This window comes from Devosia sp. GW821-FHT12F11, from assembly GCF_058806655.1.
Genome location: NZ_JBXAPX010000003.1, coordinates 221719 through 279389, shown reverse-complemented (window position 1 = coordinate 279389; position 57671 = coordinate 221719). Strand labels below are relative to the sequence as shown.

Below are 57671 nucleotides of genomic sequence, written 5' to 3'. Positions count from 1 at the left end.
CGACTTCCACGGCCACGGTGGCTTGGCGTGGGAAACCCTTATGCAGCGAGCCGACGTCGGAGGTGGTGCCGCCGATATCGACGACGATGGCATCCGCAACTCCCGAGAGGAAAGCCGCGCCGCGCATCGAATTGGTCGGGCCCGAGGCGAAGGTCAGCACCGGGAACTTTTCCGCGAACGCCGCATCCATCAGCGTTCCGTCGTTCTGCGTCAGGTAGAAGCGCCCCCTGATGCCGGTCTCGGTGATCGCTTTGCGGAAGGCTTCGATCACGTGCCTGGACAGATCGCGCAGGCAGGCGTTCATGATCGCCGCGTTCTCGCGCTCCAACAGGCCGATCCGGCCGATATCGCTCGAGAGGGTGATGTGGACGCCCGGCAGGGCCTTGGCGAGGATTTCGCCGGCCTGCTTCTCGAACTCGCCGGTTACCGGCGAGAATACCGAGGTGATGGCGATGGTGTTGATGCCCTTGGCCTTGATGTCCTCGGCGATGCCGAGCAGTTCCTTCTCGTCGAGCGGCGAGATCACGCGGCCGTCGAACTCGTTGCCGCCGTGGGCGAGGTAGCCGGTGCCGCCGATCGCCGCCTTCAGGTCCTCGGGCCAGTCGACCATCGGGGGCAGGGAGGCGGTGGCGGGGAGGCCGAGGCGCACTGCGGCAGTCTTCGCCAGATCGCGCCGCTGCACCACCGCGTTGGTGAAGTGGGTGGTGCCGATCATCACCACGTCGATGGCCGAGGCCTCCATCTTCGAGGCCTCAAGCACGGCTTTCAGTGCATTGACCACGCCGGTCATCACGTCGGCGGTGGTGGCGGCCTTGACGCCGGCGATGACGGTCGCGCCGTCCATGACGACGGCGTCCGTGTTGGTGCCGCCCACGTCGATGCCAATTCTGATCATTTTTCTATCCTTTGGGAGACTGCTGCCGCTCCGCCCCGGAGCGCGATAAGTTGTTCTGCCGTCGGGATTTCCCCGTCGATCAGTGGGATTTTTGGCCGCATCGCCTCCTCCTCGGCCGAGATCACCGGCACCGAGGCAAGGAGGAGGCGGGTATAGTCATGCTGCGGCGCCTCGAAGACGGAGGCAGTGGGGCCGGTCTCGACGATCTTGCCGAGATAGAGCACCCCGACCGTGTCGGCGAAGTTCCGCATCAGGCTGAGGTCGTGCGAGATGAAGAGGTAAGTGAGCCCGAGCTGCCGGCCGAGATCGACCAGGAGGTCCATGACACGGGCCTGCACCGAAACGTCCAGCGCCGAGGTCGGCTCGTCGAGGATCAGCAGTTGCGGCGCCACCGCCAGCGCCCGGGCAATGGCAACGCGCTGCTTCTGGCCGCCGGACAGCTCGTGCGGGTAGCGCAGCGCGAAATCCGCCGGCAACTGCACCATCTCGAGCAGCTCGGCGATCCGCCGCTTGTGCTCCCTGGCCGGCGTCGCATGCGCGGCGAGCGGCACGGCGATCGACTGGCCCACGGTGCGGCGCGGGTTGAGCGACGAGCCGGGGTTCTGGAACACCATCTGCACCTTGCGGCCATAGGCGCGGGTGCCGGTCTCGCCGATGATGCTGTGGCCATCGAGCCGGATATCGCCGCTGGTTGGCCTCGCCAGCCCCATGATCAAGCGGGCAATGGTCGACTTGCCCGAGCCGCTCTCGCCGGCAAGGCCGTAGACCTTGCCCCGCTCGATCGAAAACGAAACGTCGTCGACGGCGCGCACATCGCCGCTCTTCCGTCCGAAGCTGTTGCGGACGGGGAAGAGCTTGGTCAGCCCCGAGATTTCCAGCATGCTGCTCATGCGGCCGCTCCCGCCTTGCCGAAGCTGGTGCCGCCGGTGAGGCGAGGCACGGCCGAGATCAGCGCCTTGGTGTAATCGTCCCGCGGCGCTTCGAAGAGCTCCGCGGTCGGCCGGTGCTCGACCACCACCCCTTTGTTCATCACGTAGACGTAGTTCGAGGTTTCGCGCACCACGCCCAGATTGTGGGTGATCATCAGCAAGGCGAGACCACGCTCCTCGACGAGATCCTTCAACAGTTTCAGGATCTGCGCCTGGGTGGTGACGTCGAGCGCCGTGCCAGGCTCGTCGGCGATCAGCAGTCGCGGCTCGCTGAGCAGCGCCATGGCGATGAGCACGCGCTGCCGCATGCCGCCCGACAGCATGATCGGGTAGGAGCGCGCCACCCGTTCAGGGTCACGCATCCGCACTTGGCCAAGCACTTCGTGCACCCGCGCCATTCGCTCCCTGCCGTTGCGACTGCGGCCGAGGCGGCGGTCGGCATATTTGAGGATCGTGCCCATCTGGTCGGCGATGGTGAAGACCGGGTTGAGCGAGCTCATCGGATCCTGGAACACCATCGACATGGCGGTGCCGCGCAGCTTCAGCCGCTCGCGATCCGGCATCGTCAGCAGGTCGCGGCCATCGTAGAAGATCTCGCCACCGGTGACCTTGGCCGGCGGGCTGCGCAGCAGCCCCATGATAGCCCGCATCGTCACGGTCTTGCCCGAACCGCTCTCGCCCACCAGCGCAATCTGCGAGCGGGCCGGCACGTCGAGCGACACCCCTTTCAGCACCGGGTTGGTCTGGCCGTAGGTGGTGAACTGGACGCTGAGGTTGCGGACGGAGAGCAGGGCGTCGGCCATCAGCGCACCTCCTGCACGTCGAACAGGTCGCGCAGGCCATCCCCGAGCAGGTTGAAGCCGAGCGCCACGATGAGGATGGCAAAGCCCGGCAGCACCGATTCCCACCAGTAATCGGGCAGGAATGCCGAACCCGAGGCGACCATGGTGCCGAGGTCGGGAGTAGGGGGCTGGATGCCGAGGCCGAGAAAGCTCAGCGAGGCGCCGACCAGGATGACGAAGCCGGCATCGAGCGAGGTCTTCACCGCCAGCGCCGAAACGCAGTTGGGCAGGATTTCGCGGAACAGGATGTGGAACTTGCTGGCGCCCAGCGTTTCCGCCGCCTCGACGAACTCCTGGGTGCGCAGCTGGCGGGTGATCGAGTAGATCAGCCGCGTATGCCAGGTCCACCACAGCGCGGCGATCGCCAGCATCGAGTTGATCAGGTCGGGCGACAGCACCGCGGCAACCGCCAACGCCATGACCAGCGGCGGGATGGCGAGCGCGATGTCGGTCAGGCGCATGATGACGATCTCGACCCAGCCGCCGAAATAGCCGGCAAGCAAGCCAAGCGTTGTGCCCACCGGGATGGCGATGCCGAGCACCACCAGCGCCAAGAGCAGCGAGATCCTGAGCCCGAAGATGACCCGGGTAAAGATGTCGCGCCCGACATTGTCGGTGCCGAACCAGTACTCCGCCGACGGCGGCAGGTGGCGAGCCCGGAAGTTCACCACCGCGCCGACGTGCTCGGGATGCGGGGTGATCCAGGGCGCCAGGATCGCCGCGAGGATGGCAAGGATCACGATCGCCGCGCCGATCACCGCGGTCGGGTTGCGCGAGAAGCGATACCAGTTCTGGTAGGCGTTGGAGAGCCGGCGGGGTGGGGCGGTGGGAACGGTTTCGCTTGCCATCAGCGGCTCCCACGAATGCGGACGCGGGGGTCGACGAAGCCGACCAGCACGTCGATGACGAGATTGACCAGGACGAAGAACACACCCGAGACCATCACCACGCCCATCACCGCGTTGAGGTCCTTCTGCAGGATCGTGCGGATGCCGTAGGCGGCCATACCGGGCCAGGCAAAGACCAGCTCGACGACGAAGGCGTTGCCGATCAGCGAAGCGAACTCCAGCCCGAGAATGGTCAGCGGCGGCACGAAGCTGGGGCGCAGCATGTACTTGAACACCCGGATCGGCTCCGGCACGCCGAAGGCGCGGCTCGCCTCGATATAGTCCTGGCTCGCGACGTCGATCATCGACGATCGGGTGATGCGGGCGATCTGCCCCATGGTGGCGAGCGCCAGCGCGGTGGCGGGCAGCAGCAGGTGACGCAGCGCCTCACCGAACACGTCGAGGCGGCCGACCAACAGCGAGTCGACGGTCAAGAGGCCGGTGATGCCGGCGACGAACTCCATATTGTGCGGCAACCGCCCGGTGGTCGGCAGGATGTGCAGCACGTAGCCGGCGAGGATCTGCAGCAACAGCGCTGCAAAGAAGCTCGGAGTGACGGCCGAAAAGATCGCCAGCACCCGAACCAGCGTATCGGGCCATTTGTCCTTCCAGCGCGCTGCCGCGACGCCCAGCGGCACGCCCAGCACGAAGGCGATGGTGATCGTCGCCAGCACCAGCTCGAAGGTGGCCGCAAACGTATCGCGGATATCGTCGTTGACCGGGCGCTCGGTCAGCAGCGAGCGGCCGAGGTCACCACGGCTGAGCCCGGCGATGAACATGCCGTATTGCTCGACGATCGGCTTGTTGAGCCCGAGCTTTTCCTGCAGGTCCGCCACCTGCTGCGCCGTGGCGGTTGGGCCGAGCGCCATGCGCGCCGGGTCACCCGGGACCACGCGGGCGATGGCGAAGATGACGATCGACAGGCCCACAAGGACCAGGATCGACCACAAGATGCGCCGAAACAGAAAAAGCAGGAATTCCAAGAGCAGCCCGCCCTGATGAGCCGAGAAGGGGTGGTGCAGGAGTGGCGTCCCCGGCTGGAGCGCTTTCAGGAAAAGTTCTGAGACTCTTCCACCTCGAAAGCGCGCTAGGGCCGGGGACGGCTACGATCAGCAGGTCCAGCTGTAGCGGGTGAAGTCGTAGTCGAACGACATCATCGGAACGGCCTTGAAGCCGGTGAGACACTTGTCCATCGCGTGCTGCACCGTCTGGGTGTTGAGGAACACGTCAGACTGCAGGTCGACCAGCTTGTGCTGCAGGGCCTTGTAGATCTCTGCCTGCTTGGCGGTGTCGCCGGTGCCGCGGGCCTCGTCGATCATGGCGTCGATCTCCGGATCCCCAACCCACTCCATCGAAGCCCAGGTGCCGGCCGCTTCCGAGTGGTACTGCGTGAAGAACATCGAGTCCGGCGACGGATAGGTCGGGCCGAAGAAGATCTGGTTCACGTTCGGCGTGGTCTCGACCTTGCCGGCGATCTCGGTAATGCGGTTCCAGGGGTCGGCCTGCTGTGTCACGACGAACCCGAGCTGCTCGAGGTTCGACTGCATCAGGAGGCTGATCTCTTCCTCGAACTTGGTGCCCGCCACATAGGCGAGGGTGATCGGGATCGGCGCGCCGGCATATTTCGACTGAGCGACCTCCGCCTTGGCCGCCTCGAGATCGTAGACCGGTTCGGGGATATCGTCGGCATGGAAGGCGGCGAAAGCCTTCGGCAGCGGCGTCGACAGTACCCCGCCGGGCGAGATCACGTCGCGGATGGTGGCGTAGTCGGTGGCGAGCGCGATGGCCTTGCGGATATGCACGTCATCGGTCGGCGCGGCCTTGCTGTTGAGCTTGAGGTAGAAGGCCGTCGAGGTCTCCTCCTTGGCGATCACGAAGCGGCCCATGCCCTCGAGGGCAGTGTAAGTGTCGGGCGATTGGAACTGGCTCGACATGGTCAGCTCGCCCGAAGCGGCGAGCGAGCGCACGGTTGCTTCGTCGTTGGTGATGATCCAGCGCACCTCGTCGATCGGACCGGCGCCGAAGCCCTTGTAGTAGTCGGCATTGCGGGTGATCGTCATCTGGCTGCCGCGATCCCAGCTCTTGAGGCTGTAGGCGCCGGCGCCCGCGACATTGGTCGCAAGCCAGGTCTGGCCGTCGTCCGAACCCTCGTTGGCCTTCACCAGCTCCTCGTTGAGGATGAAGATGGCCGGCACGGTGGTCAGGAACGGCGCGAAGGTCTTGGAGAGGGTGAACTTCACGGTCTTGGCGTCGACGGCCGTCACCGAGCCGGGCGTCAACACGCCGGAGAACAGGTTGGCCGGGCCCTGGTTGATGCGCAGCAGGCGCTCGACGGTGTAGACCACGTCGCTGGCTTCGACCGGCGAACCATCGGCGAATTTGGCGTCGTCGCGCAGCTTGTAGGTGACTTCCTTGGCATCGTCCGACACCATCCAGCTCTCGGCCAGCTCGGGAATGATGTTGCCGGCGGAATCGACCGTGACCAGCCCGTCATAGAGATTCACGGCCGCCATGTAGTCGGTGTAGTCCGAGATCTTCGCCGGATCGATGGTCCCGAAGATCTGCACGGTGTTCATCGTCACTGTGACCGCCATGGCGGGCGCTGCGCCCAGCATGAGGGTCGAAAGTGCAGTTGCTGCAAGAAGCCTGTGCTTGGTCATGACTGTGATGTTCCTGTCCCGTTTTTTGTCCGCCCGGCGCTTCAGCCCCAAGCCGGAAGACCGCCCGGCCGCGCCGGCACCCCTCGGGGCTCGCTGTCACCTTGCGGTCGCACGAGCCCGATAGGGGAAGCTTCGCAACATGCGGGTATCAGGCTCAAGGCGCAAAGAAGGCTAGGTTTTCGACTAAAACGTCTAGGTTCTAGCCCACCAGTCCAAGGGCACGCGCCGCGCTTATCGCCTCGCGGCGTCGCTTGCAGCCGAGCTTGCGATAGGCGTTGGACAGGTGGAACTTGACGGTCGCCTCGCTGAGGCCGAGCGCGTTGGCGATGAACTTGTTGGACGATCCTTCGGAGATCATCATCAGCACCTTGGTCTCGCGCCGGCTGAGACCGTTCTGGGCTCCCAGCGCCGAGTTGGGCAGACCGCCATCGCGCAGGCGCCGGAGCACTTGGCGCACCGGCGCGGAAATCTCGAGATACTCGCCGATACGCTGCTGCTCGACCAGTTCGCTGAGGAACACCCGCTCCTCGGCCAACGGGGCAATGGCGCCGAGCCGCGCGGCTTCCTCGAACACCTTCTGCAGCAGTGCGCGGGCTCGCGACAGGTTGCGCTGTCGCTTGTAGACGAAGGCCAGCCAGACTTCGGCGCAGAGCCGCTGGCGTCCGGTGAGGTTCAGGTTCCCGATGATGAAGCCGAGCTGTCGTTCGAGATGCGGCCGCGTCGGCTGCTCGTAGACAATGTGCCTCAGCCAGATCATCGCCTGGACGATCTCGTCGCGGTCCTGCAGGCGTTCGAGTTCCTCGCCGGCGGCGGCAACCCACGCGCGGGTAATGCGGGTGGCGAGTGCCGCTGTTTTCTCGGCCGCCTCCTGCCAGCGGTTGGTGTTTTGCAGGATCGCCGCCTCGCGCAGTTCGATCATCAAGCCGAACTGCCGGTTGGAGACTTGGTAGACGCGCCAGCGATCAAGGAAATTCCGCGCCGCGAGGGTGGAGAAGTGTTCGCTCAGCGCCTGGCTGCCGTAATGCAGGGCGAACTCGATCAGGCTGGGCCAGATCTCGCCGTGGACGAAGTCGTCCAGCTCCGTGCTGAGGAAGCGGGCAAGCGGCTCGGGCTTGCCCCCCTCGTAGTCGATGCAGGCATTGAGGAGCGCCAGCAGGCGGTCGTCGCCGGGACTGTCGAACTCGATGGCATGCAGGTAGCGCGCCGCTTGCTCCGCGTGCCGGCGAGCATTGTTGGCGTCGCCCATCAGCAGCCGCATCAATGCCTGGTGGAGGCTGATATAGAACGCGAGCATGGGCACCTTGGCCTGCTCGTAGTGGTAGAGGGCGCGCTGGGCGACATCCTCGGCAGCCGCGAGGCGGCGGCGGCGGATGTAGAATTCCAGCACTGAGTTGTAGAAGCTGCCGCGCACGATGTGGTCGTCGAGCGGCAGGTCGCCCAAGGTGTCGAACACCTGCTCGAACAACTCGTCGGTCAGCTGGTAGTCCTCGTAGATCAGCATGACGACGCGGAAGGCGAGAAGATCCGTGCTGTACTTTTCGCGGTGCGTGAAGACGCTGTGGAAGTCGTTGACCCCCGAGCCGAACCGATCGGCCAGCAGCCTGCGGGCGCGAGCCACTTCGCCATGCTTGAGCGCCTGCATCGCCAGGCTCATCACCAGCGTGTCGTTGCCAAGCGCGTAGTCGGAGGGGAAGCCCGCAAGCACGCGATCAAAGGCGGCTGCGCCGTGCCGGTAGAGATAGAACCGACCACCGCCGGCAGCGTAGACGGCGGAGGCCTCGTCGAAGCGGCCGATCGCTTGCCAGGTCGTGATGGCATCCGTCATCCAGCCCTGTCCGGCATAGGCCGCTGCGAGTTCGGCTGCCCGTTCGGGATGCTCGCGCCGCGAGGCGATCTCCGCGGCAAGCGCATGTCGCAACGCCGGGCGAACCGGGTCGAGCAGCGCCAGCAACTCCGAGCTCGCCATCGGGGCTGTGCTTCCGTCGAGCCAGGCCGCCAGAGCGGCAAGCTCGACAGCGCGCATCGGCGCCAGCAGTTCACTGGCAAGGAAGCGCGCCAGCTCTTCTTCCCCCGCGCTCGGTCGGCCAAGCAGGATCGGCCACCCGCGCGACTGCTGAAAAGCGCGTTCGGCGAGCCGCGCCGGCATCACCTGCCGCAGCTCGTCTCGGCCGATCAGCAGCTCCGGCACGCCGAGGCGCCGGACATGGCCGTAGACTGCGGCACGATCGAGCGACGGCAGCACCGTCTCCGGCCGCTTGGCGATGATGATCCGGCGGTCGCCGGAGACGAAGACCTCGGGCAGGGGCGCTGGTGTGCTCCCCGGCGGGATGTCCCACAGCGTAATCGGGCTGCCGCTGTCAGGAGGTGCCGACGCCGAGCGATGGATGTCTGTCTCCAGTTCCTCCGCCAGTTGCGCCAGCAGGATGGACTTGCCCATCCCTGCCGGCGCCTCGAACAGCAACACCGTTTCCGGTGCGGCGAGCAGCTCCCGGCGCTTCTGCGCGCGGTCGATGTACGGTCTCGTCAGGGCATCAGGCATGGGTGTTGGGGGTAAAGCACGGTCCTGTTACGGAGAACAAGGCCGGAAAACCAGGGCGGACACAAGCGAGGAGGGCGCTTTGTTCAGAAATGCCGTCGTCATTGCCCCCGTTCAGCTTGCATCAAGAATTGCTCTGCCATATGAACCGCCTCGGTGGGGCCACATGGCGGAGTGGTTACGCAGCGGATTGCAAATCCGTGTATTCCGGTTCGATTCCGGATGTGGCCTCCAACCTCCCCTTTCCAGGATTTCTGAGACCGCGCACTCCGGTGACCGACGAGGGACGCTATGGCGGGCGATCGCTGCTTGGTGCGCCCGATTACTCGGCGAGCCCGCGTTCGTCGCATCCGCCACCGAAGTGGTCTGGGAGTTCGCCGAGCGACGCTGCCTCGCTATCGAGGAGTAGTTCGAACACGCCGGACATTCGGTCGTGACGGTGTTCGTTGACGACTTCGACGAACAGTTGGCGCTGATCGCCTCACGTGGATTGGAGCCGGCAACGCGGCGGCGGTGTCCGCAAGCGCTGTTCCGGGTCCGGATGGCAACGAGACCGGGGTCGGCGGAGCCCCGTTGCGAACTCGTCTCCGGCTGGCTGATGCGGCGCTACCGTCGGCGGCAGGCCGCTGCCCGGCGCTCGTCACGCACGCGGAAAGGGCCTTCGAAGACCGCCTCGAGAGCAAGGGGGCCGCCGCGTCGGCGAAGCTGTCAGTCAAGCATCTGCTTGCCGTTCAACCATGGACCGACTGGCGAGGATGCGGTAGTACTTTGTCTGGGCTCAATAATATGGTCGGGAACATGCGAGCAGCATTGCGGTTCGTCAGAAATTGTGTGCTTCCGGGAGCGGTTTTGCTGGCCGTCGGCGGAGTAGGGAGCGTCGTAGGCCAGGAGGCCGCCGCAGAGCCTGCGACGCCACCACCACCGGCCCCCTGGGGAGCACGTTGCGCCAGCAGCGCCCGCACCACAGCGCCGGACTGCGTGATTGAGCAGCGTGTCGTGCTTTCCAACAATGGCCAGCTCCTCGCCGCCGTCACCATTCGGTTGCCGCCGGACAGCTCGACGCCGGTAATGATGATTCAGACCCCGTTCGGTCTAAACCTCCCCGCGGGCCTGAAACTTGCGATCGATGAGAAGCCGTTCGAAACGCTGCCGCTACAGACCTGCGACGGCGGCGGCTGCTACGCCGGCAATGTCGTGTCGGCTGAACTGCTTGGCGCCCTGAAGCAGGGCACGACCCTGTCGATTACCTTCCAGGACGCGGCTCAGCGCGATATCGCCGTGCCGGTGTCGCTCAACGGCTTCACTGCCGCCTACGAAAAGATCCAGTAGCCCAGACGGGGCGCCGGCAGGTTCGGCGGGCTCCCCGCTATGGGGGGGTAGCCTCTCGCTGCCCGGCACGCGTCGCAATCCAGGGCAAACGCATACGCGGATGAGGGCATGCCCGTCGCCGCGAGCGCCCGGGATCTCCTTTGATCCTCTATTCGCAAGGCGGGGGCCGGTGAGCAGAAGCCCTCACGCCGCAAAGTGCCGAAGGCGGAGGAGGGCTGCAGGAAGCGCCGGCGCGTGAGGCCCCGCCCGTCTTCGGCTCACTGGTCATTGCACGGTCGCCACGCCCGATGCGCCAGGGCGACGGCATCCATCGAGAACCGCAAGGTTAGCCGGCGTGCTGGGGCCGCGCAGCGCTGGCGCGTTGGCAAGTCCGTCGTGGTGGACAGCAAGAGGGGCGCCAGCTATCCGCCTGCACCCCTCCCGCTCTCTCCAGGCTGTTCGGTCAGAACGGCGCGGAAATCTTCATAGCCCCGCCGTAGCTCTTGACCGTCTCGCCAACCTTGGCGTCGCCGGTCAGGCGGAAGGTCGCTCCATTGTTGGCGATGACGTCGAAGCCCAGCGTCACGTCGAACAGCGCTTCGTCGAGATCGCCGGTGATGGTGAACGGATCCACGCCATCCGGAGCGCCGGCGAAGCCGGCAGAGATTTCCGGGGCTGTGCCGAGCACCACGTCCAGGGCGCCGATGCGGACGAAGGAGCGGAGGATCGCGTCCTCGCCAAGGTCCATTTCGCCGCCCAGCTCGATCGACGGCGCCACCGTGACATAGGTCTCGTCATGGCCGTCGATCTCGAGCGCTACCGGCCCGCCTGTCTCGGCGAAATCGGCAATGCTCACCTGCGATACACCGACATCGACCATCGGCCGGACGTACCAGTTGTCCTGCTCGATGCTGTGCGACAGCCGCACATGGGCAGAAGCAAAGCCGATATCCTGTGTGCCTTCGAGCACATAGCTCGGGCCCAGCGGCATGTCGACGAACCGCGAGACGTTCTGTGACGACCAGCCGCCGGTAATCGCACCGGCGAGGACCGTGTTGCCCCAGACGCCCTTGAACACTGCACCTGCCTGGAACCGGTTGCCGGTGCTCGAGACGTTGCCGTTGCTGTCGGTGCCGATGTCCTCCCACGAGCCGCCGATACCGGCGACGAAGTGCTCGTCGATGCGGGCCTGGGCGCCGGCGCTGAGGCCGTAGCTGGTTTGCGCAAAGCCGAGGTTGGTGTCGGTCTCGGAGCGCTCCGTCTTGCGCTGGTTGACCGCGGTCCAGACGCACTGGCCCTCGGCGTCGATGCTCTCCTGCACCTTGCAGCTCATCAGTGAGTTTTCGAACTGTAGGCCGGCCAGCATCGCCAGGGTTTCGTTGATCAGGTACGGCTCGGGGCTAAGCTGATCGAGCGTTTCCTGGTAGGTCTCGAGATCGGGGATCTGGAACAGCGACGCTACCACCGGCTCGAGCGCATCGGACCCGCCGGCCAACTGGAAGGCGTTGATGTACTCACCGATCGCGCTCTGGTTCGGGTTCAGGCCTTCGACGTCGAAGTCGATGCCGTAGCTAAGCAGCAACTCCTTTTCTGTCTGCGACAGCGCGTAGGTAGCGACGACCGAGGCAGGGGCCGTAAGCGTCGGCGTGCCGGTCAGCGCCACCGCCGATTTGGCGATGGTCACCTGGTGATCGCCCGGCAGCGCGTTGCCCATGTTGAGCAGCGTGAGGTCGACTTCGCCCAACATTTCCAGCGTGCCGTCGACATCGATCAGGTCGGCCTCGCCCTCCAGCGCCGGATCCGGCGGCAGATGGCTCTTGGCCAGGTCGACGTCAACCGCGTAGGTGCCCTTGATGTCCTGGACCATGTTGCCGTTGACGGCCGTGGTCATCACCTTGTTCTTACCACCGGCAGCCATTACGCCGAAGTTGGTCAGCACGTTTCCGTCGCCGAACTTGGCGAAGTGGCCGGAATTGAAGGTGCCAAGTTCTTCGTTGACGAAGCTGTTCGTGCCGATACCGAGGTCGACCGAGCCGGTGACGATCCCGGTGTTGGAGATCGCCTCGTTGCCGCCCTTATGCTGCTTGGCCACAGTGGCGTTCGTTGGATCGCTGCCCGTGGCCAGAATTGCCCAGCCGGCGTCGACGCCATCGGCGGTGGTGATGGTGCCGGCGTTGTCGACGGTGTTGGTCTTGCCATCCATGATCCACAGACCGACGCCGACATAGTCCATGGTGCCGACCGAAGCCGTGCGGCCGCCGCGAATGATGGTGCCGGCGCCGTTGATGTCGATGATGACGTTGCCGTTAGAGGCGTTGGTGTCGGCAGCGCTGTGCGCGAGGATGCCGATCGATCCAAGGCCACGGTTGGCGTCGCCGGGAAGCAGATTCTCCGCCGTTAGTACCGAGCCGCTGACAGTAACCGTGACGTCGCCCGAAGTCGCCGCGACGGCATTGTTGGTCAGGTTGGCCAACCCGCCCGCGCTTTGGGCGAAGATGCCCGTGGCGTTGTTGCCGGCGGTCCGGATTGTGCCGGTGAGATCGACACTGACAGCACCGGCATCACCATCGTCACCCTTGCTGCCGATCTTCCAGGACAGGAGGTCGAGGCCGGGCACGTCATTACCCAAACCACCCATGAGCCCGCCACCGCCACCCACGCTTTGGGCGAAGATGCCGGCGGAGCTGTCGCCATGCGTGATGATGTCGCCGTTTGCGGTGACGTCGACCACGCCGCCGTTGCCACCGTCACCGGATGCTCGGCCAAAGGCGAGGCCGATGCCAAGGTTTAGTCCGGGGATGGTCAGGCCAGGTATCGGTGTCTCGATATCGGCGGCCAAGGCACGGTCGACGTTGCCGGCAATGCCGCCGCCGCCACCCACCGATTGGGCGAAGATGCCGTTGGACGCGACGCCGAAGGTCTCGATGTCGCCGGTGGCCCGCTGCGAGACTGTGACGTCACCGCCGTTGCCCGCGCCAGCACCCTCGCCACCGAGGCCGAGCAGACCAGTGGCGCCGATGACGGCCTTACCGCCGACGCCGCCGCCCTTGCCCACACTCTGGGCGAAGATGCCGTTGGAGTTGCCGGCGTGCGTGGTGATGTTGCCGCCGTTGTCGACGACCACTTCACCGCCATCGCCACCGGCGCCCGAATTACCGCCGACCGCCACTGTGGCGTTCTTATAGAAGGACACCGAGCCGAAGGGCACGCCGACCAGCATTTCAACCGGCACCGGTAGGAGTTCGCCGGTACCCAAGATGCCGTTGCCACCGTTGCCGCCGCCGCCACCGATTGACTGTGCGTAGATGCCGTCGGCGGTGTCGCCGAAGGTTTCTATGCGGCCGGTGTTGATGACTTCGACCTTCTCGCCGTGGTTAGCCAATCCGCCGTCGCCGCCGATGGCGAGGTTCATCGCCAGATTGTTCTTGGTGGCATCGGGTGCCGAGCAGACGATAGGCAGGGTGCACTTGTTGGCGATGACCAGCGAGATGGTGTTGGCGCGGCCACCGATGCCGCCGCCACCGCCAACGCTCTGGGAATAAATGCCGTAGCCGCTGACGCCGCGGGTGACGATGCCGCCGGTGTTCTCGACCTTCACCTCGCCACCGGTGCTGCCGTCACCGGCGTCGCCGCCGACCGAGACGTTGGCGGTGAGGGTGCGGTTCTTGTCGTTGGTGCTGTTGGAGAGCAGGCCGACGGCTGTGATGGCGCCGCCGCCGTCGCCACCGCCACCACCGACCGCCTGGGCAAAGATGCCGACCGCGGCTGCGCCCTGGACATCGATCGAGCCGTGATTGGTGACGTCGACCTGGCCGCCGATGCCGCCGGCGCCGCCGGCGCCGCCCACCGAGACAGTGGCATTGACCGAGGTGGCTGCCTCATCCGCGCTGCCGCCCGATTTGCCGAGTTGGGCAACCAGCGCCATGCCGCCATTGCCACCGCCGCCGCCGATCGACTGAGCCTTGATGCCGTGTGCCTCGAGACCCTCGGTTTCGATCGATCCTGCCGCCTGGTTGGTGACCTTGACTGTACCGCCGTAATTGCCCGTGCCGCCCTCGCCGCCCACCGACACGCCGATGGCCATCGAATCCTTCTGGGCGAAGGTCATCTGGGCGGTGATCGCCAGCCCGCCATTGCCGCCGCCGCCGCCCTGCGAGTGACCGAGGATGCCGATGGCGCCGCTGCCGTAAGTGTGAATCGCACCCGAGTTCGACACCGTCACGGCGCCGGCATAGCTGCCGGCAGCGCCCTTGCCGCCAACGGATACGCCGACCGCGCCGGGTGTCTCGGAGAAGTTGAACGTGCCCGACACCGCCAGGCCGCCGTTACCTCCACCACCACCCAGCGACTGCGCCATGATGCCGTAGCTGTTATCGCCGTAGGTGGTGATGGCGCTCGAATTGATAACGTCGGAAGCGCCGCCGTGGCCGCCGCCGGCGCCGGTGCCGCCAAGCGCCACCGCGATGGTGACCGACGTTTCACCGCCAAAACCGAAGGCGCCAGCAAAGCCGAAGCCACCATCGCCGCCGCCGCCGCCAACCGACTGCGCGTAGATGCCGTGCGAGCCGTTGGAATGGGTCAGTAGCGCGCCGACGCTGCTGTTGACGTCGACATCGCCGCCATTACCGCCGCCATTGCCGCTTCCGCCCACCGCGATGCCAAAGGCGGCGCCGCCGCCGATGGTCACGGCGACGCTGCCGGCGAAGCCGCCGTTGCCGCCACCGCCGCCGATCGACTGGGCGTAGATGGCATGCGAGGCCAGCCCGAAGGTTTCGACGCGGCCGGTGTTGTTGACCGTCACCTGCTGGGCGTGGCTGGCGCCACCGCCCTTGCCGCCGACCGAAATTGCCGCAGCGCCGGCGGGGAGGTCTTCGACCGAGACTCCCAGGGCGCCAGACAACGCGAAGCCGCCGTCGCCGCCACCGCCGCCGATCGACTGCGCAAAAATGCCGTGCGACTTGTCGCCGAAATTGGTGGTGATGCTGCCTACGGTCGTCGAATAGCCGGTGGTGATCGCCCCCGAGTTTGTCACCGTGACGACGCCGCCGTTGCTGCCGGCGCCGCCGGAGCCGCCAACAGCGACCGCAGCACCAACCACGCCGCCGGCGCCGCTGAGCGCGGCACCGCCGCGGCCACCGCCGCCACCGATTGATTGCGCGACGATCGCCGAAGCCTCGCTGCCACGCGTGGTAACGATGTTGTCGTTGTCGACGAGGACGGTGCCGGCTGTGGCGCCACCTCCGCCTCCGCCCCCCAGGCTCACGGCGAGGCCGAAGGCACCGGCGCCGAGCGCGCCGGCAACACCGCCATTGCCGCCGCCGCCGCCGATCGATTGGGCAAGGATGCCGACCGCGCCCTGGCCCTGCGTGCTGATGGTGGCGCCAGTGAAGCCCGCGCCAGTGGTGTTGACGGTGACGCCGCCCGCCAGGTTGCCGGCTCCACCGTCGCCGCCCAGGCCGATCGCGCCGGCCATGCCGCCCAATGATCCGGCAACGCTGAAGCCGCCATTGCCGCCGCCGCCGCCGATCGACTGGGCGACGATGCCGTGCGACTGATTGCCCAGGGTCGCGACGTTGCCAACGGCATTGACGGTGACGTTCTTGCTGACGCCGCCGGCCCCGCCGCTGCCTCCCAGGGCTACCGATAGCGTGTATCCGCCGCCGCCAGTGAGCGCGACAGTGCCGCCGCCGTTGCCACCACCGCCGCCGATCGACTGGGCAATGATACCGCTCGCCTCTTTGCCGTCGGTGTAGATGGAGCCCTTCTGGTTCACCAGGACATCGTCGCCATCGCCGCCATCACCACCCCTGCCGCCCAGAGAAACTGAAACGTCGACCGGGGAGCCGAGACCGACCGTACCGGAATAGGCGTAGCCGCCGTTACCGCCACCGCCGCCGATCGACTGGACGACCAGGCCGTGGGCACGATCCTGCGTGGTATCGATGACCGTGGCAGTCAGGGTATTGACGTCCGCCACGTCGTTGTAGATGGCCCGTTTGCCGTCGCCGCCTGGCCCGGCGCCACCACCGATGGCGATCGACGCACCGGTGCCCACGGCAACCGCACCGCCACCATTGCCGCCACCGCCGCCGATCGACTGTACCATGACGGCGATCGAACCCGCGCCGGTGGTGCTGACGTTTGCGGAGTTGTTGATCGTCGCGACTTTGGAACCGCCACCCGAGCCCCCGCTGCCGCCCACGGAAAACAGACCGCCGGCGCCGCCGCCATCGCCGCCGCCGCCGCCGATCGATTGCGCGAAGAGGCCGAACGAGTCGGCGCCACCGGTGACGATCACGCCGCGGTTGGTGATCGTAACAATGTTGCCGCTCGATTCACCGCCGCCGGCGCCGCCGACAGCGCCGATGCCCCCAGCATCGCCACCGGAGCCGGCGCCAGCGCCGACGCTCTGGGCGAAAATGCCATGCGAATTGTTGCCGTAGGTGGTGACGGTGCCGTCGTTGGTCACCGTGACGACCCCGGCATCACCACCATTGCCACCGCCGCGACCGAGCGCATACCCGGCCTCGGCGTCACCACCTCGGCCGCCGTTGCCGCCGGTGCTGCGCGCATAGACGCCATGGCCTCCTGCGCCATAGGTCACGATGGTCGAGTTCGCCCCCAAGGTAACCTGAACATCGGCACCATCGCCGCCCGCGCCGCCGTTACCGGCGTCGGAATAGAACGCGGCGAACGTGCCACCGCCGTTGCCGCCAGCGCCGCCAATGCTCTGCGCCAGCACACCGATGCCGGGCTTGGTGGGGTCGCTATCATAGACGGTAATGGCGCCATTATTGTTGACCACGACCGATCCGGCATTGCCGCCGCTGCTGCCGCTGCTGCACCAGGAGACCAACAGCAAGTTCGTGCAACTGCCATTGCCGCCGCGACCACCGATCGACTCGACCTGAATACCGTTGGCGTCGGTGGTACTAAAGGGTGCGCCGGGCGTGCCAACATTGTTGACAGTGAGGTTGCCTGAGAGAGCGCCTCCAACCGGACCGGTTGAGGCCAGATGCAGTCCAAGTGCCTCCTCGGTCGTAAAGGTCGGGCCCCCGCCTTGTATCGTGTAGCTGTAAGGGTTTCCCGAAGTGCCGTCGCCAGTACGTTCGATATATTGGCCGCCGACCTGGTACGGTGTATCGTCCGACGTTTCCGGCGTTGCGTTCTTGATGGCCATGACGGTGATGGCGCCCAAGGGACCACCACCGTCGGGATCGAAGCCGGTTCGCACTGTCAGGTTGAGCTGGACATCGTTGTCGGCCTGATTGACGCCGGACTCGCGAAGCAAGATGCCAACGGTACCGCTTGGGGTGACAGATGTGGTGCCGCCAACGGTGTCGCCGGTCACATTGACAGTTTTGACGACCGTGTTGTCATAGCTGATGCCGTCAGCGGGAACGTCAGGACAGTTGACGGTAGCCGCAGGCGGCGAACACCCGGTATTCTGCGCGGTAGCCGCCGTAGTGGTGCCCAGCGACAGCAGTCCAGAGACGAAAAGCAGGGCCAGAGTTACCCCTGCAATTCTCCAAACCCGGTCGGGCAGTATCCGTGCAGTCAGCATCCGAGCGCCCACCCAATATCCGTTACCGGTAGGTTAAGGGGTCGTTTTGCCAGACGATATCCACATTTCAGCCGCAATGCAGAAATTGCCGCCCCAGTTGCCCGATAGCAACAGTATTTGACGTAGCAATACAGTCGTATGGCAACGTGTGCGCGTAAATGCTTATCTGTCGAAGGCGAAAATGCAGTCACTTGCCGGTATTGCTGCGTCGAATTTTGATCGGCGATGGCTCGCAGTCATCTGCGCGACATGATTCTGCGACTCACCGGCCCGCATCCTTGAAGCATTCATCTGCGGGGGGTATGCACCTGCCTGACGCCTCCAGCCTCAGGGAGCCGATATGGCCGATTTTGCGAATGCCCGCCTCAAGATGGTCGATAACCAGTTGCGCACCAGCGGCGTGACGGATCATCGGATCCTCACTGCCATGGGCGCCGTCCGGCGCGAGGCCTTCTTGCCTGCCGATCGAGAGGCGCTGGCCTATGCCGATGTGTCGCATGCTCTGGGGGGCGGCCGCTATCTTGGTGCGCCCGCGCCCTTCGGCAAGCTGCTGCAGCTCGCCGAGATCGCCGCGACCGATCGCGTGCTCGATGTCGGTGCGGGCACCGGCTACTCAACCGCCGTACTGGCGCTGCTGGGCGCCTCGGTCACCGGTCTTGAGATGGACGCGGCGCTCGCCGGCCAGGCCACGGCCAACCTCGCGGCGGCCGACGTGGCCAATGCCGAGATTGCCGTCGGCAGTTTCGACGGGACGGGGCTGCCGCATGACCATTTCGACGTGATCGTCGTCGAGGGGACAGTCGCCGCCGAGCCGACGCCGCTGTTCCACCTGCTACGCGAGGGCGGGCGTCTGGTGGTGCTGATCGCCAATGGTGGCCCGGCCGTCGCACATATCTTCGTCAAATCCGGCGGCGAGGTTGCCGGCCGCAGCGAGTTCAACACCTCTTTGCCGCCCTTGGCCGAAGTGCCACGGGTAGAGGCCTTCGTGTTCTGAACGGGCGTATTTTCTAACTGACCCGCGGTTCGGCAGTGTTGCCGGCTAATCACGGGACCAAACATTTCCAAGGTTAAAACCTCGCAACACTTGAGTTGCGAGGTTGTGCGTCCCATGTGCCCGACGTAACGTCGGAAGGCTGTCGGAGGTTTTGACTATGCGTTTCCTGGGGGCAATGCGGGCGGGCGCCCTTGCCGTTTCACTGAGCATGCTGCCGGCGACGGTGCATGCGGAGAGTCTGAGGGCGGCGCTCGAGAGCGCGTATCAGAACAATCCCAACATCATGTCGGCGCTGCTCAACGTGAAAGCGACGGCCGAAAACATCGCGCTGGCGAAATCCGGCAAGCTGCCCTCGCTTGGCGTGTCGAGCAGCATCGGCGGCTCCTGGGAGCAGCCGCAGGGCGGGGAGTTCAACACCGCCGCCAGTTTCTCCACCGGCCTCAACTACAGCCAGACGCTGTTCGACAATTACAAGACCGATGCCGAGATCGAGCAGGCCCGCGCCGGCACCGAAGTCGCCAAATACGCGCTGCGCAACGCCGAGCAGAACGTGCTGCTGGCGGTGGTGCAGGCCTACTACGCGGTGATCCGCGATACCCAGCTGGTGCAGCTGCGCTCCGACAACATGGCGTTCTTCGATGCCCAGGTGAGCTCCTCGGAAGATCGCCTGCGCCTCGGTGAAGGCACCAAGATCGACGTGTCGCAGGCCAAGACCCGACAGGTTGCCGCCGTAGCGCTCTACCGTTCGGCCATCGCCTCGCTGCAGACCAGCCAGGCGAGCTACGAGCGCTGGGTCGGCCACAAGCCCAAGAACCTCACCTCCGACTTCAACTTCGGCAAGTCGCTGCCCACGTCGATTGACGGTGCCATCGCCTCGGCGCAGGAACGTCACCCGGCGCTGCTGTCCGCCCGTGCGGCCATCCGCGTGGCGCAGGCCGGATCGGACGCAGCCAGCGCCTCGTTCGGCCCGACCCTCAGCCTGATCGGCGCGATCGATGCGACCACCAGCTATTCCAGCAAGCTCGGCGGCACCAGCAGTGCGCTGGGCGGTTCGGCCAAACTGTCGCTGTCGATCCCGATCTATTCGGGCGGCGCGCTGTCGGCGAGCCTGCGCAAGGCCAACATCCAGCAGATCCAGAGCGAGGTCGACGCGCTGTCGGCTCGCGACGAGATCAAGGAGTCGGTGATCTCCGCCTGGTCGACGCTGCAGAACTCCACCTCGCAGATCGACTCGGCCCAGGCCGCGGTCAGCTCCAGCCAGTTGGTCGTTGATGGCACCATCCAGGAGCGCGACGTCGGCCAGAAGACCACGCTCGACGTGCTCAACGCCCAGGCCGAACTGACCTCGGCGCGCGAGCAGTTGATTACTGCGCGTTCGACCAAGATGATCGCCGCGTTCTCGTTGCTCGCCGCTTCCGGCAAGCTGTCGCCCGAAGTGCTCGGCCTTCGCGTCGCGATGCACTCGGCTGACGGCTATATCGCCAATGTCGAGGATGTGTGGGCTGAGCTCCGCGCCCTCAGCGACGACTGATCGCTGCGGCCCGCCCTTGGTCCGCATGGACCGGGATGTGGCCGAGGCATACCCTCAGAATCAGGCCGCGATGCGCAGTCAGCATCGCGGCCTTTTTGATGCGACCGCGAGGGGCGGTCCGCAGTTTGGGGGAAACTATGAAAGCACTACCGTTCTGGTTCATTGCCGTCGGCGCGATCCTGGCGCTCCTGGGTATGGCATGGGGCATCCAGATGGCCATCACGCAGGATCACACGCTGTCGCCGGGCCATGCGCACAACAACCTCATCGGCTTCGTCACGATGGTGATCTACGGCGTCTACTACAAGCTGGTGCCGGCTGCCGCGCAGACGCGGCTTGCGCTGGTGCACTTCTGGGTGGCGTTGCTCGGCGCCCTGACCATCGGCATCGGCGTCGCCATGGCAACGTCGGGGCAGGGCGAATGGTTGGCACAGATCGCTTCGATTGCCACGATCATCGGCATGGCTATCTTTGTCTACACCATCTTCCGCAATCGGGCGGCGCTCGCCTGACGCTCCGGGTCAAGCGCTACGCGACTGTCTTCCCCCGGAAATCCCTGGGGGAAGACGCTACGGCTGGTGTGCCACCGATTCACAAAGCGCCATTGCTTGCACTAAATTGGATGCAGTTGATTCGGTCATGTCGCCGAATCCGCCCAAAGTGCGGCCGCGTATCTGGCGGGTAATGTGAGGCAGTTATGAACAAGCCGGCGCCCAAAGAGCCCTCGATGGACGAGATTCTGTCGTCGATCCGGCAGATCATCGCCGATGACGATGCCGGGGCGGCGCCCAAGAAGCCGGTAATGCCGGCGCCCGCGCCGGCTCGCAGCTTCGTGCCGCAACCGGCTCCACGTCCCGTCGAGCCGGAACCCGAGCCGCTGGCGCTGTCGTCCGAACAGATCCTGCGCGATACCGCGGCCGAGGATGGTGCCAAGCCTGGCCTCAGCTTCTCCGAACTGCTGGGCGGGGGCGCGCCCGAACTGGACGCGACGCTGATCGACCCCGACGACATCTCGTTCGAACAGGAAGACGAGCCGGCTCCGGCTCCGGCTCCGGCGCCGGTGTTCGCCCCGCCGCCGCGTGCCGCCGCTCCCGCCTACGAGCGCCCGGCGCCGCGTCCGGCGGCATCGGTTGCCGCCGCCGCGCCGATGCCGGATCCATCACTCTCCGCTGATCTCGCCGAGGAACTGCTCGAGCCGACCACCCAGTCCGCGGTGAAGAGCACCTTTGCGCGACTTTCCGGGCTTTCCACCGTCACCAGCGGCGTCACTATCGAAGACATGATGCGCGAGATGCTGCGCCCGATGCTGAAGGAATGGCTGGACGAGAACCTGCCTTCGGTGGTGGAGCGGATGGTCGAAAAGGAAATCGCCCGGGTTTCGCGCGGCGGCAAATAGAGCTGCGTCTGGCATCGTGGCGGCCAAGGCTGCCCTCTTGCATCCACCCACCTCGCGTCACCACATGCGTTTGTGTTGACTTCCCCCTCACGCCTTTGCTTTAGACCTAGCCACTGAGTTCTGGGGCCCGCCGGCGCTTTGGTGCGCGCGGGCCGTTTGCCGTTGGAAACCACCGATGCTTGAGAAGACTTACGACCCCGCCGCCGTCGAGACCCGCATCTACGAGCAGTGGGACAAGGCCGGTACCTTCAAGGCCGGGGCAGGGGCCAAGCCCGGCGCCGAGACGTTCTCGATCGTCATTCCGCCGCCCAACGTCACCGGCTCGCTGCATATCGGGCACGCGCTCAACAACACCATCCAGGACATCCTGATCCGCTTCGAGCGCATGCGCGGCAAGGATGTGCTGTGGCAGCCGGGGACCGACCACGCCGGCATCGCCACCCAGATGATCGTGGAGCGTCAGCTGGCCGAGCGCCAGCAGCCCGGTCGTCGCGAGATGGGCCGCGAGAAGTTCCTCGAGCGCGTCTGGGAATGGAAGGCCGAATCCGGCGGCACCATCCTCAACCAGCTTCGCCGCCTCGGCGCCTCCGCCGATTGGTCCCGCGAGCGCTTCACCATGGACGAGGGGCTTTCCGAGGCCGTTCGCAAGGTGTTCGTCACGCTCTACGAAAAGGGCCTGATCTATCGCGCCAAGCGCCTGGTGAACTGGCATCCCGGTCTCGAGACCGCGATCTCCGACCTCGAGGTCGAGAACATCGAGACCAACGGCAAGATGTGGCACCTGCGCTACCCGATCGAGGGGAGCGACGAGACCATCACTGTCGCCACCACCCGTCCCGAGACCATGCTCGGCGACGTCGCGGTTGCCGTGCACCCAGAGGACGAGCGCTACAAGCACCTCATCGGCAAGCACGTCATCCTGCCGATCGTCGGTCGCCGCATCCCGATCATCGGCGACGAGTATGCCGACCCCGAGCTTGGCTCGGGCGCGGTGAAGATCACCCCGGCGCACGACTTCAACGACTTCGAAGTCGGCCAGCGCCATGGCCTCAAGCCAATCAACATCTTCACCACGACGGCGAAACTGAACAATACCGTGCCGGCGGAGTATCGCGGGCTCGACCGCTTCGACGCGCGCACCAGGATCATCGCCGAACTCGAAGCCACGGGCGTCCTCGTCTGGGTCGACGACAAGAAGATCATGGTCCCCTACGACGAGAAGTCCAAGCTGGTCGTCATCGAGCCGTTCCTCACCGACCAGTGGTTCGTGAAGGCCGACATCCTGGCCGAGCCGGCGCTCGCCTCGGTCAAAGAAGGCCGGACCAAGTTCGTCCCCAAGGCCTACGAGAACACCTATTACGCCTGGATGGAGAACATCAAACCCTGGTGCATTTCGCGCCAGCTCTGGTGGGGCCATCAGATCCCGGCCTGGTATGGCCCGCGGCTCAGCACCGATCCCGACTTCAACAACCGCGATGCCGGCCCCAAGTGCTTCGTCGCCGGCAGCGAAGCCGAGGCGATCAAGCTCGCCCAGGTCTATTACGGCAACCGCAAGATCGAGGTCTATTCGGGCGGCGTGAACGCCCCCGATTACGCCAAGGCGGTCAGCGGCTTCGACACCACGCAGCGCGATCGGCTGAATGCCGACACCTGGAACATGCGCAAGCACCGCGATCCGTTCGCCGAGCTCAGCGACAGCAAGGTGCCGCTGCATCGCGACGAGGATGTGCTCGACACTTGGTTCTCGTCGGCGTTGTGGCCGTTCTCGACCATGGGCTGGCCCAACCAGACCCCGGAGCTCAAGAAGTACTATCCGACCGATGTGCTGGTCACCGGCTTCGACATCATCTTCTTCTGGGTCGCCCGCATGATGATGATGGGGCTGGAGTTCACCGGCACCGAGCCATTCCACACCGTCTACATGCATGCACTGGTCCGCGACGAGAAGGGCCAGAAGATGAGCAAGACCAAAGGGAACGTCATCGACCCCCTGAACCTCGTCAACGAGTACGGCGCCGACGCCACGCGCTTCACCCTTGCCGCCATGGCGGCGCAGGGTCGCGACATGCGCCTCGCCATTTCCCGCGTCGAGGGTTACCGCAACTTCGTCACCAAGCTCTGGAACGCCGCGCGCTTCCTCGAGATGAACGGCTGCGCCCGCGTCGAGGCGTTCGATCCGAAAAAGAACACCCTTGCGATCAATCGCTGGATCGTCGGCTCGACCGCGCGCGCCGTGGCGACCGTCACCGCCGCGCTCGACGACTATCGCTTCAACGAAGCCGCCAACGCTGCGTATGACTTCGTCTGGGGCACCTTCTGCGATTGGTACATCGAACTGGCCAAGCCCGTCTTCACCGGCGAGGACGAAGCCGCCAAGGCCGAGACCCAGGCGACGGCGGGCTTCGCGCTCGACCAGATCCTGAAGCTCCTGCACCCGTTCATGCCCTTCGTCACCGAGGAGCTGTGGGCCGAAACCGGCAAGACCGGCCCGGCGCGCGAAAAGCTGCTGATCATTTCGGAATGGCCGGAGCTGGCCGGCCTCGAGGATCCCGAGGCGCAAGCCGAGCTCGATTGGCTGGTGTCGCTGATCTCGGGCATCCGCTCGGTCCGCCAGGAAATGAACGTCCCGGCCGGCGCCAAGGTGAAGCTGCTGGTGGTTGGGGCAGGGGAGACGACCGGCATCCGCGTCGAGGCCAACCTGTCGGCGCTGACCCGGCTGGCCCGGCTCGAGAGCGTCGACTACACCTCCGACGTGCCGCGCGATTCCGCCCAGTTGATTCTCGGCGAAGCCACCTTCGTGCTGCCGCTCGCCGGTGTCATCGATCTGGATGCTGAGCGCGGTAGGCTGAAGAAGGACATCGCCAAGGAGACGGTCGAGATCGACAAGATCGACAAGAAACTGAGCAACGAGCAGTTCCTTGCCAAGGCCGCCGAAGAGGTGATCGACGAACAGCGCAGCCGCCGCGCCGAGGCGGAAGATCGCCGTGCCCGCCTCACCGAGGCTCTGTCACGCCTGAGCTAACGGAGCGCCCATGGGCGAAACAATGCCGGCCAGCAACCAGCGCCAGCCGATCAAGGACTGGATGACCATCGTCCAGTTCGACGGCCGCGGCGGGGTGCGCAAGCTCGAGGAAGCCGAGGAGGCGACGTTCGCCACCCCGGCCAAGGGCTTTGCGCTGATCTCGGGCAACTCGCGGGCGCCCGAGTTCAAGGTCTGGCTGAAGCGCGAGCTCGGCGATTTCAACGCCGACCTCATCACCGTGCCTTCGACCCGCAGCCGCTGCACGGTGCTCGATGATCGGGCGCTGGTGGTGCTGCGTGTCGCCCGGCCCGGGGCCGACCCAGAGGATGTCGGCCGGCAACTGCTGACGTTGTGGATCGAGAAGGGGCGCGTCATCATCGCCTCCGAGCTCAACATCGTTGAGTTCCTCGGCATCACCCAATGGCAGCAGACGCACCATGCGCCGGTCTCGCCCGCCGACCTCGTCGCCCGTCTGGCGCTCCGCGCCGCAGACCGCATCGAACCGTTGATCGAGCGGATGGGCGACAACCTCGACACCATCGAGGAAACCCTGATGCTGAACCGCGCCGGCGACAGCCGATCCCGGCTGGCGCACCTGCGCCGCACGCTGATCAACATGCGCCGGCTGATCTGGCCGCAACGCGACGTGCTGACCACGCTCGAAATCGAAGACCTGAGCTTTTTCACCGCCCGCGATCGGGTCCGCCTGCGCGAGGCGGCGGCGCGCACGGCGCGGCTGGGCGATGAGATGCAGACTCTTTCCGAGCGCGCCGTGCTGGTGCACGAACAGCTGCTCGATACCCGTGCCGAGCAGATGAACCAGACCATGCTGCTGCTGGCCGCAGCGACCGTGGTGCTGATGCCGCTCACAGTGATCAGTGGCATCCTCGGCATGAACGTCGAGGGCATCCCGTTCCACGACAGCCCCCACGCCTTCTGGATCGTCACCGGCTTCCTCTGCGTCCTCGGTGTCGCCATCTACCTCTTCATGCGCAAGAAGAAATGGATGTAGGCCCCTAAGGGGACTCACCTTTCCCCCCGGGGCTGACCGCATGCCTTCGGTGCGGCGATAATGACAGCGACCTGTTGTTCGGCGCGTGACGCGGCAGCAGCCATTGCCTAAACTCCGCTGCACTTTTGCAAGGATTCACCGGTCCCGTGCTCAACCGGCTCTACATCGTCGTCGGCGTCATCGCGATCCTGCTGCTCGCCGCGGCCTTTGTCGTGCCCAGTTTCATCCCATGGGGACAGTATCGCGACCGCCTCGCTGCTATCGCCGGCGAGGTGCTCGGTACGCCCGTGCGCATCGAAGGCGACGTGGCGTTCTCGCTGCTGCCGCAGCCGAAGCTCACCTTCTCCAATGTCAGCGCCGGACCGCCGGAGAAGCCGAGCCTGACGGTCGAGCGGGTCGAGGCGGATTTCTCGCTGATCGATTTCCTGCGCGACCGTTACAACGTCACCGAGCTGCAGCTCGACGGGCCGACCGTGTCGGTCGACGTTGCCGCCGATGGCTCGGTGGACGCGGGCATCGCGCTCGCCCGGGCGGTAAGCAGCAATATTTCCGTCGCCAATGCCGTGGTCAGCGGTGGAACCGTCAAGCTCCACGATGCGCGGGCCGGCGAGACCTACATCGCTTCGAACGTCGCTGGCGACCTGAAGCTCGAGGCGCTGCGTGGGCCGTTCTCGTTCCAGGGCACCGGCAATGTCGATGGCGCCGTCTATGCGCTGCGCGTCACCACTGGCCAGCTCGACGCCGAGGGCGGCGGCTCGCTCGCCATGACCCTGAGGCCGGCCGACGAACGCTTCACTCTTTCTGCCGAGGGGTTTCTGACGCCGGGGCTGACACCCGGCTTCACCGGTACCATGACCTACCGCCAGCCGCCGTCGAGGCCGGCCAAGGAGGGGGTAGAGGATGCGGGGCAGGGCGCCCTGGTGATGACCAGCAAGGTCGAAGCCAGCCCCAGCAGGGTGCTGCTCTCCGACTATGTGGTGATCCCCGATGAGAACCGCGCCGCGACGCGCCTGCTCGGCGCGGCGGATGTGACGCTCGGCGCCGACATGGCCTTCAACGCGGTGATCTCGGGTGGCCTGCTGGCGCTGCCGCCGCGCGACGCCACGGCCGAGCAGGCGGTCGAGCCCTATGAGCTGGTCCGGCTGCTGCGCGAACTGCCGCTCCCCGCTGCCCCCGGCATCCCGGGCACCATCGGCCTCGATGTGTCCGAGGTTAACCTCAGGGCATTCTCGCTCCGCAACGTCCGGCTGGATGCGACCGCCCATGCGGGCGGCTGGACGGTGCGCGGGCTGACGGGGATCCTGCCGGGCGACACGCGCGTATCGCTGAGCGGTGAAGTCACCACCGAGACCGGCCGCCCGGAGTTCTCCGGCACGTTGTCGCTCAAGTCGCAGCGGCTTGACGCGCTGACCACGCTGTGGCGGAAGCCGGCTGACGGCAACCCGTTGTTCGGCATGCCGGGCGCGATCGACGCGCGCGTCGACCTGGTCGGCGAGACGCTGTCGGTCAGCGATGGGCGGGTCGAACTCGACGGCGAGGCGCGATCCTTTTCGGCGCAGCTCGGGCTGGGCGCCATTCCGGACCTCCACGTCACCGCCGATATGGGCCAGCTCGATGCGGCGCGCAGTGCCGCGCTGTTCGCCTTGCTGCCCGACCTCAGTGCCGATGCGGCATTCCCGGCGACGTTCCCGAAGGGCGAGTTCGAACTGGTCGCCGACAGCATGACGCTGGGCGGCCTCAACGGTCGGGCGCTCTCCACTCATGGTTCGTGGGACGGCGGCGTGCTGGTGGTGGACGACATCTCCGCCGGCGATCTCGGCGGCGCCAGGTTCAAGGCCTCGCTCACCGCCTTCGGCTCGATCACCAAGCCGGAGCTCTCCGGCTCAGGCACGCTTACCGTCGCCTCGGCCGACGCCCCGGCGCTGGCGAGCTTCTACAAGGCGATCGGCGCATCGCCGGCCATCGAGCGTTTTCTCACCCCGTCACTGCCCGCCGACCTGGCGCTGCGCCTTGACGCGCCGAGCGGCGACGGGGCGCAGAGCCTCGCGGTCTCTGGACGGCTGGGGACCGCCGAAGTCGCCGCCGACGCCGAATTGCAGGCCGGCTTCCTGCGGGCGCTATCGGGGCCGGTGAAGGTCCGGCTCGACATGAAGTCGGCGGACGCCGCGGCGATGACCGCGCAACTGGGGCTTGGCGAGGTCAGCTTGTTCGCCGAGGGTGAGCCGGTGCATCTGGTGGGCGTCGTCGATGGCAACATTGCCAACAGCCTCGAGACCACCGTGCTGGTTGAAGGCGGCGGCGACTCGCTGGGCTTTTCCGGCAACCTGGTGGTGACCGATCCGGTGGCCTATAGCGGCAAGGGGACCATCAAGGCGGCACTTGCCGATCCCAGCGCCTTTGCGGACTGGCTGGGCGCAGGCGGCGTCTCGTTGCCGGCCATAGCGGCTTCCGCCCGGGTCGATTTCACCGGCTTCTCGGACGTCCAGCTCTCGGACATCGCCGGCACTTCCGGGAAGGAGAGCTTTACCGGCAACCTGAAACTGGCGAACCGCGGCGCCACCCGGGCGGTCAGCGGCAGTATTGCTGCGGGACAGCTGGATATGCGCGGGCTGCTGCAAACCCTCGTGGGGCCGGCCTCGCAGCTGTCGGGGGGCGGCCTGTGGCCCGATGGTCCCCTCGCCACGGGCGACGGTGCGCGCACCACCACCGGCCGCGTTTCCATTACCGCTCCGGCGCTGGAGGTGGCTGGCAAGTCACTGGTCACCGACCTGGCGTTCGATCTCGACTGGGATGCCACCACCACGCGGCTTCGCAATGTCACCGGCAAGCTTGGCAACGGCTCGGTCGGCCTCGAGCTCGCCGTCTGCTGCTCGGGTCCGCTGACCGACAAGCAGGTCACCGGACGTATCTCGCTGATCGGGGTCGCGCTCGACGACGTCGCGCCGCCACCGGTCGCCGACGCGCTCGATGGCACACTCGACGCCTCTGGCCGGTTCGACGGCACCGGCGGCTCAGTCGCGGGCATTCTCGGCGCGTTGACCGGTGACGGCACCTACACGGTGAGCGGGCTGCGGATCGAGCGGCTCGATCCGCAAGCGCTGAGCCAGGTGGCCAACGCCGAAAAAGTCCTCGAGATGCAGCCCGAGGAATTGAGCGCACTGATCGAGGATCGCCTCGATGACGGGCCGTTCCTCGCGCCGCAGGTGACCGGCAGCTTCAATATTGCGGGCGGCGTGCTGCGCAGCCCCAACCTGTCGATCGAAGGGGATGGCGGGCAGTTGTTCGGCAGCGGCTCGATCCGCCTCAGCGATCTCGGACTGGCCGGCGATTATACCATCGCGCCGACGGCGGTGACGCCGGCAGCTCTGGTTGCCACCGGCTCGGCCCGGGTTGCCGCAAGGCTCGCCGGCACCTTGCTGGCGCCCGAGCGGACCTTCGACGTCTCGGGCCTGGTCGACGCCATCATGGTCAAGGCTTACGAGGCGGAAGTGGCGCGGCTCGAAAAGCTGCGTGAAGAGGACGAGGCGCGCCGCAAGGCCGAGGAAGCCGAGAAGGCCCGGCTCGCCGCCGAAGCTGCCGCTATCCGGGCCGCCGACGAGGCTGCCACCAGGAAAGCCGCCGAAGAGGCTGCCGCCAAAAAGGCGGCGGAGGAGGCTGCCGCCAGAAAGGCCGCGGACGAGGAAGCGGCGAAGAAGGCAAACGACGAGGAAGAGCTGCGCAAGGCGCTCGAAGAGTTCAACCGGCCGATGGATATCGGGCTGGGAAACTAGAGCATTTCACCGCTTCGTTGAAGCGGTGAAGCGCTCCAAGTCTTTGATTTGGTCGCGCTTTCGAACCGGAAAAGTCGGCAACTTCTCCTGAAAGCGCTCTAGCCGCGGTCGCGGTACCAGGCGAGTACGGCGAGCCGCACGGCCGACGAGAGGTTTGGCGCTTCGCGCTCCTGATCGATCTCGGCGATCACCGCGGCAATCGATTTGCCGTCCGCCAGCGCCATCGCTTCGAGCCCGGCCCAGAATTCCCTTTCGATGGCGATGCTGGTGCGGTGCCCGGCAATGGTCAGCGAGCGCTTCTCCACCGAACCGTCACTTCTTGCGGAAGCTGTCGAGGCTCACGACCTTTTCGCCCTGCGCTTCGGGCGCAGCAGCAGGTTTTGCCGGTGCGGCAGAATGCGGCTCCTCGGCCGTCTCGGGCTCGATTTCGGGGTCCTCGCCGGCCACCCGCTCGACGTCGAACTGCAGGCCGAACTGCACCGAAGGGTCGAAGAAGCCCTTGATGGCGGAGAAAGGAATGGCCAGCAGCTCCGGGCGGCCGTCGAACGAGAGTTCGACCTCGAAACCGGTCTCGGTGACCCTGAGCGCACCGAACTGGTTCTGCAGCACGATGGTCATTTCCTTGTCGTACTGCTCGAGCAGCCGTTGGCTCATCCGAACCCCGGGCGCCTTGGTGACGAAGGAGATGAAAAAGTGGTGGTCGCCGGGCAGGCCAGTCCGCGCCACTTCGGACAGCACCTTGCGCACAACGCCGCGCAGCGCTTCCTGGGCCAGAATATCGTAGCGGATCAGGTCTTCAGCCATATCGTCCTTGCGTTCGGGGGAATCCCCGTAAGCGTCCATATCACCGCTGCGAGACGCACAATTCAAGGCAAAACCGAAACGGCCGCCCGTGATATGAGGACGCTGCAGGCATATGGGAGAATGAGGGAAGTGCAGGCTTCTGTTGCCAGGTGCCTGCGAACCCCGCCTGTCGGCCTGCTAGGACCGGAGGACTTTTAGTTCAGGTGCCGGCGCCGCATTAAGCAGCGATAGCAACCTTAGCATAGTTGTCGTTGGCAACTATTAGGATGGCCCGATATCGGTGGTACCATGCCGAGCAAAAGTCTAACCTTTACGCCCTTGTCGATCCTGTTTCGTCCCCATGAGCCCGCCACGACGGGGAGTTCTGGTGGAGACGCCGGGCACTGCCCCCGGGTCCAATGGGTTTATTACGCTAGCCGTTTATCGCCATAGCCGTTGCCGGCAAGCCCTATATAGGCGCGGACGGTGCGCGATGCAAACGGCCCTGTGGAAGCAAGCTGGAGCTCCTCCGAATCGCGGTAAGCTGAGTGGATGCGCCAGTACCTAGACCTTCTCCGCGACGTCCTCGACAACGGCACCGATCGGCCTGATCGCACCGGCACCGGCACCCGCTCGGTGTTCGGCCGGCAGACACGCTTCGATCTCGGCAAGGGTTTTCCGTTGCTGACCACCAAGAAGCTGCACATCAAATCGATCGTCTACGAACTGCTCTGGTTCCTGCGCGGCGAGACCAATGTGCGGTGGCTGCAGGAGCGTGGCGTCAGGATCTGGAACGAGTGGGCCGATGAGAATGGCGATCTCGGGCCGGTCTACGGCTCGCAGTGGCGCAGCTGGCCGGACGGGCGCGGCGGCACCATCGACCAGATCGCCAATGTGGTGAATTCGATCAAGAGCAAGCCGGATTCGCGCCGGCACATCGTCACGGCCTGGAACCCGGCCGAAGTCGACGACATGGCGCTGCCCCCCTGCCACTGCCTGTTCCAGTTCTATGTCGCCGACGGCAAACTCAGCTGCCAGCTCTATCAGCGCTCCGCCGACCTGTTCCTCGGCGTGCCGTTCAACATCGCGTCCTATGCGCTTTTGACCGAGATGATGGCGCAGGTAACCGGGCTGCAGCCGGGAGAGTTCGTGCATTCGTTCGGCGACGTGCACCTTTACCACAACCATTTCGAGCAGGTTCGTCTGCAGCTAAGCCGCGAGCCGCGCCCGCTGCCGCGGCTGACCATCAACCCGGACAAGCGCGACATCTTCGATTTCGAGTTCGAGGATTTCATGATCACCGGCTATGATGCGCACCCGTCCATCAAGGCCGAGATCGCCGTATGAGGATCCTGTCGACTGCCTTCATGTGCGCCGCCCTGGCCGCGACGCCGACGCTCGCCAATGACACCATGTCGACGCTGGGCGCTGGCGGGTTGGTGTTTGTCCAGACCGACGACGTGAAGATGCTGAGCGAGGATCTCTACGTGTCGCCCGAGCAGGTTCGGGTGAAGTACGAGTTCCGCAACGAGGGGAGCGAAGACACCGACGCGCTGGTGGCCTTCCCGATGCCCGACATCACCGGGGACGGCGACTTCATGGTGGCGATCCCCACCGAGGACCCGGAGAACATCTTCGGCTTCGAGACGCTGGTGAATGGCCAACCGGTTTCGGCCGAGCTGCACCAGTATGTGTTCGCCACCAATATCGACTACACGCAGTACCTGACCGATCTCGGCCTGCCGCTGACGCCTTACGGCGACGCGACGGTGAAGGCGATCAACGCCCTCGATGAGGCCACCAAGAAGGAGTTGCTGCACCGCGCCCTGGTGATCCCGATGGAGTTCGACCAGGGGCAGGGGATGCATACCGAATACTGGCCGGTATGGACGCTGCGCTCCACCTATAGCTGGGAGGCGCATTTTCCGGCCGGTGAGACCGTGACGGTGGAGCATCAGTACAAGCCGAGCGTCGGCGGCACCGTGGCGGTGACGTTCCTGTCGCCGCCCTACGAGGGCTACGATCCGGCGACCGAGTACAAGCGCCAGTACTGTACCGACGACAGCTTCATCAACACCGTCAAGAAGACGCTTCCGAACCCCGACGAGCCCTACGGCGCGCCGTTCACCGAGAGCTGGGTCAGCTATATCTGGTCGACCGGCGCCAACTGGGCCGGTCCAGTCGGCAAGTTCCACCTGACCATCGACAAGGTGCTGCCGCAGAACCTCGTGTCGTTCTGCTGGGACGGCGAGATCAAGAAGACCGGCCCGACCACCTTCGAGATGGAGGCCGTGGATTGGTGGCCGCCCTACAACCGGGAGCTCGAGGTGCTGATCCTCAACCGGCAGAACCCCGAACCCAACGTCGGCTGATGGCGACGATCGCCGAACTGACCGAGCGGGTGGAGCAGGTTTCCGCCATCTACGCTGAGCGTTGCGGCATCCGGCGCGATGCAGATTGGTATGCGCTGAAGCTGCAGGAGGAGGCCGGCGAACTGGTCGCCGAGCATCTGCGCAGTACTGGCCGTGGACGTGTCGGCGAACGCTCGGAAGCTGCCATCCGTGAAGCGCTTGAGGACGAGGCGGCTGATCTGCTGGCTCAGCTGCTGCTGTTCTGCCGGCACAATCAGATCGACGTCGAGGTCGCGCTCGAGCGCAAGTGGTTCGCACACCTCAAGCGTCTGGATATCGCCCAATGAGTCTCGTTATCCGCAGCGCGGCGCCAGCTGACGCTGCGCTGATCATCCGCTTCATCGCGGCGCTGGCCGCGTACGAGAAGCTGTCGCACGAGGCCAAGGCTACCGAGGCCGACATCCTGCGCGACCTGTTTGGCGCCGACCCCAAGGTGTTCTGCGAGATCGCCGAGTGGAAGGGCAAGCCGGTCGGCTTCACGCTCTGGTTCTACACTTACTCGACCTTCCAGGGGCGCCACGGTATCTGGCTCGAGGATCTCTATGTCTACCCCGAGGCGCGCGGTTTGGGCGTCGGCAAGGCCTTGCTGGTCAACCTGGCGCAGCGCTGCGTGCGCGAGGGGCTCGGGCGGTTCGAGTGGTGGGTGCTCGACTGGAACGAACCGTCGATCCAGTTCTACAAGTCGCAAGGCGGCGTCATGCAGGATGAGTGGACCAAGGTTCGCGTCGACGGTGAAGCTCTGGCGCGGCTCGGTGCGCTGTGACCGTCCCGGTGGCGATGATCGCAGCGGTCGGCGACAACGGCATTATCGGCTCGGATGGCGCGATCCCCTGGCGGTTGCCGACCGATTTCGCCCATTTCAAGCGCACCACCATGGGCAAGCCCCTGATCATGGGGCGCAGAACCTTCGAGAGCATCGGCAAGCCGCTGCCGGGCCGCACCAACATCGTGGTGACACGGCAGTCCGGCTATCAGCCGGATGGCGTGCTGGTGTTCCACAGTCTTGCCGGGGCCCTCGATCAGGCGCAGCAGATCGCCGCCGCCGATGGTGTTGATGAAGTCATGATCGGCGGCGGTGGCGAAATCTATCGTGAGGCGATGCCGTTGGCGGAGCGACTTTACGTCACACATGTGGCGGTGTCGCCCTCCGGCGATGCTCGCTTTCCACTGATCGATCCCAAGCAATGGGAAGTAGAAGCGGAGCCTGAACTGTTGCGCACAGAACGGGATAGCGCCGACTTCACGGTAAAAGTCTATCGTCGACGTGAACCCCCCGCACGTTGATCGCAGGGGAGCGCTTGCCTATATAGGGCGGCAATCGATAATCCGGCTGAAAGGTGGCGTATGCCCTGGGACAACAATACGGGCGGGGGAGGCCGCAACTCCAACAACGGCGGACCCTGGGGTCAGACGCCGGGTGGTGGTGGTAGCGGTGGTGGCGGCGGTGGCCGCCGGGGCGGTGGTACGCCCAACCTCGAAGAACTTCTGTCCCGCGGTCGCGACCGTTTTCAGGGTGGGATCCCCGGTGGGCGCTGGACCATCATCGGTGTCGTCCTGGCGCTCGGCGCGTTCTGGGTGGCCAACTCGGTGTTCACCGTCCAGGAACAGGAATGGGCGGTAAAGCTCCGCTTCGGCCAGCCGCTGGAAAGCGTTCCGGCGGGCCTGCATTTCGCGCTGTGGCCGATCGAGACCGTCGAGCGGGCGCCGCGTACGGAAAACCGCACCGAGATCGGCTCTGTCGGCTCAACCCGCACCCAGTCCGACGAAGGGCTGATGCTCTCGGGCGACCAGAACATCGTCGACGTGAAGTTCTCGGTGCTGTGGTCGGTGACCGACCCGGTGGCCTACCTGTTCAACGTCCGCGATCCGGACGACATGGTGCGCTCGATCGGCGAAAGCGCCATGCGCGAAATCGTCGGCCGCCGTCCGGCACAGGACGTGTTCCGCGACGATCGCGCCGGCATCCAGAACGACGTGCGCGGCATCGTGCAGTCGATCGTCCAGAGCTACAGCATGGGCGTGACGGTGTCGCAGATCGCCATCGAGCAGGCAGCCCCGCCGACTGAAGTGGCCGACGCCTTCAACGAAGTGCAGCGCGCCGAACAGGACGAAGACCGTTTCCAGGAAGAAGCGCGGCAATACGCTAACACGCTGCTGGGTGACGCTCGAGGCCAGGCCGCACAGGTCCGCGAAGATGCGGCCGCCTACAAGAACCGTGTCGTGCAGGAAGCAGAAGGTGAGGCGGCTCGCTTCCTTTCCATCTACGCCGAGTACGCCAAGGCCCCCGAAGTGACGCGCAAGCGTCTGTTCCTCGAGACCATGGAGCAGGTGCTGGGCGGTTCGGAGAAGGTGCTCGTCGACAAGAGCGCCGGATCGGGCGTTGTGCCCTACCTGCCGCTGCCGGAGATCCGGCCGAACTCGACACTCAACACCACGCCCGTCCCCGCCGACGCGACGCCGAGGTAAGCCATGAACAGACTTGTTATTCTCGGCATTGCCGTCGTCGCTCTGCTGTACATTTTCGTGTCTTCGATCTTCGTGGTCAACGAGCGCGAACAGGCCATCGTCATGCGCTTTGGCCAGATCACCGACGTGAAGACGGACCCGGGTCTCTATTTCAAGATCCCGACCAACTTTGTCGATACGGTGCAGATCATCGAAGACCGGCTGCTGCGCTACGACGCCGCCAACATGACGGTGCAGGTGTCGGACGGTAAGTTCTACATCGTCGACGCCTACCTCACCTACCGCATCGCCGACCCGCGGCTGTTCCGTTCCCGCGCGCAGGGCGAACTGCGCGTCGTGGAGGATCGCGTGTCGACCCGTTTCGACGCGGCGCTCCGCCAGGTCTACGGCCGTCGCGCCTTCACCGAGGCGCTGTCCGAGCAGCGCCCGGAGATGATGCGCGAGGCACGTGACCTGATCCGCCCGGACATGGCCCAACTGGGCATCGAGGTGGTTGATGTGCGTATCATCCGCACTGACCTCGATCCGAGCGTTTCGGCCGAAACCTTCAACCGCATGAAGGCCGAGCGTCTCGCCGAGGCCGCACTGCTCCGCGCCCGTGGCCAGGAAGCGGCGCAGACTGCGCGCGCCATCGCCGATCGTCAGGCCGTCGAGGTTCTCTCGGCAGCCCGCCGTGACGCGGAAATCCTGCGAGGCGAGGGCGATGCCCAGCGCTCCCAGATCTTCGCCGATGCCTATAACCGCGACACCGACTTCTTCGACTTCTACCGTTCGATGCAGTCGTATCGCGCGGCGCTCGGGCCGAACGGCACCACCATGGTGCTGTCGCCGGACTCGGAGTTCTTCCGGTTCTTCCAGAACCAGAACCCCGATAACGTGACGCCGCCGCCGGAAGCCGCGACAACGCCGATTCCGGCGACGCCGCTGGTCGAAGAGCCGCCTGTGGACTCGCCGGTCCTCAGCCAGCCCGCGGCTGAAACGACGGTTACCGCTCCCGCGGAGACCACTCCGGCGACCCCGGCTCCTGCCGAACCCGCACCGGCCGCTCCGGCGCAGTAAATGATCGAGCTCTTCTCGGCACTGGCCCTCGTGCTGGTCCTGGAAGGGCTCGTCTACGCTGCATTCCCCGAACAGATGAAGAGGGTGCTGGCGTCGATCCAATCGACGCCAGCTTCAATCATTCGTGCGGCCGCGCTGGCTTGCGCCGGGGTCGGACTTGTTCTCTTGTGGCTGCTCCGGGGCTGACTGCGACATGCGCGGCCACGGCTGAGTCGTTGCAGGAGAAGTGAATGCGTGCTGCCGGTCGGGTTTTGCGGTCTCTGGCCGTCGCGGGAGTCCTGGCCCTGTCGGTGCAGGTCGCACCGGCGGCCGCCAAGGGCCCGGAGTCAGTGGCGGCGCTCGCCGAGCAACTCTCGCCCGCAGTTGTGAACATCGGCACCTCGCGGCGTGTGCCGGGCGGTGGCGGCGTGCCGTTCCCCGACCTGCCGGATGGCTCGCCGCTCGAGGAGCTGTTCGACGAGCACAACCCGAACAACGGGTTGGGCGAAGAGCAGATGCAGGAGGCGCGCAGCCTCGGCTCTGGCTTCATCATTTCGGCCGACGGTATCGTCGTCACCAATAACCACGTCATCGAAGGCGCCGAGGAGATCGAGGTCTACCTGACCGATGGAACGCGCCTGCCGGCGACGATCGTCGGCAAGGACGACAAGACCGACCTCGCGGTGCTGAAGGTCGATGCCGGCCACGAACTGCCGTTCGTCGAGTTCGGCGACAGCGACAGGGCCGTAGTCGGCGACTGGGTGATGGCGATCGGCAATCCGTTCGGCCTCGGCGGCTCGGTGACGCTGGGCATCGTCTCGGCCCGCAACCGCGATATCCAATCCGGCCCCTATGACCAGTTCATCCAGACCGACGCCGCGATCAACCAGGGCAACTCGGGTGGCCCGCTGTTCGACATGGACGGCAAGGTCGTCGGCATCAACACCGCCATCATTGCCCGCGGCGGCTCGTCGCTCGGTATCGGCTTCGCCGTGCCGGTGAACCTGGCGCGGCCGGTGATCGACCAGCTCGCCGCGTTCGGCGAAACTCGCCGCGGCTGGCTCGGGGTCGGCATCCAGGAAGTCAGCGAGGATATCGCCAGCAGCCTCGGCCTGAAGAGCACAGCCGGGGCGCTGGTGATCGACGTCACCAAGGGCGGCCCGTCCGAAGGGCAGGTGGTCGAGGGCGACATCATTCTCGAGTTCGACAGCAAGCCGATCGCCCGCATGCGCGACCTGCCGCGGGTGGTCGCCGAGACTGAGGTCGGCAAGGCCGTCCCGGTGAAGATCCTGCGCAACGGCGCCGAGCAGACCCTCAGCATCACCCTGGGCCGCCTGGAGCTTGGCGAGCAGTTGATCGCCAAGAACAATGCTCCGGCAACGCCGGCTCCCACTCCCGCGCCAGAGCCGACCGCCACGGAGGAAGAGACGCCGCCGCTGGGATTGCCCGACCTGGTCGGCTTCGACGTGGCGCAGCTCGATGAGAACAAGCGCGCCGAGTTCGGCATTGCGCCGGAGGCGGACGGCATCGTCGTCACCAGCGTGAAGAGCGGCAGCGACGCCGATCAGAAGGGCTTCATCCCGGGCCTCCTGGTCACCGAGGTGAACCAGAAGGAGATCGGCACCGTCGATGAACTGAGCGAGCTGGTCGGGCAGGCGAAGGAAGCCGGCCGCCCGGCGGTGCTGTTCAAGGTGATCGATCCGACCGGCACCAGCCGGTTCATTGCGGTCCGGCTCGGCTAACCGATCGCCGGGTTGCTGATCCGGTACACCACGTGTGAGCGCAGCGGATGACCCGGCGCGAGCCTGGGATGCTCGAAGTCGGCGTCCGCGTCGCGAACCATGCCGATCTTCGCCATGACGCGTTGGCTGGGGAGGTTTCCCGCGAAGGTGAAGGCGACGATTTCCGGCAGCTCGAGTGTCGAGAAGCCATAGTTGAGCCAGGCCCGGGCACCCTCCGGGGCGAGGCCCTGTCCCCAGAACGCCTTGTCGAACTGCCAGCCGATCTCGACGGCCGGCTGGCCGCGAATGGCGGCGCGCGTTTCATCGGGGATGTAGCCGAGGCCGATGAGGCCGACGAACTGGCCGGTCGACTTGAGCTCGGCCGCGCCGAAATGAAAGCCTGTGACAGCCTGTTTCTCGATCGAGAACGCCAGCTGTGCCCCGGTCTGCTCAGGCGTCGCGGTCGAAGGATAGAACCGGCGGACTTCCGGATCGCCCAGAACCGCCGCCAGCGGAGCGTGGTCGCCGCTCTCCCAGGATCTGAGAACGAGTCGCTCCGTCTCCAGCCTCACCTGACGATATCCTCATCGGTGTAGCCCTGCAGGTAGAGCAGGGCGGTAAGGTCGCCGTGATCGATACGGATGCCCGCCTCGGCCGCAACATGCGGCTTTGCGTGGAGCGCCACGCCGAAGCCGGCGGCCTTGATCATGTCGAGATCGTTGGCGCCATCGCCCACCGCCATCGTTGCGCTCATCGGCAGATTGCGCTCGGCCGCCAGTGCCTCCAGGCGATGCAGCTTGGTCGATTTGTCGACGATCGGGCTCTTGACCGTACCGGTCAGCCGCTCGCCATCGAACTCGAGCACATTGGCGATCGCCTCGTCGAAACCGATCCGCTTGCCGAAATAGTCGGCAAAGAAGGTGAAGCCACCCGAAACCAGCGAGGTGTATGCGCCATAGGCTTTCATGGTGTGGATCAAGGCCCGGCCGCCCGGCGCGAGGGTAATGCGCTCGCGCCGGATCTCCTCGATGGCGGCGCGTTCAAGGCCCTTGATCAGCGCGACCCGGGTGCGCAGCGCCTGCTCGAAATCCAGCTCGCCGTTCATGGCACGCTCGGTGATGGCAGCGACTTCGGCCTTGATGCCGATCGCGTCGGCGAGTTCGTCGATGCATTCCTGCTCGATCATGGTGGAATCCATGTCGGCGACCAGCACCTGCTTGCGGCGGCCCTCCGTTGCAACCAGTGCCACGTCTACCGGCCGGCTGCCGATGACAGCGCGCGCCGCGGCCACCGGATCGGCTGCCTTGGGCGCCTCGATCTCACAGGCGATGCGCTGGTGCAGCCAGTTGATCTCACCCCTGGTCTCGTGCTGGATCGCCGCGACCAGCGCCGAGTCAATTGCGGGGTCAGCCGGATTGGCGATGAGGCAGAGTACCGTCATGTGCGTGAGAAAGGCCTGAGAAGGATGGGCAAGCGCCCGGAGAGGCGAGCGGTGTTGATAGCGGGTCCGACTGCCAGCGGCAAGTCGGCGCTGGCGCTCGACCTGGCGCGGCAGCAGGGCGGGGTGATCGTCAACACCGACGCGCTGCAGGTCTATGACGTGCTGCAACTGCTGACCGCCAGACCGTCCGAAATCGAAATGGCCGGCGTGCCGCACCGGCTCTATGGCACCGTGCATCCCTCCATCCGATTTTCGACTGGCGAATGGGCCCGGGCGGCTGCCGCGGTGATAGAATCAGACGCCGATCGGCCGCTGATCTTCGTCGGTGGCACGGGCCTCTACTTCGACGTGCTCACCACCGGCTTCGCCGACGTCCCGGAGGTGCCGGCTGAGGCACTGGCTGCTGCCACGGCCGAAGTCGAGGGGCTGGATCGGGAGGGCCGTGGCCGCCTGATTGCGGCGCGTGACCCCCTCGTCGCGGGCCGCCTCAGGGCGCCCGATCCGCAACGGGTGATCCGGGCGCTCGCCGTGCTGAATGCGACCGGCCGCTCACTCGCCAGTTATCAGGACGAAGCGCAGAAGGGACTGCTCGACGGGTTCGCGCTCGATCGCCTGGTGCTCAACCCCGACCGCGAGCTGCTGCGCCAGCGCATTGCCCGCCGCTTCGAAACCATGTTCTCGAGCGGCGCGGTCGAGGAAGTCGAAGCCCTGCTGGCGCTGGCGCTCGATCCGAACCTGCCGGCGATGAAGGCGATCGGTGTGCCGGAAATCACGGCGATGCTGGCCGGCGAGCTCGAACAGGATGAGGCGATCGAGCGCGCCGTCATCGCCACCCGGCAATACGCCAAGCGCCAACGCACCTGGTTCCGCAACCGCATGGCCGACTGGAACTGGATTGTTCCTTAGGTCACGTCGATCCGGGTGGCGCCTGTGGTGCGTTCGAGGTCGGCGGCGGTGATCTCGAACACCGAACGCGGGTCGCCGGCGGCAGCCCAGACCGTGCGGTAATTGTGCAGCGCGTCATCGAGATAGGTGGTCAGTGGGGCGGGGTGCCCGTAGGGCGACACGCCACCGATCGAAAAGCCGGTGTGGAGCTTGACGAAATCCGCATCCGGCCGCTCCAGCACCTCACCGATGCGCTGCCCGGCGCGCTTCTCATGTACCCGGTTGCTGCCCGAGACGAGCAGCAGGTAGGGCTTGCCGCTATCCCTGCCCTTGAACAGCAGCGACTTGACGATGCGCCCCACCTCGACGCCGAGTGCGTCGGCGGCCATCTGCGCGGTGGTCGCCAGTTGTTCGAGGACGATCACCTGCGCGGGCAGGGCGTGGTTGGCGAGGGCGTCGGCGACGCGTTGTTCGGCAGGTTTCAACTGGGGCATGAGCGGGGTGTCCTAGGCGGGTATGGCGAGGGTCTTCATCAAACCCAGCCGCCCGCGCATGGCGAAGCGGCTGACCAGCAATATCGCCACGAAGGCGAGGCCGGTCGCAAGGCCCAGCCAGACGCCGACACCGCGCAGGTCGAAGACGAAGCCGAGCACATAGGCAGTCGGCAGGCCGACGAACCAATAGCCGAAGATGGCGAGCAGCATCGGCGTACGGGTGTCAGAGAGGCCGCGCAGCGAATGGGCCGCGACCACCTGCGCGCCATCGACCAACTGGAAGATGCCGGCAATGCCGAGATAGGTGGCGGCGAGCATCAGCGCGCTCGCATTGGCGGGGTCGGAGCTGTCGAGGAAGATGGTGACCAGCGCATGCGGCACGACGAGGAACAGCGCCGCCGTCAGCGCCATGAAGCCGGTGCCCATGACGATCGCCGTCCAGCCGGCAAGGCGTACACCTTCGGTATCGCCCCGGCCGTAGGCGAGGCCGACGCGGACAGTGGCGGCCATGCCGAGGCCGAGCGGCACCATGAACGCGGTCGAGGCGAGCTGCAGCGCCACGGCGTGCGCGGCGGTCTCGTTGGTGCCGAGCCGGCCCATCAGGATGGCGGCAACCGAGAACAGCCCGACTTCGGCGGCGACGGTCAGTCCGATCGGCAGCCCGACCTTCAGAATTTCGCGGAAGCGCGGCCAGTCCGGTTTGAAGAAGCGCACCAGAATATGGAAGCGCTTCAGCTTCCGGTGGGTCAGCGTGTAGCCGAGCAGGGCGAAGAACATCACCACGTTGACGAGGCCCGTGGCGATTGCCGCGCCGCGCAGTTCGAGGCACGGAAAGCCGAAATGGCCGAAGATCAGCGTATAGGCGAGCAAGCCGTTGACCAGCACGCCGATGACCGTGACGACGAGGATCACCCGTGTCGCGGCGAAAGCCGAGAGGAACGAGCGCACCACCATGATGCCGAGCGCCGGGTAAAGCATCCAGAAGCCGGCAAACATGTAGCTCTCGGCCAGTGCCGTGACTTCCGGATCCTGGCCGATGGCGAGGTAGATCGGCCGGATGTTGAGGACGATCGGCACCAGCAGCGTTGCGACGAGGATCGCCACCCAGAAGCCCTGGCGGACGATGCGGCGCACCGCCTTGGTGTCGCCGCGGCCCCGGGCCTGCGCCACCAGTGGCGCGACCGCACCGACGATGCCGATGCCGGTCAACTGGAACGGCATCAGGAAGGCGCCCGCAAGCGTGCCGGCCGCCAGGTATTTCGGGCCGAGCCAGCCCATCAGCACCACGTCGGTGGTGAACAGGAGGTTCTGCGCCAGCTGGGCGACGATCAGCGGCCAGGCCAGCGCAAAGCTTGCGCGAAGCTCTGTTGCCCACCCGTGGGAAGACATGGAAGCATCGCTGCCGGTTACCGGCACCGTTGTCGGCTCATTCATAATGGTAATCCCAATCGCGTGGGACCCTTACCTCAGCCAACGATTTGCCTCAAGTTCATGCGGAACCTATCGCGAGCCCGCGCATTGTCGTGCAGGGCTCGCGTCTTAACAAACCTCCCGGAGGGTATTCATGCGTAAAGTTCTATCCATCGCCGTCGTTCTGGCCGGGGCGATGACGCTCACGGCGTGCTCGACCACCGAGAAGACGGCCAGTACCGGCGCCATTGCCGGCGCCGTGATCGGCGGCGTGACGACGGGTACCGTCGGCGGTGCGCTGGTTGGCGCCACGGTTGGCGGCATCGGCGGTGCCGTGGCTGGCGAGCTCATCGGTCGCTATCGCGACGATCCGACCAAGTGCGTCTGGGAAGACCGCAATGGTCGCCGCTACCTCGCTCCGTGCTCGCCGAACGGCTGACACGCGGCAGGCGACTAGAACAATGGCCCGACGGGAAACCGTCGGGCCATTTTCATTCGCGTACGGTCATTTCAGCCCGATCAACAGCCGGTCCGGTCCGCCCCGGCTGGCGACGAACAGATCGAGCCGGCCATCGCCGTTGAAATCGGCCACCTCGATATCGAAGGCGTTGGCGCCGGCAATCGGCGGGATGATGCCTGGCGCGGCGGGGAAATGGCCGGCGCCATTATTGGCGAAGGCGAGCAGCGGAAAATCCGAGCGCTCAGCCCCGAGGTCGCCCATGCGACCACGGATCAGGTCGAGGTCCCCGTCGCGATCATAGTCGATGAATGCCACGGCGGTGGTGAGCTCGTCGTCGGGGCTCAGATGCGTGACGGTCACGTCGGTGAAGCGCCCCATATCGTCGTTGAGCAGCAACCGATCCTGCTGGTCACGGTCGGCGCGGAAGATGCGGACATTGGCGAAGTAGAGGTCGAGGTCGCCGTCGCCGTCAACGTCGGCGAGATCGGCATCTCTCGTCTCTTCCGGCGTGCCGCGCAACGGCAGCGGCGCATCGGCGAAGTGGCCGGCGCCGTCGTTCAGGTAGAGCCGGTTCTGCTCCTCATTGCCGAAGACCAGGTCGGTGTCGGCGTCTCCATCGACGTCGCCGACCGCGATGTCCTGGCTGATGTCGTCGTGCTGGGGCAGGCGGACTGCGCTCTCGTCAACAAACCCACCGGCGCCATCGTTGATCCAGACGAAGTCCGGACCGGCGTTCGCCGTGACCAGATCAGCATCACCGTCGCCGTCGACATCCACGGCGACCACGGTGTTCGACGTAGCGCGGGCGGGCAGACGGTCCGACACGTCGGTGAAGCCGGCGGCGCCGTCGTTGAGGTGATAGCCCACCACCTGATCGTCCTCGCCGATGAACACCAGGTCGAGGTCACCGTCCCGGTCATAGTCGGCGATGGCGACGTCCTCGTGGTCGCCGCTCGGGCCGCTCAGCAACCCCTCAGTGAACCTGCCTGCGCCACCATTGAGCAGCACGCGGTTGGTGCCGTACTCGATGGCGACGGCAAGGTCGGCATCACCGTCGCCGTCGAGATCGGCAACACTCGCGCCCATCGCGTTGGGGGAGGCGCTCTTGGCGGGCAGCGCCTCTGCCGACACGTCGATAAAGCTGGGCGTGGCCGTATCCGCCGAGCAGAGGCCGAAGGTGATGGCGGCGATCAGGGCACACAGCTGATCCATTCGGCGACGATAGAGCGCTTTCAGGAAAAGTTGCAGACTTTTCCGGTTCGAAAGCGCGACCAAGCCAGAGCGCTTTCAGGAAGAGTTGCAGACTCTTCCGGTTCGAAAAGCGCGACCAAGCCAACAACCTTCCGCGTTTGGCGTTTCACTGAGACGGTGAAGCGCGGGAGGGGCCGGAGCCTCCCGGGACAAGCGCCTGTCGCCGCGGGGCCAGCTGTGCTAGGATGGAGTTGAGGCTCAGGCCGCAGTGATACCAGCGTCGCGTCCGTGGCGCCGGACTCGTACCCCAGGACCACAGTGAATACCTTCAAGAGCATCGCCGTGCCGGTGACGCGCCGGCTTGGTGCCGGCAAGGCCAAACCGAGCGCCGGTGTGCAGGGGGCAGATCGTCATTCCGACAGGCCGGTCGCCGAGTTCCAGCGCCAGCCGGCGCAGCCCACGACGCCGCATGCGGTGCATCGCTTCCATGTCGGGCAACGCTTGACCATGGCGCGCGGCTCGCGCGATATCGCGCGGTCGGCGGCGGTCTGCCAGGTAGTCGCGCTGCTGCCGCACGAAAGCGGCCCGTTGCTCTATCGGGTGCGCAGCGAACTCGAGAGCTTTGAGCGTGTGGTCGACGAGGTCGATCTGGCGCCATACCGCTAATCGTTGCGGTTGGCCTTGATTAAGGCGCAATGGTGGCAGATATAACCGGGCACGTTTCGCTTCCATCCGGCGCTACCAGCTCTGACCGCTCGCGGTCTAATTGGCTACCTCTTGATATTGTGAACGTTTAGACCCGGTCGGCATGTCGCCGAACGAGGAACGCGTGCAAAGCGGGAGTATCCCGCGCACGACAATTGAAAGGGGGCCATCATGATCGAAGGCACCGTTAAGTTCTTCAACACCACCAAGGGCTTCGGCTTCATTCAGCCGGACGATGGTTCGAAGGACGCTTTCGTCCACATCTCTGCCGTCGAGCGTTCGGGCCTGTCCGGCCTCGCCGAAGGCCAGAAGGTGAGCTACGAGCTCGAAAAGGGCCGTGACGGCAAGGTTTCGGCGACGAACCTCAAGGCGCTCTAAGAACGCCCCGTGGCGCTGAAGGGCTTATCCTGACGGCGCAACGACGGAAAAGGCCCCTGACGGGGCCTTTTTTGTTGCCTGGCTTTTGGGACGCTTACGGTTTCAGGCCGGCCGGGACGGGCGGCGCTTCGTAGCGCACGGTGATCTGCACCCGGCCATTGCCGGCCAGGTACGGATCGTTGGGGAACAGCGGCTCGGATGTGGCGCTGCCGTTGACGGCGCGGATCCGATCGTCCGAGAGGCCAAACTCGCCAAGGATGGCGCGAACCGCATTGGCACGATCACTCGAGAGATCCCAGGCGCCATAGCGCGGGTTGTCGTAGACCGCGCCCGCAGCCGTGTGGCCCGAGATGGTGATCTGGTTCGACAGCTTCTGCAGGATCGGCGCGAGCGTGGCGATCGCCTTGCGCGTCGACTCGTAGGGGTATTTCGACCCCTCGGGGAACATCGGCCGCCCTTCCTGATCCATGATCTCGATGTCGAGCCCATTCTCGGTCTCGCGCACCAGGAGGTTGTCGGCGATCTTGGTGATATCGGGCAGGGCCTGCCACGCCTGGCGAATGCTGGCGGCTGCCGCGTGATAGTCGGCGTTATAGCGAGACTCGAGCGTCACCGACGACGCGCGGACCGCGTCGTAATCGCTGCCGCCGATTTCGGCGACGCCGCCGCGCGATTCCATCTTCGGGCCGGCCTCACTGCTTTCCGGTGCGGTGAGCGCGTCCTTGTTGGATTCGACAGCGATCTTGGCGCCATCCTCGGAAAAGGCGAGGCCGCCCATGACGCCGCCGGCACCGCTGGTATTCTCGCTGACATTGGGCGGCGCGAAATAGTCGGCGAGGCCCTTCTTCTGCTCGGGCGTCGTCATGCTGATCAGCCACAACAGCAGGAAGAACGCCATCATGGCGGTCACGAAGTCGGCGTAGGCGATCTTCCAGGCGCCGCCATGATGGGCATGGGCGGCCCGCTTGACCTTCTTGATGATGATGGTCTGGTCGTTGCGCGCCATGGCTCAGGCTCTCACGATGCGGGCAGGTTGGCGGTGGCTTCGTCGATCTCGGCGAAGGTCGGCCGCACTTCGGACATCAGCGCCTTGCGGGCGAATTCGACCGCGATGGCGGGGGCGTAGCCCGACATCTGGGCCAGGAGGCCGACCTTCATCGACAGGAAATACTTCGACTCCGCCTCGAAGATGTTGCGCAGCGACTGCGCCATCGGGCCGAAGAAGCCATAGGCGACGAACACGCCGAGGAAGGTCCCGACAAGCGCCCCGCCGATCATGTGGCCGAGCACTTCCGGCGGCTCGCTGATCGAACCCATGGTCTTGATCACGCCCAGCACGGCCGCGACGATGCCGAGTGCCGGCGTGCCGTCGGCCAGTGCCTGCACGGCGGAAACCAGACGCTCGCGCTCCTGATGATGCGTCTCCAGCTCCTCGTCCATCAACGCCTCCATCTCGTGGGCGACGTTGCTGCCCAGGGTCACCATGCGCAGGTAATCGCACATGAACTCGACGGCGTCGTGGTTGGCGGCGAAGGTCGGAAAGCGCTGGAAGATCGAGGAGTTGCCGGGATCTTCGATATGCGGTTCGAGCGCCAGCACGCCTTTGGCCTGCACCAGCTTGAACAAGGTGAACTGAAGTCCGAGCAGCTCGACATAGGCAGCCTTGTCGTAGCGCGGGCCGCGGAACAGGATGCCGAAGATGCTGGCCGTCTGCTTCAGCACTGGCCCGGTATTACCGATGATGTAGGCGCCGAACGCCGCGCCCAGGATGATCAGCGCCTCGAAGGGCTGGATCAGCACTTCGAGATGCCCACCCATGGCGACATAGCCGCCGATGACGCTGGCAAAGATCACGACAATGCCGATGATGAGACGCATAAAACAGGACCCGCGCTACTAAATCAGGGACAAGGGTCCTGCGAACCTGAGGCGAGCGATCGGCGCGGTCCGATCCGGCTGCCTTCTATGTTCGAAGCGACTCCTGTCTGCTTCTCGAACTCCGCCCGAAACCGTGCGGAAACTTGGTCTTTCGGCGCCTTTCATCGGCGCGTCGTTCAGCCGCCAATCTGCTATGCCGCGGTTAAGGTTCGGCTAATGGCGAGGCGCGGAAACGCGGCTGACTGACGCGCTTTAGGGGGGCGGCCGTTGGGCATGGCTGAATCGTATCCCACCCACTGCAGACATTCCCGCGAAGGCAGGGAACCCAGTGGGATCTCTGCCCGCTTGCTGGCGCTGCAGCATCCCACTGGGTCCCCGCCTTCTCGGGGATGACGGCAGTGGAAGAGGCGGTGCTGGCGATGGTGGACGGGAGGAAGTCAGTCGGACCACGGCAGATTGCCGCGACAATTTTCAGAATGCCCCATTAGGAGCATTCAAATCCGTGCCGGAATGCGGCATAGCTGCCATACTGGTATGGTAGGGATTTTGAGGAGCTTCCCGTTGAAGATTACAGACCTGAAATGCGCGATCATTGCCTCGAGCCCGGTGATCCGCATCACCACCGATGAGGGCATCACCGGCTGGAGCCAGATCGAAACCCCCAAACCCTACGTCAAGCCACAGGTGCTGCAGCTGAAGGACTGGATCGTCGGGCAGGACCCGCGTGACGTCGAGCGCGTCATGCGCCGCATCCGCGTCCGCGGCGGCTTCAAGCCGTTCGGTTCGGCGGTCTCAGCCATCGAGCATGCGCTGTGGGACATTGCCGGCAAGGCGGCCAACGCTCCGGCCTACCGCCTGCTCGGCGGCAAGGTGCGCGACCAGGTCCGCACCTACCGCACGTTGTACCAGGCCGAGGTGCCGGGTGGAGCAGAGCACACGCCTGCCGGCTACAAGCGTTGGGCCGAGTACGGCAAGTCGTTGAAGGGCGAGTTCACCCTGTTCAAGCTGCCGAGCGCCTACCACTCGTCGATGGTGCGCGACTTCCCGGATTTCTTCTACGGCGAGGTGCAGGAGGATGCGCCGTTCCCGTACCCGCACAAGGGCACGATGACCAAGGAAGGTTTCGACCACCTCGTCGCCTGCATCACCTCGGCCCGCGAGACGTTGGGCAAGGGCTACAACACCGCTGTCGACGCCGGCCCGGGCTTCATGCCGCTCGATGCCCTGCGCCTCGCGAAGGCGGTCGAGCACCTGCATTTGCTATGGATCGAAGACACGGTGACCGGCGACTACTCGCCCTACGTCAATCCCGACGTCTACAAGGACGTGACGCACCACACCACGACGCCGATCCACACCGGGGAGCAGATCTACCTGCGCCAGCACTATAAGCAGCTGATCGAGAGCCACGCGGTGAACGTCATCGGCCCCGATCCCTGCGACGTCGGCGGTCTCGCCGAGATCAAGTGGGTGGCCGAGCACGCCGACCTGCATGGCATCGCCATCGCGCCGCACGGCACCGCCAACGGCATCCTCGGGCTCGCCGCGCTGATCCAGGTCTGCGCCACCATGCCGGACAACCTGATCGCCTTCGAATACCCGGCCCGCTTCGAGCCCTTCTGGTACGACATCACCGAGGGCTTTGAGGGCATGCCGGTGAAGGGCGGGCTGATCGACGTGCCGGATCGTCCGGGCCTCGGCGTCAACCTGATCGCCAAGGAAGCCAGGAAGTACCTCGAGGAAGGCGACGAGAACTTCTTCGACTGAGGCTTCGACGCGTGAACAGCGGTTTGTGGCCCTCTCCCTCCACGGCGACCCCTCGGGGGAGAGGGGCAACTGCTGATCGGATCCGGTGCTTGCTGGGGGCCGGCGCCCGTCGGATGCGCTGTGGCGATTGAGAGAAAGCGGCGCGGGATTAGGCCGGCTGGGGTGTACGGATCGGCGGCGTCGAGTTGTGGAGCAACTGCAGCAGTTTTGCCTGCCTAGACGTGCCGGTCTTGGAGAAGATGCGCTGCAGGTGCGAGCGCATCGTAGGCTCGCTGATGCCCAGCATGTCGGCCGCCTCTTTGCCGCCCAACCCCTGGGCAAGGGCCAGCAGCACCCGAAGTTCGCTGCCCGTCAGTCCATGAAGCCTGGCAAAGGCTTCACCCGGCATGTGCGGCGCCTGGACGGGATCCTGCACGAACACAGCGCACGATGCTGCAAACGGAGCGACTGCGCTACGGCGCAGACCGCTGTCGATTGGAAGGAAGGTTGCAATATAGCCCGGGCCACTGGCATCCGGGATCGCTAGGGAATGTGCAGTCATATCCAGATCGACGTCGTCGCGTCCCGCCCGGTCAATGGCCCTCGCCAGCAACGCATGCGTCGCTGGATCTGTCGGAGAGAGCCGGTCGTGGGCAATGCGGATGGAACTGCCGGTTCTGATCTGCCGCTCGGCGGCGGCATTCATGTAAACGATGCGGCCATCGCGGGCTGTGAGGAAAACACCGGCGACGAGCGCATCGAGCGTCCGCTCGAGCATCTCTGACCGGAGCGTCCGGATGTCGAGGGCGTCGGAGATGGCGAGCGCCCGGCAGACATGCGGAGAGAGAAGCTGGAATAGGTCGATCTCGCGCGCCTGGTAGTACTCGACCTTGTCGCTTCGGGAGGCGTGCAGGGAAGCCATGCGGCCACCGGTCCGCAACGCGGGAAACCAGATGATATCCTGAAGTCCGAACGGCTCCAGCACGTCGCGAAAGAACCGGGTTTCGGTCAACTCGGCGCCGCTCATGGAAAGAGCGCTGACGTCACCGATGTTTGAGACGACGTCGGCGATCGCCATGGGGCTTTGCGCGTAGTGCATATCGAGGCGTTTCAGGAACTCCTGCTGGTACCCGAAAACGAATAGCTGATCATTCTTTACGTGCAGCAGATCGTGAACGCATAACCCGCCGGCGGAGCTTTCGCACAGGTAGGAGATACTTCGGCAGGCGTCCGGCCACTGGTGCGGATCGAGCGCACAATCATAGATCGCACCGATCGTATCGGACAGCGCCCGGGCCGAGACTCCGTCCAAACCGATCACCTTGCAATCCCCGGCCCTTGGACGCTGCAAATGCCGACCGCCGTCGGGCCAAGGAATAATGCTGCGCCAAATAGACCAACAACACAACACACTGGACGGGCAATTCCGACTTGCCGCCTGCCTTTAGAAGTCCTGCGCCGCCGCTGCGGTGTGAGTTCCTGCCGATGGCCACCGCCGGCCATGGCGCGCTTCACCTCAGTGACATCAGAGTGCTCATCAGGCGAGCATCGACCTCGATCTCCGGACCCGAATGGATCAGCGACCTGTCGATACCGGCGTCCCTGAGTTGCTCATCGCTCAGCGCGCGCAGGATCTTCTTGTTTTGTATCCGCCGCGCGTGTCGGTAGGCCAAGCTGAAATAGAAAACCGCCTTGCTGGTCAGCGGCTCGACCAGTTCGAGAGCGATGTTGTTCGTTCGCGGCGCGTTGGACAGCGTTTCGGACATCGATTATCTCCCGAAGACTCTTGGCGACGGGAGCGATGCTAGGCGATTGCTGCTGCCACGGCTTCATCGGAACCGATGAGACGGGCCCCAATTTCTGGGGCGATAACGGGGTCGTCGATCGACCTGCTGCCCCGCCCGGCGCTCGGCCTCGTACACCGCGACGAGCCGGTCGATGGTCATGTTCCAGCCGGCGATCATGCCGCAGTTCATCCACCAGTCGACCCTTTCAGGGGTATACTGATCGGGGAACTGCACGTGGAAATCCATCAGGGTCTGCGCCCCATAGGGTGTCAGTTGGATGGTGACCAGCGGGCTCTCGTCGAGATTATCGAGGTCGAGCTCGGGCCAGCCGCCCACGGCGCCCCAGTAGAACGCCAGCTTCCTGCCCGGCACGATCTCGCGATAGACGCCGCCGGTGAAGTAGCGCTTCTCGGGCGTCTCGACCATTTCCTGGCGCCACTGGCCGCCGACCCGGAGGTCGACCGTCACCGGGTGCTCGCTGGGATGATCGGGGTTGAAGTACCAGTCGAGATAGGCCGGGTCCGTCCAGGCTTCGAACACTACGCTGGCGGGTGCCGCGAAGGTGCGCTTGAGAGCAATTCCACGATCGAGGGCATAGCTGGCGGGCATGTCACTGGTCTCCCTTGGAGGTTTTTGCGGCATCGGCGCGAGCGCCCATCATGGCCTTGAGCTGCGTGTCGAGCCGGTCGAAACGGGTGGTGAAGAACTCGCGGTACTGGGCCATCCACGCGTCGGCTTCGACCAGCGGTGCGATCTCCAGGGTGCAGGGCCGCGATTGCGCCGAGCGCTGTTTGCTGATCAGCCCTGCCTGCTCGAGCACCTTGAGGTGCCGCGACACGGTGGGGAGGGTGAGTGCGAACGGCTCGGCCAGTTCGTTGACCGTCGCCGGGCCCTGGGTCAGCCGCGCCAGCATGGCGCGACGGGTCGGGTCGGCGAGGGCGGCAAAGGTGGCGGTAAGCGGATCTTGTGTTTGCATGGACACGTAATTACGTGATTGTGCAAATAATGTAAAGTCCCGATGCGCCGGTGGTGCAGGGCACCTGTGACGCCGCTGCGCTTGCGTCGCGGCCTTGCGGGTGCTTTACGCCTCGCACGAACCGCGGCCGCGACCAGTCAGCAAGGGCCCGACACTTCAGCAGGGCCTTCTAAGCGCATGATCCGCCTCGAGAACATTTCCAAGCAGAACGGCAAGCAGATCGTCTTCATCGAAGCCTCCGCTGCACTGCAGCGCGGTGAGAAGGTCGGGTTGGTCGGCCCGAATGGCGCCGGCAAGACCACCTTGTTCCGGATGATCACCGGCGAGGAGCAGCCGGACGAGGGCCAGGTGGCGGTCGATCGCGGCGTCACCATCGGCTATTTCAGCCAGGACGTCGGCGACATGACCGGCCGCTCCGCCGTCGCCGAAGTGATGGAGGGCGCGGGCCCCGCCGGCGCGCTGATCGCAGAGATGAGCGAGCTTGAAGCGGCGATGGCCGACCCGGATCGCGCCGACGAGATGGACGAGATCATCAGCCGCTACGGCGAAGTGCAGGGCCAGTTCCAGGAGTTGGACGGCTACAGCCTCGATGCGCGGGCGCGCGAAGTGCTTGATGGTCTCGGCTTCAGCCAGGAAATGATGGACGGCGATGTCGGCGCGCTGTCAGGCGGCTGGAAGATGCGCGTGGCGCTCGGCAAGATTCTGCTGATGCGACCCGATGCATTGCTGCTCGACGAGCCCTCCAACCATCTCGATATCGAGAGCCTGATCTGGCTCGAGGATTTCCTGAAGCGCTACGAGGGCGGCGTGCTGATGACCTCGCACGATCGAGCCTTCATGAACCGCGTGGTCAACAAGATCGTCGAGATCGACGGCGGCTCGCTGACCGCCTACTCGGGCGATTACGAATTCTATCAGCAGCAGCGCGCCCTGTCCGACAAGCAGATGCAGGCGCAGTTCGAGCGCCAGCAAGCGATGCTGGCCAAGGAAATTGCGTTCATCGAGCGGTTCAAGGCGCGCGCCAGCCACGCTGCGCAGGTGCAGAGCCGGGTGAAAAAGCTCGACAAGATCGACAAGGTGGAGCCGCCCAAGCGCCGCCAGACGGTGAACTTCGAGTTCCGCCCGCCGGCGCGCTCGGGCGAGGACGTGGTGCTGCTGAAGGGTGTCGACAAGGCCTATGGCAGTCGCTCGATCTACGAGGGGCTGGACTTCCATGTCCGGCGCAAGGAGCGCTGGTGCATCATGGGCGTCAACGGCGCCGGCAAATCGACGCTCCTGAAGCTGGTGGCGGGCAGCACCGTGCCGGATAACGGCTCGATCAATGTCGGGCCCAGCGTAAAGCTCGGCTATTTCGCGCAGCACGCCATGGACCTGCTCGATGGCGACCGCACGGTGTTCCAGTCGCTCGAGGACAGCTTTCCGCAGGCCGGGCAGGCGGCGTTGCGAGCCCTTGCCGGCTGCTTCGGTTTCTCCGGTGACGAGATCGAAAAGAAGTGTCGGGTGCTGTCGGGCGGCGAGAAGGCCCGGCTGGTGATGGCCAAGCTCCTGTTCGACTCGCCGAACTTCCTCGTGCTGGACGAGCCGACCAACCACCTGGATATCGCGACCAAGGAGATGCTGATCGAGGCATTGTCGCAGTATGAGGGGACGATGCTGTTCGTCTCGCACGACCGCCACTTCCTCGCCGCGCTCAGCAACCGCGTGCTGGAGCTGACGCCGGAAGGCGTCCACGCCTATGGCGGCGGCTACACTGAGTATGTGGCGCGCACCGGCAAGGAGGCGCCAGGCCTCAGGGGGTAGAGCGGCCGCCCCTTCGTCCCTGGGGAGAAGGGAGGACAGGGAATACTATGGCGACCAAAGTCGCTAAATTGCGATGCTTCGCCCAAATCTGATGTTGATCGTCTTGCTCTAGCTTTGCTTGGCGAGGGCAGGGGCAAATTTCCAGATGTTCGGCTATTTCGACACGATGCTTCGGTATTTCGAGTTCGCGGGCCGCTCCTCGCGTACGCAATACTGGGTGTACACGCTGGTCTCGTTGCTCCTCTTGTTCGGCGCGCTTTACGTGGACATTGCCGTGCTCGGTTACTTTCGGCCAGGCGTCAGTGGCCTCGGGCCGTTGACACTGTTCTGCGTCTTCATCCACATCGTGCCGAACATCACCGTGACGGTCCGGCGGCTGCATGACAGCGGGCGCTCCGGCTGGTGGTACTGGATCTGCCTGGTGCCGTTCATCGGCGGCTTCTGGCTGCTGGTGCTGATGTTCCTGGGGCCCGACGGCTACGGCGCCAACGAGTATGGCGACGACCCGCGCGAGACCACCTGGGCGGCGCCCCGCGCCAAGGCCGTTCCGCTCACTCGGGCGCAGGCCTTTGTCGCCGACATGGACGCTCGACGACGCGCCCGCGGGCCATGGTCGCCGAGCTCCGAGAGCTAGGTCGCGATCCCGTGTATCGGCGGCAGTGCCGGGGGCAGGTCGGCATCGCCGAGCCGAGTGCGGAGCTCGATCTCGAGGTCGCGGCTGATCTGTGAGATCGGCACGTCGTTGGCATTGCCCTCGAACGGGTTCGACGTGCTCTCGCCGACGAGGTCGAGCGCAAAGTACATCCAGCCGATCAGCACGCTGAACGGCACGCTCAGCCACAACATCACCGTACCGAGCACGCCGTCGGAGCCGCCCATGGTTGCGAAGGTCGGCACTACGCCAAATGGCAGGAGCGTCGCGAAGATGACGACGAAGATGGCGCTGACCACCGCATATTGCCGGGGGTAGGGCGTGTTCTTGATCCGATCGCAACGCGCCTGCTGGTCGTGGCAATCACGCAGGAGCTTCATCAGTTCGGAATAGACCTGCGTCGGGATGGCGCCTTGCTTCAGCAACGCGTTGATCTCCTCGCCCTGCAGGTGCAGCAGCACCAGCGCCGGCTGCGGCCGGGCCGCAACCACGTCGGCTTCTGCGCCGAGCAGCGGTGCAAGCGCCTGCGGCAGCGTCGTGAGATCTTCCTGGGTCTGGTAGTAGCGGCGGCGGAATGCCCGGTTGGCGCCCTGGCTCACCGTCTCCCATGGCATTGGCCGACGCAGCGAATAGCGCAGCGCCGTGAGCCAGGCGAGGTGGCGGAGGATCACCCGGCGCGCCGTGTCCTTGTCGAGGAAATCGCAGCTCAGCGTTGCCAGCAGCCGGCTGATCGCGGCGATCTGGGCGAAGGCCTGCAACGCATCGGAGCTGCGCTGCAACACCTGGCCGTTCTTGAACCCGGCGACCAGCGCCACGCTGGTGCCGAGCACCGCGACGATCGGCCAGGGGATGGAGAACCCGGCCAGCGGCGGCAAGCTGTAGGCCGCCACCGCCATGAGGCTGACGATCAGGACGTACAGCGCACCGCGCCGCGACCAGACCGCGAAATCCAGCAACCGGTAGGAACGTCCGACATGCATCAGCGGCGACTCCGAGATTCGAAGCCGCCATTATTGCACGCGCGATAGGGAAGCGCCGCTGGCGAGGCGCTCAGCCGATCACCTTCCACTGCTCGTCGCGCGGCCCGGTGGGGCGGAAATCGTAGCGGTCGAGCCCGAGGCCGTGCAGCGTTGCCAACTCGATCAGCGAGAACTCGGCCGGATCTTCGCGGTTGAAGTTCATCGGCTCCTTCAGCACCACCGGCGGGTTGGTCATGAAGCGCACATTGGGCGAGTGATTGTTCGACGAGGCGTGCAACATGTAGGGGTGGAGGATGATGAAGTCGCCGACCTCGCCGGTGACCTCGACGAACTCCTCGCACTTGTCGATCAGGTGACCGAAGTCGAAGGACGGATCGACCCCCTCCGGATGGTCGGCGAGGTAGCGCGCCACGTGCTTGATCGAGTCGGGCGCGATGAAGGTGCCGCCGCCCTTGTGGCCGACATTGGACCAATAGACGACGGTCAGCAGGCCCTGTTCGCGGCTATCGAGGAAGTGACGGAAGAAGCTGCCATCCTTGTGCCAGCCGCCGGCCTCGGGCGAGGGCTTCATCCACGGCTTGTCGGCGCCGCGGCGGAAATTGACGATGAAGGCATCCGACCACTCGGTGGAATCGATGGTGGTGAAATGCTGCGACTCGATCTCCATCACCTTGTGATCGATGCGGTCCTCGCCGCCGGTCACGTCGCAGAGTGCGCCCCAGGCCTTGGGCGAAATGTCCTTGATCGCCGCTACGTGGTTGCGGTCCATCCAGACGATTTCCTTGGTCCAGGTGGAGCGGTCATGCGGGTCATAGCCCAGTCGTGTGTAGGCCTCGGCGGTCCACTTCGCCGCCAGATCCTGATCGAGGCAGCCTTTGACGAGCACATAACCTTTTTCCACAAAGTGCTGCGCCTGCTCGGGAGTGAGCACCTGGAGTTTGTGAGGCATTGGATGTTCCTACGGGATGTGACAGCTCAGTCCGCGGGCGCGGTATGGTAGTATGTTAAGCACGGATTTTGCGACGAGTGGAGCCCTGCCATTGGTCGGATAGGCAATTGAGGTACGCGGCGAGCGGCGGCTCACTTGAAGACGAAATCCACTGACGCCGGTGCCGCCAACGGCCCCCCGAAGGGCGGGACCGGCTCGCCGAAATGTCTGCTTCTGCCCCAGAAGCGGAAGCTTGGCTTGCCGCAGTTCCTCCCTTCAATGTCATGCGGGAAGATCAAGAATCAGATCGGGAAACCTCCATTGAGATCGATCGAGCTCCGGGCCGATGAGCTTGCCGCAGGCATTTCTGCTGTTGGTGCGGAGCTCATATCCCTGAAGCAGCACCACGTCGGGGAGTTCATCTGGCAGGCGCAGTCGGAGGCGTGGCGCCGCCGCGCGCCGGTGCTGTTCCCGGTGGTGTCGCATTATCCACGCGGTCTGGTGTTGCTCGGGGATCGTCCGATGGAGCTGCCACCGCATGGTTTTGCGCCGAGCAGCAGATTTGAAGTGCTGGAGGCGGCGCGAGACGCATGTCGGTTGCGGTTGCGATCGTCGCCGGAAACCCTGGCGGCGTTCCCCTACGCCTTCGAGCTGAGCGTCGATTTCGCGCTCGACGCCGAGGGACTGACCCAGGTGGTGCGGGTGCACAACCCGGATGCTAAGATCGAACTGCCCTACATGCTGGGGGGCCATCCCGGCTTCAACTGGCCGCTGCCGGGGGCGGGGCCGCGCGAGGCGCATCGGCTGCATTTCAGCGCGGTGGAGGCCGGAGCGACGCAGCCGCTGGGCGCCGCGCCGGTCCCTCGCTACCGCTTTGACGGACGCGTCGCCGTGCCATCGGACATCGACTTTTCAACAGCCCATGGCCTGCCCGATATCGCCAGCCGCTCGGTGCGGTTCGGCACCGAGGCGACACATTTGACGCTCGATTTCGACGGCTTCGCACAGTTCGCGCTGTGGAGCCGGGGCGTGGCGCCGTTCCTTTGTCTCGAGCCGTGGAGCGATATGCCGATCGCCATTACCGAGCCTCGGCAGTTCGCCACCCTGCCAGGGGTTTCGCGGTTGCCCGCGGGCGCTAGCCGCAGCTACCGGCTGCGCTTCACCCCGGGAGGAGCGCAGGGGCGGGAAGGGCGGCGATAAGGCTGCTGATGTCGATGCTCGCCGTTTCAACGGCGATGCCGCGCCGGCGGAGGGCCGTTGCGTAGCGGACGGCATCGGGGCTGCCGCCGACGACCAGAACGGGCACTGATCCCAGCGACCACTCCGCTTCGGCTTCGAGGATTTCGGCACCGGTGACGAGGCCGCCAATGTAGCCGGCAATATCCGCGCGCGGCAGGCGCTCGAACAGCACCAGGCTGCGGGCGGAAAACAGCCGTCGCAGCAGGCCGCCGGCAATCTCGCCGCTCCATGCCGTCGCGAGGCCCCGCTCGAAGCCGGCGTCGGTGATCGCCATGCCCTCGGGAATCAGCCGGCTGATCAGCGAGTCGCGGCGCAGCAGCGCGGCGGTCTCGCCGCCCATATAGGTGGCGAGGCGCGTGATGCGGCCGGCTTCGACGGCGACATATTTGGTGTGGGCGCCCGGCAGGATGACGGTGGCGGCGGGGTGCCCTCCGGCCGCGGCGATGGCCTTCAACTCCTCGCCGCGCATCACATCGGGCAGCGGGTCGTCGACACTGACGCCGCAAAGGAACAGCAGCGGCAGGCCGTCGACCACAAGCCGTTTCCCTTGCGCGGCGATTTCCGCCAACCCTGCGGGCGCCGGCGCAAAGCTGGTCTCGAGCCAGCCACCCCGTCCGGTGATCATTCCCGAGAGATAGGCGCGCGTGGCGCGACGACGCCAGTCCGCCGGGATCAGCTCGCGGAAGCGGGCCTCGAACGCTCCGTCCTTGACCGCGGTGACGCCGAGCGGCTGACGGATCTCGGCCACCACCTCCCCGACCGCGTCGATCAGGTCGGCGGCGAAACTCGCTGATGTCCACTCCACATAAATCTGCATCGGATCCCCGTCTGCTGGTCTGCGCGATCAGCAACTTCGTCACGCGCCCTTGACCGCTAGCACGGCCCGTGGCATCAGTTCCATATTAAAGAAAGTAGTTCCAACATATGGAACTCAGGGAGTTGAGGATGTTTAAGGG

The 57671-nt window shown here is 65.4% G+C and carries 49 protein-coding genes, 1 tRNA gene, 1 other RNA gene and 1 pseudogene (2 of these 52 only partly in view); 27 read left to right on the top strand and 25 right to left on the bottom strand.

Annotated elements, in window-relative coordinates:
• The 7 genes from AC1ROK_RS11405 to AC1ROK_RS11375 form a co-directional block, all read right to left on the bottom strand.
• Positions 1–895 carry the 5' portion of a hydantoinase/oxoprolinase N-terminal domain-containing protein gene (locus AC1ROK_RS11405; RefSeq protein ID WP_492846880.1) on the bottom strand. The gene continues 653 nt to the left of window position 1, outside the view, so 895 of the gene's 1548 nt are visible here — the first part of the coding sequence; it begins with the start codon at positions 893–895; its stop codon lies off the left edge, out of view.
• Positions 892–1785, bottom strand: coding sequence for an ATP-binding cassette domain-containing protein (locus AC1ROK_RS11400; protein ID WP_492846878.1), 894 nt, complete (start codon positions 1783–1785; stop codon positions 892–894). The genes AC1ROK_RS11405 and AC1ROK_RS11400 overlap by 4 nt, the downstream gene beginning before the upstream one ends.
• Complete coding sequence (locus AC1ROK_RS11395) at positions 1782–2627, bottom strand: ABC transporter ATP-binding protein (protein WP_492846876.1); 846 nt, start codon at positions 2625–2627, stop codon at positions 1782–1784. Before AC1ROK_RS11395 ends, AC1ROK_RS11400 begins: the two co-directional genes overlap by 4 nt.
• Positions 2627–3514 carry an ABC transporter permease gene (locus AC1ROK_RS11390; protein WP_492846874.1) on the bottom strand — a complete coding sequence of 296 codons (888 nt, stop codon included), beginning with the start codon at positions 3512–3514 and terminating at the stop codon, positions 2627–2629. Before AC1ROK_RS11390 ends, AC1ROK_RS11395 begins: the two co-directional genes overlap by 1 nt.
• Positions 3514–4536 carry an ABC transporter permease gene (locus AC1ROK_RS11385; protein ID WP_492846872.1) on the bottom strand — a complete coding sequence of 341 codons (1023 nt, stop codon included), beginning with the start codon at positions 4534–4536 and terminating at the stop codon, positions 3514–3516. The genes AC1ROK_RS11390 and AC1ROK_RS11385 overlap by 1 nt, the downstream gene beginning before the upstream one ends.
• Positions 4537–4662: 126 nt before the next feature.
• Entirely contained in the window at positions 4663–6213 is a 1551-nt protein-coding gene (locus AC1ROK_RS11380; RefSeq protein WP_492846869.1) for an ABC transporter substrate-binding protein, read from the bottom strand.
• 199 nt (positions 6214–6412) lie between these two features.
• Positions 6413–8752 (bottom strand): helix-turn-helix transcriptional regulator, encoded by a 2340-nt coding sequence (locus tag AC1ROK_RS11375; RefSeq protein WP_492846867.1) that lies wholly within the window; start codon positions 8750–8752, stop codon positions 6413–6415.
• A 157-nt stretch (positions 8753–8909) separates the two neighbouring features.
• Between AC1ROK_RS11375 and AC1ROK_RS11370 the strand changes: the two genes are divergently transcribed.
• Together AC1ROK_RS11370 and AC1ROK_RS11365 are read left to right on the top strand one after the other, a co-directional pair.
• A tRNA-Cys gene (locus AC1ROK_RS11370) sits at positions 8910–8983 on the top strand.
• A 552-nt stretch (positions 8984–9535) separates the two neighbouring features.
• Positions 9536–10078, top strand: a complete 543-nt coding sequence (locus tag AC1ROK_RS11365; RefSeq protein ID WP_492847391.1) for an invasion associated locus B family protein — start codon at positions 9536–9538, stop codon at positions 10076–10078.
• A gap of 442 nt (positions 10079–10520) precedes the next feature.
• Here AC1ROK_RS11365 and AC1ROK_RS11360 read toward each other — a convergent pair whose 3' ends face one another.
• On the bottom strand, positions 10521–17348 hold the full coding sequence (locus tag AC1ROK_RS11360) for a hypothetical protein (protein WP_492846865.1): 6828 nt from the start codon (positions 17346–17348) through the stop codon (positions 10521–10523).
• A 613-nt stretch (positions 17349–17961) separates the two neighbouring features.
• On the opposite strand from AC1ROK_RS11360, the gene AC1ROK_RS11355 reads away from it, so the two are divergent.
• The 7 genes from AC1ROK_RS11355 (at position 17962) to AC1ROK_RS11325 (ending at position 29346) form a co-directional block, all read left to right on the top strand.
• Positions 17962–18615 carry a protein-L-isoaspartate O-methyltransferase family protein gene (locus tag AC1ROK_RS11355; protein ID WP_492846863.1) on the top strand — a complete coding sequence of 218 codons (654 nt, stop codon included), beginning with the start codon at positions 17962–17964 and terminating at the stop codon, positions 18613–18615.
• 157 nt (positions 18616–18772) lie between these two features.
• Positions 18773–20146, top strand: coding sequence for a TolC family outer membrane protein (locus tag AC1ROK_RS11350; protein ID WP_492846861.1), 1374 nt, complete (start codon positions 18773–18775; stop codon positions 20144–20146).
• Between the two features lie 137 nt (positions 20147–20283).
• Positions 20284–20658, top strand: a complete 375-nt coding sequence (locus AC1ROK_RS11345; protein ID WP_492846859.1) for a hypothetical protein — start codon at positions 20284–20286, stop codon at positions 20656–20658.
• A gap of 215 nt (positions 20659–20873) precedes the next feature.
• Positions 20874–21542: a PopZ family protein gene (locus AC1ROK_RS11340; protein ID WP_492846857.1), complete on the top strand. Its 669-nt coding sequence runs from the start codon at positions 20874–20876 to the stop codon at positions 21540–21542.
• Between the two features lie 175 nt (positions 21543–21717).
• Positions 21718–24564, top strand: coding sequence for a valine--tRNA ligase (locus AC1ROK_RS11335; protein WP_492846855.1), 2847 nt, complete (start codon positions 21718–21720; stop codon positions 24562–24564).
• A 10-nt stretch (positions 24565–24574) separates the two neighbouring features.
• On the top strand, positions 24575–25576 hold the full coding sequence (locus AC1ROK_RS11330; RefSeq protein ID WP_492846853.1) for a CorA family divalent cation transporter: 1002 nt from the start codon (positions 24575–24577) through the stop codon (positions 25574–25576).
• A gap of 146 nt (positions 25577–25722) precedes the next feature.
• A complete protein-coding gene (locus tag AC1ROK_RS11325) occupies positions 25723–29346 on the top strand; it encodes an AsmA family protein (protein ID WP_492846851.1) in 3624 nt (1207 codons plus the stop codon).
• Positions 29347–29444: 98 nt separating this feature from the next.
• Here AC1ROK_RS11325 and AC1ROK_RS11320 read toward each other — a convergent pair whose 3' ends face one another.
• The 3 genes from AC1ROK_RS11320 to ssrA form a co-directional block, all read right to left on the bottom strand.
• On the bottom strand, positions 29445–29651 hold the full coding sequence (locus tag AC1ROK_RS11320; protein WP_492846849.1) for a ribbon-helix-helix domain-containing protein: 207 nt from the start codon (positions 29649–29651) through the stop codon (positions 29445–29447).
• A 7-nt stretch (positions 29652–29658) separates the two neighbouring features.
• Entirely contained in the window at positions 29659–30150 is a 492-nt protein-coding gene (locus AC1ROK_RS11315) for an SspB family protein (protein WP_492847389.1), read from the bottom strand.
• Positions 30151–30278: 128 nt separating this feature from the next.
• Positions 30279–30632, bottom strand: a transfer-messenger RNA (tmRNA) gene (ssrA, locus tag AC1ROK_RS11310).
• Between the two features lie 49 nt (positions 30633–30681).
• Between ssrA and AC1ROK_RS11305 the strand changes: the two genes are divergently transcribed.
• From AC1ROK_RS11305 to AC1ROK_RS11265, 9 genes are read left to right on the top strand one after another with little or no spacing between them, the layout of a single operon-like run.
• On the top strand, positions 30682–31476 hold the full coding sequence (locus AC1ROK_RS11305; RefSeq protein WP_492846847.1) for a thymidylate synthase: 795 nt from the start codon (positions 30682–30684) through the stop codon (positions 31474–31476).
• Complete coding sequence (locus tag AC1ROK_RS11300; protein WP_492846845.1) at positions 31473–32501, top strand: DUF4424 domain-containing protein; 1029 nt, start codon at positions 31473–31475, stop codon at positions 32499–32501. The genes AC1ROK_RS11305 and AC1ROK_RS11300 overlap by 4 nt, the downstream gene beginning before the upstream one ends.
• Positions 32501–32827, top strand: coding sequence for a nucleoside triphosphate pyrophosphohydrolase family protein (locus tag AC1ROK_RS11295; protein ID WP_492846843.1), 327 nt, complete (start codon positions 32501–32503; stop codon positions 32825–32827). Before AC1ROK_RS11300 ends, AC1ROK_RS11295 begins: the two co-directional genes overlap by 1 nt.
• A complete protein-coding gene (locus AC1ROK_RS11290; protein WP_492846841.1) occupies positions 32824–33303 on the top strand; it encodes a GNAT family N-acetyltransferase in 480 nt (159 codons plus the stop codon). Before AC1ROK_RS11295 ends, AC1ROK_RS11290 begins: the two co-directional genes overlap by 4 nt.
• A gap of 14 nt (positions 33304–33317) precedes the next feature.
• Entirely contained in the window at positions 33318–33824 is a 507-nt protein-coding gene (locus AC1ROK_RS11285; protein ID WP_492847387.1) for a dihydrofolate reductase, read from the top strand.
• 60 nt (positions 33825–33884) lie between these two features.
• Positions 33885–35006, top strand: coding sequence for an FtsH protease activity modulator HflK (gene hflK / locus AC1ROK_RS11280; RefSeq protein ID WP_055878497.1), 1122 nt, complete (start codon positions 33885–33887; stop codon positions 35004–35006).
• Positions 35007–35009: 3 nt separating this feature from the next.
• Positions 35010–36065, top strand: a complete 1056-nt coding sequence (gene hflC / locus AC1ROK_RS11275) for a protease modulator HflC (RefSeq protein ID WP_492846839.1) — start codon at positions 35010–35012, stop codon at positions 36063–36065.
• The gene (locus AC1ROK_RS11270; protein ID WP_492846837.1) at positions 36066–36251 is read left to right on the top strand and encodes a DUF2065 domain-containing protein; all 186 of its coding nucleotides are present in this window, start codon (positions 36066–36068) and stop codon (positions 36249–36251) included.
• Positions 36252–36295: 44 nt separating this feature from the next.
• On the top strand, positions 36296–37786 hold the full coding sequence (locus tag AC1ROK_RS11265; RefSeq protein WP_492846835.1) for a Do family serine endopeptidase: 1491 nt from the start codon (positions 36296–36298) through the stop codon (positions 37784–37786).
• On the opposite strand, the gene AC1ROK_RS11260 is transcribed toward AC1ROK_RS11265, so the two are convergent.
• On the bottom strand, positions 37783–38337 hold the full coding sequence (locus tag AC1ROK_RS11260) for a GNAT family N-acetyltransferase (RefSeq protein ID WP_492846833.1): 555 nt from the start codon (positions 38335–38337) through the stop codon (positions 37783–37785). The two genes, AC1ROK_RS11265 and AC1ROK_RS11260, sit on opposite strands and share 4 nt — an antisense overlap.
• Entirely contained in the window at positions 38334–39206 is an 873-nt protein-coding gene (gene serB / locus AC1ROK_RS11255; protein WP_492846831.1) for a phosphoserine phosphatase SerB, read from the bottom strand. The genes AC1ROK_RS11260 and serB overlap by 4 nt, the downstream gene beginning before the upstream one ends.
• Positions 39207–39230: 24 nt before the next feature.
• On the opposite strand from serB, the pseudogene miaA reads away from it, so the two are divergent.
• A pseudogene (gene miaA / locus AC1ROK_RS11250) lies at positions 39231–40028 on the top strand (tRNA (adenosine(37)-N6)-dimethylallyltransferase MiaA); the annotation flags it as partial.
• Positions 40029–40108: 80 nt separating this feature from the next.
• On the opposite strand, the gene AC1ROK_RS11245 reads toward miaA, so the two are convergent.
• Together AC1ROK_RS11245 and AC1ROK_RS11240 are read right to left on the bottom strand one after the other, a co-directional pair.
• A complete protein-coding gene (locus tag AC1ROK_RS11245; protein ID WP_492846828.1) occupies positions 40109–40585 on the bottom strand; it encodes a YbaK/EbsC family protein in 477 nt (158 codons plus the stop codon).
• A gap of 12 nt (positions 40586–40597) precedes the next feature.
• Positions 40598–41974, bottom strand: coding sequence for an MATE family efflux transporter (locus AC1ROK_RS11240; protein ID WP_492846826.1), 1377 nt, complete (start codon positions 41972–41974; stop codon positions 40598–40600).
• A gap of 175 nt (positions 41975–42149) precedes the next feature.
• Between AC1ROK_RS11240 and AC1ROK_RS11235 the strand changes: the two genes are divergently transcribed.
• Entirely contained in the window at positions 42150–42434 is a 285-nt protein-coding gene (locus AC1ROK_RS11235; RefSeq protein ID WP_492846824.1) for a YMGG-like glycine zipper-containing protein, read from the top strand.
• Positions 42435–42500: 66 nt separating this feature from the next.
• On the opposite strand, the gene AC1ROK_RS11230 is transcribed toward AC1ROK_RS11235, so the two are convergent.
• On the bottom strand, positions 42501–43667 hold the full coding sequence (locus tag AC1ROK_RS11230) for an FG-GAP repeat domain-containing protein (RefSeq protein WP_492846822.1): 1167 nt from the start codon (positions 43665–43667) through the stop codon (positions 42501–42503).
• A gap of 297 nt (positions 43668–43964) precedes the next feature.
• On the opposite strand from AC1ROK_RS11230, the gene AC1ROK_RS11225 reads away from it, so the two are divergent.
• Both AC1ROK_RS11225 and AC1ROK_RS11220 read left to right on the top strand, forming a co-directional pair.
• On the top strand, positions 43965–44312 hold the full coding sequence (locus tag AC1ROK_RS11225) for a hypothetical protein (protein WP_492846821.1): 348 nt from the start codon (positions 43965–43967) through the stop codon (positions 44310–44312).
• Positions 44313–44522: 210 nt separating this feature from the next.
• A complete protein-coding gene (locus AC1ROK_RS11220; RefSeq protein ID WP_055878471.1) occupies positions 44523–44729 on the top strand; it encodes a cold-shock protein in 207 nt (68 codons plus the stop codon).
• Between the two features lie 94 nt (positions 44730–44823).
• On the opposite strand, the gene AC1ROK_RS11215 is transcribed toward AC1ROK_RS11220, so the two are convergent.
• Entirely contained in the window at positions 44824–45735 is a 912-nt protein-coding gene (locus tag AC1ROK_RS11215; RefSeq protein WP_492846819.1) for a flagellar motor protein MotB, read from the bottom strand.
• Positions 45736–45746: 11 nt separating this feature from the next.
• Entirely contained in the window at positions 45747–46607 is an 861-nt protein-coding gene (gene motA, locus AC1ROK_RS11210; RefSeq protein WP_492846816.1) for a flagellar motor stator protein MotA, read from the bottom strand.
• Between the two features lie 561 nt (positions 46608–47168).
• On the opposite strand from motA, the gene AC1ROK_RS11205 reads away from it, so the two are divergent.
• A complete protein-coding gene (locus tag AC1ROK_RS11205) occupies positions 47169–48374 on the top strand; it encodes a mandelate racemase/muconate lactonizing enzyme family protein (protein ID WP_492846814.1) in 1206 nt (401 codons plus the stop codon).
• Positions 48375–48522: 148 nt separating this feature from the next.
• Here the strand turns inward: AC1ROK_RS11205 and AC1ROK_RS11200 are convergent, their stop codons facing one another.
• The 4 genes from AC1ROK_RS11200 to AC1ROK_RS11185 all read right to left on the bottom strand — a co-directional run bounded on the left by AC1ROK_RS11200 (position 48523) and on the right by AC1ROK_RS11185 (position 51116).
• Complete coding sequence (locus tag AC1ROK_RS11200; RefSeq protein WP_492846812.1) at positions 48523–49674, bottom strand: helix-turn-helix transcriptional regulator; 1152 nt, start codon at positions 49672–49674, stop codon at positions 48523–48525.
• A gap of 190 nt (positions 49675–49864) precedes the next feature.
• Entirely contained in the window at positions 49865–50119 is a 255-nt protein-coding gene (locus tag AC1ROK_RS11195) for a DUF1127 domain-containing protein (RefSeq protein WP_492846810.1), read from the bottom strand.
• 63 nt (positions 50120–50182) lie between these two features.
• Positions 50183–50749: an SRPBCC family protein gene (locus tag AC1ROK_RS11190; RefSeq protein ID WP_492846808.1), complete on the bottom strand. Its 567-nt coding sequence runs from the start codon at positions 50747–50749 to the stop codon at positions 50183–50185.
• A gap of 1 nt (position 50750) precedes the next feature.
• Entirely contained in the window at positions 50751–51116 is a 366-nt protein-coding gene (locus AC1ROK_RS11185) for an ArsR/SmtB family transcription factor (protein WP_492846806.1), read from the bottom strand.
• 177 nt (positions 51117–51293) lie between these two features.
• Between AC1ROK_RS11185 and AC1ROK_RS11180 the strand changes: the two genes are divergently transcribed.
• Together AC1ROK_RS11180 and AC1ROK_RS11175 are read left to right on the top strand one after the other, a co-directional pair.
• A complete protein-coding gene (locus AC1ROK_RS11180) occupies positions 51294–52916 on the top strand; it encodes an ABC-F family ATP-binding cassette domain-containing protein (RefSeq protein WP_492846804.1) in 1623 nt (540 codons plus the stop codon).
• 145 nt (positions 52917–53061) lie between these two features.
• The gene (locus tag AC1ROK_RS11175) at positions 53062–53550 is read left to right on the top strand and encodes a DUF805 domain-containing protein (protein WP_492846802.1); all 489 of its coding nucleotides are present in this window, start codon (positions 53062–53064) and stop codon (positions 53548–53550) included.
• Here the strand turns inward: AC1ROK_RS11175 and AC1ROK_RS11170 are convergent.
• Positions 53547–54548, bottom strand: a complete 1002-nt coding sequence (locus AC1ROK_RS11170; protein WP_492846800.1) for a bestrophin family protein — start codon at positions 54546–54548, stop codon at positions 53547–53549. The two genes, AC1ROK_RS11175 and AC1ROK_RS11170, sit on opposite strands and share 4 nt — an antisense overlap.
• Positions 54549–54618: 70 nt before the next feature.
• Positions 54619–55497, bottom strand: a complete 879-nt coding sequence (locus tag AC1ROK_RS11165; protein ID WP_492846798.1) for a phytanoyl-CoA dioxygenase family protein — start codon at positions 55495–55497, stop codon at positions 54619–54621.
• 135 nt (positions 55498–55632) lie between these two features.
• Between AC1ROK_RS11165 and AC1ROK_RS11160 the strand changes: the two genes are divergently transcribed.
• The gene (locus AC1ROK_RS11160; protein WP_492846797.1) at positions 55633–56676 is read left to right on the top strand and encodes an aldose epimerase family protein; all 1044 of its coding nucleotides are present in this window, start codon (positions 55633–55635) and stop codon (positions 56674–56676) included.
• On the opposite strand, the gene AC1ROK_RS11155 is transcribed toward AC1ROK_RS11160, so the two are convergent.
• Positions 56636–57532, bottom strand: coding sequence for a 2-dehydro-3-deoxygalactonokinase (locus AC1ROK_RS11155; protein WP_492846795.1), 897 nt, complete (start codon positions 57530–57532; stop codon positions 56636–56638). The genes AC1ROK_RS11160 and AC1ROK_RS11155 overlap by 41 nt on opposite strands.
• Positions 57533–57660: 128 nt before the next feature.
• Between AC1ROK_RS11155 and AC1ROK_RS11150 the strand changes: the two genes are divergently transcribed.
• Positions 57661–57671, top strand: the beginning of a protein-coding gene (locus tag AC1ROK_RS11150) for a dihydrodipicolinate synthase family protein (RefSeq protein WP_492846793.1). 916 nt of this gene lie beyond the right edge of the window; the window shows 11 of its 927 coding nt (coding positions 1–11); it begins with the start codon at positions 57661–57663; the stop codon falls past the right edge of the window.

Bases quoted from the DNA above. Each gene is read 5' to 3' on its own strand.
- AC1ROK_RS11190 (WP_492846808.1), bottom strand. From the start codon at position 50,749: ATGCCCGCCAGCTATGCCCTCGATCGTGGAATTGCTCTCAAGCGCACC.
- AC1ROK_RS11375 (WP_492846867.1), bottom strand. From the start codon at position 8,752: ATGCCTGATGCCCTGACGAGACCGTACATCGACCGCGCGCAGAAGCGC.
- AC1ROK_RS11335 (WP_492846855.1), top strand. From the start codon at position 21,718: ATGCTTGAGAAGACTTACGACCCCGCCGCCGTCGAGACCCGCATCTAC.
- AC1ROK_RS11390 (WP_492846874.1), bottom strand. From the start codon at position 3,514: ATGGCAAGCGAAACCGTTCCCACCGCCCCACCCCGCCGGCTCTCCAAC.
- AC1ROK_RS11285 (WP_492847387.1), top strand. From the start codon at position 33,318: ATGATCGCAGCGGTCGGCGACAACGGCATTATCGGCTCGGATGGCGCG.
- AC1ROK_RS11290 (WP_492846841.1), top strand. From the start codon at position 32,824: ATGAGTCTCGTTATCCGCAGCGCGGCGCCAGCTGACGCTGCGCTGATC.
- AC1ROK_RS11195 (WP_492846810.1), bottom strand. From the start codon at position 50,119: ATGTCCGAAACGCTGTCCAACGCGCCGCGAACGAACAACATCGCTCTC.
- AC1ROK_RS11305 (WP_492846847.1), top strand. From the start codon at position 30,682: ATGCGCCAGTACCTAGACCTTCTCCGCGACGTCCTCGACAACGGCACC.
- AC1ROK_RS11315 (WP_492847389.1), bottom strand. From the start codon at position 30,150: ATGGCTGAAGACCTGATCCGCTACGATATTCTGGCCCAGGAAGCGCTG.
- AC1ROK_RS11330 (WP_492846853.1), top strand. From the start codon at position 24,575: ATGGGCGAAACAATGCCGGCCAGCAACCAGCGCCAGCCGATCAAGGAC.
- AC1ROK_RS11380 (WP_492846869.1), bottom strand. From the start codon at position 6,213: ATGACCAAGCACAGGCTTCTTGCAGCAACTGCACTTTCGACCCTCATG.
- AC1ROK_RS11245 (WP_492846828.1), bottom strand. From the start codon at position 40,585: ATGCCCCAGTTGAAACCTGCCGAACAACGCGTCGCCGACGCCCTCGCC.
- AC1ROK_RS11395 (WP_492846876.1), bottom strand. From the start codon at position 2,627: ATGGCCGACGCCCTGCTCTCCGTCCGCAACCTCAGCGTCCAGTTCACC.
- AC1ROK_RS11220 (WP_055878471.1), top strand. From the start codon at position 44,523: ATGATCGAAGGCACCGTTAAGTTCTTCAACACCACCAAGGGCTTCGGC.
- AC1ROK_RS11265 (WP_492846835.1), top strand. From the start codon at position 36,296: ATGCGTGCTGCCGGTCGGGTTTTGCGGTCTCTGGCCGTCGCGGGAGTC.
- serB (WP_492846831.1), bottom strand. From the start codon at position 39,206: ATGACGGTACTCTGCCTCATCGCCAATCCGGCTGACCCCGCAATTGAC.
- AC1ROK_RS11350 (WP_492846861.1), top strand. From the start codon at position 18,773: ATGCGTTTCCTGGGGGCAATGCGGGCGGGCGCCCTTGCCGTTTCACTG.
- AC1ROK_RS11180 (WP_492846804.1), top strand. From the start codon at position 51,294: ATGATCCGCCTCGAGAACATTTCCAAGCAGAACGGCAAGCAGATCGTC.
- AC1ROK_RS11230 (WP_492846822.1), bottom strand. From the start codon at position 43,667: ATGGATCAGCTGTGTGCCCTGATCGCCGCCATCACCTTCGGCCTCTGC.
- AC1ROK_RS11235 (WP_492846824.1), top strand. From the start codon at position 42,150: ATGCGTAAAGTTCTATCCATCGCCGTCGTTCTGGCCGGGGCGATGACG.
- AC1ROK_RS11215 (WP_492846819.1), bottom strand. From the start codon at position 45,735: ATGGCGCGCAACGACCAGACCATCATCATCAAGAAGGTCAAGCGGGCC.
- AC1ROK_RS11185 (WP_492846806.1), bottom strand. From the start codon at position 51,116: ATGCAAACACAAGATCCGCTTACCGCCACCTTTGCCGCCCTCGCCGAC.
- AC1ROK_RS11165 (WP_492846798.1), bottom strand. From the start codon at position 55,497: ATGCCTCACAAACTCCAGGTGCTCACTCCCGAGCAGGCGCAGCACTTT.
- AC1ROK_RS11355 (WP_492846863.1), top strand. From the start codon at position 17,962: ATGGCCGATTTTGCGAATGCCCGCCTCAAGATGGTCGATAACCAGTTG.
- AC1ROK_RS11240 (WP_492846826.1), bottom strand. From the start codon at position 41,974: ATGTCTTCCCACGGGTGGGCAACAGAGCTTCGCGCAAGCTTTGCGCTG.
- hflC (WP_492846839.1), top strand. From the start codon at position 35,010: ATGAACAGACTTGTTATTCTCGGCATTGCCGTCGTCGCTCTGCTGTAC.
- hflK (WP_055878497.1), top strand. From the start codon at position 33,885: ATGCCCTGGGACAACAATACGGGCGGGGGAGGCCGCAACTCCAACAAC.
- AC1ROK_RS11175 (WP_492846802.1), top strand. From the start codon at position 53,062: ATGTTCGGCTATTTCGACACGATGCTTCGGTATTTCGAGTTCGCGGGC.
- motA (WP_492846816.1), bottom strand. From the start codon at position 46,607: ATGCGTCTCATCATCGGCATTGTCGTGATCTTTGCCAGCGTCATCGGC.
- AC1ROK_RS11345 (WP_492846859.1), top strand. From the start codon at position 20,284: ATGAAAGCACTACCGTTCTGGTTCATTGCCGTCGGCGCGATCCTGGCG.
- AC1ROK_RS11400 (WP_492846878.1), bottom strand. From the start codon at position 1,785: ATGAGCAGCATGCTGGAAATCTCGGGGCTGACCAAGCTCTTCCCCGTC.
- AC1ROK_RS11365 (WP_492847391.1), top strand. From the start codon at position 9,536: ATGGTCGGGAACATGCGAGCAGCATTGCGGTTCGTCAGAAATTGTGTG.
- AC1ROK_RS11295 (WP_492846843.1), top strand. From the start codon at position 32,501: ATGGCGACGATCGCCGAACTGACCGAGCGGGTGGAGCAGGTTTCCGCC.
- AC1ROK_RS11155 (WP_492846795.1), bottom strand. From the start codon at position 57,532: ATGCAGATTTATGTGGAGTGGACATCAGCGAGTTTCGCCGCCGACCTG.
- AC1ROK_RS11170 (WP_492846800.1), bottom strand. From the start codon at position 54,548: ATGCATGTCGGACGTTCCTACCGGTTGCTGGATTTCGCGGTCTGGTCG.
- AC1ROK_RS11340 (WP_492846857.1), top strand. From the start codon at position 20,874: ATGGACGAGATTCTGTCGTCGATCCGGCAGATCATCGCCGATGACGAT.
- AC1ROK_RS11270 (WP_492846837.1), top strand. From the start codon at position 36,066: ATGATCGAGCTCTTCTCGGCACTGGCCCTCGTGCTGGTCCTGGAAGGG.
- AC1ROK_RS11300 (WP_492846845.1), top strand. From the start codon at position 31,473: ATGAGGATCCTGTCGACTGCCTTCATGTGCGCCGCCCTGGCCGCGACG.